This window comes from Duganella sp. GW821-FHT01E12, from assembly GCF_059422325.1.
Genome location: NZ_JBWKWR010000002.1, coordinates 782649 through 838903, shown reverse-complemented (window position 1 = coordinate 838903; position 56255 = coordinate 782649). Strand labels below are relative to the sequence as shown.

Annotated in this window: 55 protein-coding genes and 1 tRNA gene (2 of these 56 cut by a window edge); 38 read left to right on the top strand and 18 right to left on the bottom strand. The window is 62.5% G+C overall.

Going from position 1 to position 56255, the window contains the following annotated elements:
• Positions 1 to 210, bottom strand: the 5' portion of a protein-coding gene (gene mutL / locus AC07WS_RS08970) for a DNA mismatch repair endonuclease MutL (protein WP_494728938.1). It extends 1749 nt beyond the left edge of the window; 210 of the gene's 1959 nt are visible here — the first part of the coding sequence; its start codon is at positions 208 to 210; its stop codon lies off the left edge, out of view.
• An 87-nt stretch (positions 211 to 297) separates the two neighbouring features.
• Entirely contained in the window at positions 298 to 1221 is a 924-nt protein-coding gene (locus AC07WS_RS08965; RefSeq protein WP_494728704.1) for a peptidylprolyl isomerase, read from the bottom strand.
• 136 nt (positions 1222 to 1357) lie between these two features.
• Between AC07WS_RS08965 and AC07WS_RS08960 the strand changes: the two genes are divergently transcribed.
• Both AC07WS_RS08960 and AC07WS_RS08955 read left to right on the top strand, forming a co-directional pair.
• Positions 1358 to 2002 carry a VTT domain-containing protein gene (locus tag AC07WS_RS08960; RefSeq protein ID WP_494728703.1) on the top strand — a complete coding sequence of 215 codons (645 nt, stop codon included), beginning with the start codon at positions 1358 to 1360 and terminating at the stop codon, positions 2000 to 2002.
• A gap of 105 nt (positions 2003 to 2107) precedes the next feature.
• A complete protein-coding gene (locus tag AC07WS_RS08955) occupies positions 2108 to 3133 on the top strand; it encodes a carbonic anhydrase (protein ID WP_494728702.1) in 1026 nt (341 codons plus the stop codon).
• Here AC07WS_RS08955 and AC07WS_RS08950 read toward each other — a convergent pair.
• From AC07WS_RS08950 to tsaE, 3 genes are read right to left on the bottom strand one after another with little or no spacing between them, the layout of a single operon-like run.
• The gene (locus AC07WS_RS08950) at positions 3130 to 3972 is read right to left on the bottom strand and encodes a D-hexose-6-phosphate mutarotase (RefSeq protein ID WP_494728701.1); all 843 of its coding nucleotides are present in this window, start codon (positions 3970 to 3972) and stop codon (positions 3130 to 3132) included. The genes AC07WS_RS08955 and AC07WS_RS08950 overlap by 4 nt on opposite strands.
• An 18-nt stretch (positions 3973 to 3990) precedes the next feature.
• Complete coding sequence (locus AC07WS_RS08945; protein ID WP_494728700.1) at positions 3991 to 5406, bottom strand: N-acetylmuramoyl-L-alanine amidase; 1416 nt, start codon at positions 5404 to 5406, stop codon at positions 3991 to 3993.
• Positions 5370 to 5855, bottom strand: coding sequence for a tRNA (adenosine(37)-N6)-threonylcarbamoyltransferase complex ATPase subunit type 1 TsaE (tsaE, locus tag AC07WS_RS08940; RefSeq protein WP_494728699.1), 486 nt, complete (start codon positions 5853 to 5855; stop codon positions 5370 to 5372). Before tsaE ends, AC07WS_RS08945 begins: the two co-directional genes overlap by 37 nt.
• 57 nt (positions 5856 to 5912) lie before the next feature.
• Here tsaE and queG point away from each other — a divergent pair, with 57 nt between their 5' ends.
• On the top strand, positions 5913 to 7001 hold the full coding sequence (queG, locus tag AC07WS_RS08935; RefSeq protein WP_494728698.1) for a tRNA epoxyqueuosine(34) reductase QueG: 1089 nt from the start codon (positions 5913 to 5915) through the stop codon (positions 6999 to 7001).
• A 42-nt stretch (positions 7002 to 7043) separates the two neighbouring features.
• Positions 7044 to 8795 carry a DUF885 domain-containing protein gene (locus AC07WS_RS08930; RefSeq protein WP_494728697.1) on the top strand — a complete coding sequence of 584 codons (1752 nt, stop codon included), beginning with the start codon at positions 7044 to 7046 and terminating at the stop codon, positions 8793 to 8795.
• Positions 8796 to 8890: 95 nt separating this feature from the next.
• Here the strand turns inward: AC07WS_RS08930 and AC07WS_RS08925 are convergent, their stop codons facing one another.
• Positions 8891 to 9478, bottom strand: coding sequence for a response regulator transcription factor (locus AC07WS_RS08925; protein WP_494728696.1), 588 nt, complete (start codon positions 9476 to 9478; stop codon positions 8891 to 8893).
• Between the two features lie 3 nt (positions 9479 to 9481).
• Complete coding sequence (locus AC07WS_RS08920; protein WP_494728695.1) at positions 9482 to 11506, bottom strand: two-component system sensor histidine kinase NtrB; 2025 nt, start codon at positions 11504 to 11506, stop codon at positions 9482 to 9484.
• 129 nt (positions 11507 to 11635) lie between these two features.
• On the opposite strand from AC07WS_RS08920, the gene AC07WS_RS08915 reads away from it, so the two are divergent.
• Positions 11636 to 12622, top strand: coding sequence for a TRAP transporter substrate-binding protein (locus tag AC07WS_RS08915; protein WP_494728694.1), 987 nt, complete (start codon positions 11636 to 11638; stop codon positions 12620 to 12622).
• 50 nt (positions 12623 to 12672) lie between these two features.
• Here AC07WS_RS08915 and AC07WS_RS08910 read toward each other — a convergent pair whose 3' ends face one another.
• Complete coding sequence (locus AC07WS_RS08910; protein ID WP_494728693.1) at positions 12673 to 14064, bottom strand: TRAP transporter large permease; 1392 nt, start codon at positions 14062 to 14064, stop codon at positions 12673 to 12675.
• Positions 14061 to 14708, bottom strand: a complete 648-nt coding sequence (locus tag AC07WS_RS08905; protein ID WP_494728692.1) for a TRAP transporter small permease — start codon at positions 14706 to 14708, stop codon at positions 14061 to 14063. Before AC07WS_RS08905 ends, AC07WS_RS08910 begins: the two co-directional genes overlap by 4 nt.
• A 584-nt stretch (positions 14709 to 15292) precedes the next feature.
• Between AC07WS_RS08905 and AC07WS_RS08900 the strand changes: the two genes are divergently transcribed.
• From AC07WS_RS08900 to AC07WS_RS08890, 3 genes are all read left to right on the top strand, one after another.
• The gene (locus AC07WS_RS08900; protein WP_494728691.1) at positions 15293 to 15814 is read left to right on the top strand and encodes a methylated-DNA--[protein]-cysteine S-methyltransferase; all 522 of its coding nucleotides are present in this window, start codon (positions 15293 to 15295) and stop codon (positions 15812 to 15814) included.
• Complete coding sequence (gene xerD, locus AC07WS_RS08895) at positions 15790 to 16695, top strand: site-specific tyrosine recombinase XerD (protein ID WP_494728690.1); 906 nt, start codon at positions 15790 to 15792, stop codon at positions 16693 to 16695. The genes AC07WS_RS08900 and xerD overlap by 25 nt, the downstream gene beginning before the upstream one ends.
• A 71-nt stretch (positions 16696 to 16766) precedes the next feature.
• Positions 16767 to 16946, top strand: a complete 180-nt coding sequence (locus AC07WS_RS08890) for a hypothetical protein (RefSeq protein WP_494728689.1) — start codon at positions 16767 to 16769, stop codon at positions 16944 to 16946.
• Between the two features lie 56 nt (positions 16947 to 17002).
• Here the strand turns inward: AC07WS_RS08890 and AC07WS_RS08885 are convergent, their stop codons facing one another.
• Together AC07WS_RS08885 and AC07WS_RS08880 are read right to left on the bottom strand one after the other, a co-directional pair.
• Positions 17003 to 20149 (bottom strand): efflux RND transporter permease subunit, encoded by a 3147-nt coding sequence (locus tag AC07WS_RS08885; protein ID WP_494728688.1) that lies wholly within the window; start codon positions 20147 to 20149, stop codon positions 17003 to 17005.
• Positions 20150 to 20151: 2 nt separating this feature from the next.
• A complete protein-coding gene (locus AC07WS_RS08880) occupies positions 20152 to 21384 on the bottom strand; it encodes an efflux RND transporter periplasmic adaptor subunit (protein ID WP_494728687.1) in 1233 nt (410 codons plus the stop codon).
• Between the two features lie 211 nt (positions 21385 to 21595).
• Here AC07WS_RS08880 and AC07WS_RS08875 point away from each other — a divergent pair, with 211 nt between their 5' ends.
• A complete protein-coding gene (locus AC07WS_RS08875) occupies positions 21596 to 23335 on the top strand; it encodes a putative bifunctional diguanylate cyclase/phosphodiesterase (RefSeq protein WP_494728686.1) in 1740 nt (579 codons plus the stop codon).
• 27 nt (positions 23336 to 23362) lie between these two features.
• Here the strand turns inward: AC07WS_RS08875 and AC07WS_RS08870 are convergent, their stop codons facing one another.
• Entirely contained in the window at positions 23363 to 24361 is a 999-nt protein-coding gene (locus AC07WS_RS08870) for an endonuclease/exonuclease/phosphatase family protein (protein ID WP_494728685.1), read from the bottom strand.
• A 49-nt stretch (positions 24362 to 24410) separates the two neighbouring features.
• Between AC07WS_RS08870 and ybaK the strand changes: the two genes are divergently transcribed.
• From ybaK to AC07WS_RS08840, 6 genes are all read left to right on the top strand, one after another.
• Entirely contained in the window at positions 24411 to 24902 is a 492-nt protein-coding gene (gene ybaK, locus AC07WS_RS08865; protein WP_494728684.1) for a Cys-tRNA(Pro) deacylase, read from the top strand.
• 71 nt (positions 24903 to 24973) lie between these two features.
• Positions 24974 to 25603 carry a glycerol-3-phosphate 1-O-acyltransferase PlsY gene (gene plsY / locus AC07WS_RS08860; RefSeq protein WP_161097237.1) on the top strand — a complete coding sequence of 210 codons (630 nt, stop codon included), beginning with the start codon at positions 24974 to 24976 and terminating at the stop codon, positions 25601 to 25603.
• A 78-nt stretch (positions 25604 to 25681) separates the two neighbouring features.
• Positions 25682 to 26332 (top strand): DsbA family oxidoreductase, encoded by a 651-nt coding sequence (locus AC07WS_RS08855; protein WP_494728683.1) that lies wholly within the window; start codon positions 25682 to 25684, stop codon positions 26330 to 26332.
• A gap of 133 nt (positions 26333 to 26465) precedes the next feature.
• Positions 26466 to 27518: a GGDEF domain-containing protein gene (locus tag AC07WS_RS08850; RefSeq protein WP_494728682.1), complete on the top strand. Its 1053-nt coding sequence runs from the start codon at positions 26466 to 26468 to the stop codon at positions 27516 to 27518.
• A 23-nt stretch (positions 27519 to 27541) separates the two neighbouring features.
• On the top strand, positions 27542 to 27832 hold the full coding sequence (locus AC07WS_RS08845) for a DUF427 domain-containing protein (protein ID WP_117011963.1): 291 nt from the start codon (positions 27542 to 27544) through the stop codon (positions 27830 to 27832).
• A gap of 8 nt (positions 27833 to 27840) precedes the next feature.
• Entirely contained in the window at positions 27841 to 29091 is a 1251-nt protein-coding gene (locus AC07WS_RS08840; RefSeq protein ID WP_494728681.1) for a metal-dependent hydrolase, read from the top strand.
• On the opposite strand, the gene AC07WS_RS08835 is transcribed toward AC07WS_RS08840, so the two are convergent.
• Positions 29088 to 29948 (bottom strand): oxidoreductase, encoded by an 861-nt coding sequence (locus tag AC07WS_RS08835; protein WP_494728680.1) that lies wholly within the window; start codon positions 29946 to 29948, stop codon positions 29088 to 29090. The two genes, AC07WS_RS08840 and AC07WS_RS08835, sit on opposite strands and share 4 nt — an antisense overlap.
• Before the next feature lie 107 nt (positions 29949 to 30055).
• On the opposite strand from AC07WS_RS08835, the gene AC07WS_RS08830 reads away from it, so the two are divergent.
• Positions 30056 to 30982 (top strand): LysR family transcriptional regulator, encoded by a 927-nt coding sequence (locus AC07WS_RS08830; RefSeq protein ID WP_494728679.1) that lies wholly within the window; start codon positions 30056 to 30058, stop codon positions 30980 to 30982.
• A gap of 149 nt (positions 30983 to 31131) precedes the next feature.
• Positions 31132 to 31311 carry a hypothetical protein gene (locus AC07WS_RS08825; RefSeq protein ID WP_494728678.1) on the top strand — a complete coding sequence of 60 codons (180 nt, stop codon included), beginning with the start codon at positions 31132 to 31134 and terminating at the stop codon, positions 31309 to 31311.
• Here the strand turns inward: AC07WS_RS08825 and tsaD are convergent.
• The gene (gene tsaD, locus AC07WS_RS08820; protein ID WP_494728677.1) at positions 31308 to 32348 is read right to left on the bottom strand and encodes a tRNA (adenosine(37)-N6)-threonylcarbamoyltransferase complex transferase subunit TsaD; all 1041 of its coding nucleotides are present in this window, start codon (positions 32346 to 32348) and stop codon (positions 31308 to 31310) included. The genes AC07WS_RS08825 and tsaD overlap by 4 nt on opposite strands.
• 186 nt (positions 32349 to 32534) lie before the next feature.
• Here tsaD and AC07WS_RS08815 point away from each other — a divergent pair, with 186 nt between their 5' ends.
• Entirely contained in the window at positions 32535 to 32834 is a 300-nt protein-coding gene (locus AC07WS_RS08815) for a Rieske (2Fe-2S) protein (RefSeq protein WP_176360694.1), read from the top strand.
• A 1-nt stretch (position 32835) separates the two neighbouring features.
• Here AC07WS_RS08815 and AC07WS_RS08810 read toward each other — a convergent pair whose 3' ends face one another.
• A complete protein-coding gene (locus AC07WS_RS08810) occupies positions 32836 to 33894 on the bottom strand; it encodes a 3-deoxy-7-phosphoheptulonate synthase (protein WP_494728676.1) in 1059 nt (352 codons plus the stop codon).
• A 74-nt stretch (positions 33895 to 33968) separates the two neighbouring features.
• On the opposite strand from AC07WS_RS08810, the gene ybiB reads away from it, so the two are divergent.
• From ybiB to AC07WS_RS08775, 7 genes are all read left to right on the top strand, one after another.
• Positions 33969 to 34961, top strand: a complete 993-nt coding sequence (gene ybiB / locus AC07WS_RS08805; RefSeq protein ID WP_494728675.1) for a DNA-binding protein YbiB — start codon at positions 33969 to 33971, stop codon at positions 34959 to 34961.
• Positions 34962 to 35010: 49 nt separating this feature from the next.
• Positions 35011 to 36219, top strand: a complete 1209-nt coding sequence (locus AC07WS_RS08800) for a BaiN/RdsA family NAD(P)/FAD-dependent oxidoreductase (RefSeq protein ID WP_494728674.1) — start codon at positions 35011 to 35013, stop codon at positions 36217 to 36219.
• Positions 36220 to 36413: 194 nt separating this feature from the next.
• Positions 36414 to 36626, top strand: coding sequence for a 30S ribosomal protein S21 (rpsU, locus tag AC07WS_RS08795; protein WP_008451879.1), 213 nt, complete (start codon positions 36414 to 36416; stop codon positions 36624 to 36626).
• Positions 36627 to 36767: 141 nt separating this feature from the next.
• A complete protein-coding gene (locus AC07WS_RS08790; RefSeq protein ID WP_486061569.1) occupies positions 36768 to 37217 on the top strand; it encodes a GatB/YqeY domain-containing protein in 450 nt (149 codons plus the stop codon).
• 94 nt (positions 37218 to 37311) lie between these two features.
• Complete coding sequence (gene dnaG, locus AC07WS_RS08785) at positions 37312 to 39108, top strand: DNA primase (RefSeq protein WP_494728673.1); 1797 nt, start codon at positions 37312 to 37314, stop codon at positions 39106 to 39108.
• A gap of 489 nt (positions 39109 to 39597) precedes the next feature.
• Positions 39598 to 41841 (top strand): RNA polymerase sigma factor RpoD, encoded by a 2244-nt coding sequence (rpoD, locus tag AC07WS_RS08780; RefSeq protein WP_494728672.1) that lies wholly within the window; start codon positions 39598 to 39600, stop codon positions 41839 to 41841.
• A gap of 104 nt (positions 41842 to 41945) precedes the next feature.
• Positions 41946 to 42024, top strand: a tRNA-Ile gene (locus tag AC07WS_RS08775).
• 54 nt (positions 42025 to 42078) lie between these two features.
• On the opposite strand, the gene AC07WS_RS08770 is transcribed toward AC07WS_RS08775, so the two are convergent.
• Complete coding sequence (locus AC07WS_RS08770) at positions 42079 to 43104, bottom strand: phage integrase (RefSeq protein ID WP_494728671.1); 1026 nt, start codon at positions 43102 to 43104, stop codon at positions 42079 to 42081.
• Positions 43101 to 43703, bottom strand: coding sequence for a hypothetical protein (locus tag AC07WS_RS08765; RefSeq protein ID WP_494728670.1), 603 nt, complete (start codon positions 43701 to 43703; stop codon positions 43101 to 43103). Before AC07WS_RS08765 ends, AC07WS_RS08770 begins: the two co-directional genes overlap by 4 nt.
• 109 nt (positions 43704 to 43812) lie before the next feature.
• Between AC07WS_RS08765 and AC07WS_RS08760 the strand changes: the two genes are divergently transcribed.
• From AC07WS_RS08760 to AC07WS_RS08700, 13 genes are all read left to right on the top strand, one after another.
• Positions 43813 to 44085, top strand: a complete 273-nt coding sequence (locus tag AC07WS_RS08760) for a MerR family transcriptional regulator (RefSeq protein ID WP_494728669.1) — start codon at positions 43813 to 43815, stop codon at positions 44083 to 44085.
• The gene (locus AC07WS_RS08755) at positions 44082 to 44417 is read left to right on the top strand and encodes a hypothetical protein (RefSeq protein ID WP_494728668.1); all 336 of its coding nucleotides are present in this window, start codon (positions 44082 to 44084) and stop codon (positions 44415 to 44417) included. The genes AC07WS_RS08760 and AC07WS_RS08755 overlap by 4 nt, the downstream gene beginning before the upstream one ends.
• 7 nt (positions 44418 to 44424) lie before the next feature.
• Positions 44425 to 45828 carry a replication initiation factor domain-containing protein gene (locus AC07WS_RS08750; RefSeq protein WP_494728667.1) on the top strand — a complete coding sequence of 468 codons (1404 nt, stop codon included), beginning with the start codon at positions 44425 to 44427 and terminating at the stop codon, positions 45826 to 45828.
• 20 nt (positions 45829 to 45848) lie between these two features.
• Positions 45849 to 46184, top strand: coding sequence for a hypothetical protein (locus AC07WS_RS08745; protein ID WP_494728666.1), 336 nt, complete (start codon positions 45849 to 45851; stop codon positions 46182 to 46184).
• 7 nt (positions 46185 to 46191) lie between these two features.
• Positions 46192 to 46368 carry a hypothetical protein gene (locus tag AC07WS_RS08740; RefSeq protein ID WP_494728665.1) on the top strand — a complete coding sequence of 59 codons (177 nt, stop codon included), beginning with the start codon at positions 46192 to 46194 and terminating at the stop codon, positions 46366 to 46368.
• A gap of 12 nt (positions 46369 to 46380) precedes the next feature.
• Positions 46381 to 46650, top strand: a complete 270-nt coding sequence (locus AC07WS_RS08735) for a hypothetical protein (RefSeq protein WP_494728664.1) — start codon at positions 46381 to 46383, stop codon at positions 46648 to 46650.
• A 54-nt stretch (positions 46651 to 46704) separates the two neighbouring features.
• Positions 46705 to 46926: a hypothetical protein gene (locus AC07WS_RS08730; protein WP_494728663.1), complete on the top strand. Its 222-nt coding sequence runs from the start codon at positions 46705 to 46707 to the stop codon at positions 46924 to 46926.
• 103 nt (positions 46927 to 47029) lie between these two features.
• Positions 47030 to 48271, top strand: coding sequence for a hypothetical protein (locus tag AC07WS_RS08725; protein WP_494728662.1), 1242 nt, complete (start codon positions 47030 to 47032; stop codon positions 48269 to 48271).
• 3 nt (positions 48272 to 48274) lie between these two features.
• Entirely contained in the window at positions 48275 to 48562 is a 288-nt protein-coding gene (locus tag AC07WS_RS08720; protein ID WP_494728661.1) for a DUF2523 family protein, read from the top strand.
• Positions 48563 to 48565: 3 nt separating this feature from the next.
• Complete coding sequence (locus AC07WS_RS08715) at positions 48566 to 49675, top strand: zonular occludens toxin domain-containing protein (protein WP_494728660.1); 1110 nt, start codon at positions 48566 to 48568, stop codon at positions 49673 to 49675.
• Positions 49672 to 50937, top strand: coding sequence for a type II secretion system protein GspD (locus tag AC07WS_RS08710; RefSeq protein ID WP_494728659.1), 1266 nt, complete (start codon positions 49672 to 49674; stop codon positions 50935 to 50937). Before AC07WS_RS08715 ends, AC07WS_RS08710 begins: the two co-directional genes overlap by 4 nt.
• A gap of 1000 nt (positions 50938 to 51937) precedes the next feature.
• Positions 51938 to 54052, top strand: coding sequence for a heavy metal translocating P-type ATPase (locus tag AC07WS_RS08705; RefSeq protein WP_494728658.1), 2115 nt, complete (start codon positions 51938 to 51940; stop codon positions 54050 to 54052).
• Between the two features lie 118 nt (positions 54053 to 54170).
• On the top strand, positions 54171 to 56042 hold the full coding sequence (locus AC07WS_RS08700) for an acyltransferase family protein (protein ID WP_494728657.1): 1872 nt from the start codon (positions 54171 to 54173) through the stop codon (positions 56040 to 56042).
• 32 nt (positions 56043 to 56074) lie between these two features.
• Here the strand turns inward: AC07WS_RS08700 and AC07WS_RS08695 are convergent, their stop codons facing one another.
• Positions 56075 to 56255, bottom strand: the 3' portion of a protein-coding gene (locus tag AC07WS_RS08695) for a hypothetical protein (protein ID WP_494728656.1). Its footprint extends 449 nt past the window's final position; the window shows 181 of its 630 coding nt (coding positions 450-630); the start codon falls outside the window, past its right edge — the gene reads right to left on this strand; it ends in the stop codon at positions 56075 to 56077.

The window sequence follows — 56255 nt, the reverse complement described above, 5'->3', positions numbered from 1 at the left end:
GTTGTCGGTGATGGCGATGCGTTTGACGCCGCCTTCCTCCAGCCGCACGGTGATCTGCGTGGCGCCGGCGTCGAGCGCGTTCTCCAGCAGCTCCTTGACCACGGCGGATGGCCGTTCGACCACCTCGCCGGCGGCGATCTGCGAAATCAGCTGGTCGGGCAGGGCCTGGATGGGGCGGGGCGTGCGGGGGGAGGTGTCGGGCGCGTTCATCACGAGATTATAACTGGTCATGGCCGCCGAATACCCCGCAGGCCAGGGGTCAGACCCCGTACGGGGTCTGACCCCATGCTTGAGGGTTTAGTCCTTCGGATGCTCGCGCACCGGCATCGGCGCGTTGCACAGCTCAACGTAGTGCGGCGTGAACTTGTTCCATGGGCCGCCGCGGTTGCGCGCCGCGTCCACCACGTCCTTGTAGATGGGCGCCTCGCTGCGCATCACCTCCAGGTGGCTGCGTTCGGCCTCCGGCACGTCCGCCTCCAGCCGCACCGATTTGATCGGCAGGCGCGTGTCCTTGGCGCCGTAGAAGCCCATGGCCTCGCTGCCGCGCGGCAGGCCGGCCAGCAGCGGCATGCCCCACACCACCCGACCCACCACCGTGATATTGCGGTCCAGGTGGCGCGGCGCGTGGCCGGTGACGGCATACAGCTCGGCGCCGTTGCCGCTGTCGGTGCCGTTGTCGCGGCCCACGCCCACCGTGGCGTAGCAGTGCGCCAGCCAGGTGGTCCTGGCCTTGGGATCGCGTCCGACCGGGAAGCCGTTCGAATGGCCGATCTGCGGCGCGTAGCCGTCCAGGTCCGGCTGGCGCACGAAGTGTTTGTCGTTCGCCATCGGCACCGTGAACTCGCCCGCCACCTTGGCCTTGGCCGATCCCAGCGACTTGGGCGTGGTCTCGGCGTTCGGGTCGCCCCATTGCGCCACGTAGTTGTCCTGCGAGCGCAGCATGGCCAGGCCGTCGAAATACTGTTCCTTGACCATGGTCTTGATGTTGGCGATGTTCTGCGGCGCGAACTCCGGCGCCAGCTCGATCACCACGCGGCCGGTGGGCAGCTCCATGTACAGGGTGTTGTTCGGGTCCAGCGGCCGCCAGTCGGACGGCTTGGACTGCTTGACGAGGTCGGCGACGCTGGGCTTGACAGGCAGGTCGGCGGCGTGCGCCAGGGAGGCCAGGCTGATCGCCAGGACGGAGAGGGGAAGGGCGCGGAACGGGTGGGTCTGGGACATCCAATATCTCCTTGGTTGGTCGCGTCCGCTTGTTGCGGGCGGTCGGACGATTGTAAACTGCTTGGCCGAGTCTGGAAACTTCCGCCGAAGGGGCACGGGTGGTGTATGATTCCGGCGCAGACTTTATGGGAAGAATATGGATTTTATGCATTTTTTTGACATGATCCTTCATGTCGACAAGACACTGGAAGTTTTGATTCAGCAATACGGAACCCTGGTCTATGCCGTGCTGTTCGCGATCATCTTCTGCGAAACCGGGCTGGTGGTCCTGTTCTTCTTCCCAGGCGATACGCTGCTGTTCATTGCCGGCGCCCTGTGCGCGCTGGGCGAGATGAATCTGTTCCTGCTGATGCTGCTGCTGGTCACGGCGGCGGTCTCCGGCAACACGCTCAATTACTGGATAGGCGAGGCCATCGGGCAGCGCGTGTTCACCCACGACTACCGCTGGCTCAACAAGGAGGCGCTGCGCCGCACCCACGAGTTCTTTGAAAAACACGGCGGCAAGACCATCGTGCTGGCGCGCTTCGTGCCGGTGGTGCGCACCTTCGCGCCGTTCGTGGCCGGCGTGTCGGACATGACCCACGCCCGCTTCCAGATGTACAACATCACCGGCGCTGTGCTGTGGGTGGCGCTGCTGACCACGGCCGGCTACTTCTTCGGCAACATCGCCATCGTCCGCGAGCACCTGACCGAGATCGTGCTGTTCGGCGTCGGCATCGCCGTGGTGCCGATGGCGCTGGGCGGCATGTGGAAGCTGTCGCGCCGCATGCTGGGCCGCTGAGCCCGATGTTTCATAAATAAATTCCTTCCGAAAGGCCGGCGCCGCTCAAGTTTTGCCCAAATGCATCCGTATACCAGTATGTAATTCTTTTCCTTCTGGATACACATGCGTACTCTGCTCACCCTGATTGCCTGCTGCTGCGTCCTCGCGACCGCCAGCGCCGCAAACGATCCGCTGATTTCGCCCTCGACGAAATCGCCGGTGGGTGGGAGCACGGGCTCGATCGCGTCCATCCGTCCCAGCATTTCCAGTTCCGCCAGCGCCTCCGCTTCCGGCGCGTCGTCCGCGCCGCGCAAGCTCACCGAGCGCGAACGCGAGGCCGAGGCGGAAACCGACCTGTCGGCCAAGATCGCGGCCCGCCTGGCCATCATGCGGGCCAACCAGCAGGCCCGCGTGGCCGCCGCCGCCCGCGCCAAGAAGGTCGCCGCCGCCGCGCCGGTCGTGCCCAAGGTGTACAGCAACCACTGGTCGTACGAGGGTGAGGACGGCCCGGCCAACTGGGGCAAGATCAATCCCGAATGGGCCAAGTGCAGCACCGGCAACCGCCAGTCGCCGATCGACATCCGCGACGGCATGAAGGTGGAGCTGGAGCAGATCACCTTCGACTACCATCCCTCCTCGTTCAACGTGACCGACAACGGCCACACGGTGCAGGTCATGGTCGGCAGCGGCAATTTCATCACGGTGAACAACCGCATGTATGAGCTGATCCAGTTCCACTTCCACCGGCCGTCGGAGGAGCGCATCAACGGCAAGGGCTACGAGATGGTCGTGCACCTGGTGCACAAGGATGGCGAGGGCAAATTGGCCGTGCTGGCGCTGCTGCTGGAGCGCGGCAAGCCGCAGCCGGTGATCCAGACGGTGTGGAACAACCTGCCGCTGGAGAAGCTGGAAACCATGGCGCCATCGACCGTGCTCGATCCGCTGGACCTGATCCCGGCGCGCCGCGACTACTACACGTTTATGGGGTCGCTGACCACGCCGCCCTGCAGCGAGGGCGTGCTGTGGCTGGTGATGAAGGAGCCGGTGCAGGCTTCGCCGGCGCAGATGGCGCTGTTCAGCCGTCTCTACCCGCTCAACGCGCGGCCTATCCAGCCGGGCTCCGGCCGCATCGTCAAAGAATCGAATTAATCGGCCGCGATGCGGTGTATGCCGGTCCACGTGGCGCCGGCAGCCAGCGCACGCTGGTCGGCGCACGCCGGCTCGATGCAGACGAAGCGCAGGTATTCGTCGTCCGCCAGGTCCACCAGCGCCCTGGCGTCGTCCCGGCCCGGATTCCACACCACCCAGTTGTCGAAACCTTGCTGCTCCAGGCGCAGCGTGGCGTTGGCCGTGTTGAGTGTCAACGTAGGCGTGGACTGGTACAGGCGGTCGAGCTTCTCGGTGAAGTGCAGCGCCGGATGCTCCTGCGTCAGCGTCTCCTGGTGATGGTCGGTGCAGCGCACGTGCTGCAGGCCGCTGATGCTGGTCGCGGCCAGCTGGCCGACGTTATAGTAGGTGTGCAGCGCCACGCCGAACGGGAACGCCTGCGCGCCGCTGTTATGCACGGTGAATTGCGCGTCGAGCGCGTCGCCGTGCAAGGTGAAACGCAGCGTCAGCTCGAAGGCGTGCGGCCAGGCTTGCGCGTGTTCCGGCGCCAGGTCGTTCTGATCGAGGCCGAATTCGAGGAAGGACTGGCCGCCGTCGCCGCCGCTGCCGGTCAAACGCCAGGTGCTGACGCGGGCGAAGCCGTGGCGCAGGCCGGGGCCGCGCACATTAAACTGCGGGAAGATCACCGGCACGCCGCCGCGTATGGCCTTGCTGCCGTCGAGCGGGGTCTGCGCGCTGACGAACAGGCGCTCCTTGCCGTCGCCCGTCTTCCATGACAACAGGTGCGCGCCGAACAGCGACACCGTCGCCTGGCTGCCGTCGGCCGCCGTGATTTGTACCGCCGGCAGTGCGCCGTATTCCGTGTGGGTGATGACTGCCATGTCTCGTCCGTTTTAGTTTTAAGTCAGCCGGTTCTTTGCCAGCGGTGGGTTCTTCGCGAAATAACGCCGTATGCCCTTGACGATGGCATCGGCCAATTGGTTCTGGTAGCCGTCGTCGAGCAGCTTGGCTTCCTCCTCCGGATTGGAGATGAAAGCGGTTTCGATCAGGATCGACGGGATGTCCGGCGCCTTCAGCACCGCGAAGCCGGCCTGCTCGACCGAGCCTTTGTGCAGGCGGTTGATGCCGCCGATCTCGCCCAGCACCGACTTGCCCAGGCGGAGCGAGTCGTTGATCTGCGCGGTGGTCGACAGGTCCAGCAGCACGCTGGCCAGTTGCCGGTCCTGGGTCTTGACGTTGACGCCGCCGATGGTGTCGGCCAGGTTTTCCTTGTCCGCCAGCCAGCGCGCCGCCGAGGAGCTGGCGCCTTTTTCCGACAGCACGAACACCGACGAGCCGCGCGCGGTGGACTGCACGAAGGCGTCGGCGTGGATGGAGACGAACAGGTCGGCCTGCACCTTGCGGGCCTTGTCGACGCGGGTGCCGAGGGGGACGAAGTAGTCGGCGTCGCGCGTGAGCATCACGCGCATGTTGGGGAATTCCTCGATCTTGGTCTTCAGGCGCTTGGCGATGGCCAGCACGATGTCCTTCTCGCGGCTGCCGTTCTTGCCCGAGGCGCCGGGATCTTCGCCGCCGTGGCCGGGGTCCAGCACCACGGTCAGCATGCGTATCAGTTTGCCGTTCTTGTCGGTCTTTTCGCCGGCGTGGGCCTGCGCCTCGGCGGCTTTGACCTCGTTGCGCAGTTCCGCGCGCGGATCGGGCTTGGTGTCGGCCCTGGCCTCGGCCTTGGGCGCGTCTGGCTGCGCCGGCGGCGTGGCGGCGGCCACGTTGGAATCGGACGGCTTGGGCGGCGCCGTCTTGCCGTCGCTCGACCAGTCGCCTTTTTCGATCATCGCGGCGATCGGATCGACCGGTTTGACCGGATACAGGTCGAAGATCAGCCGGTGCTTGTAGTTGCCGGCCGGCGCCAGCGTGAACACCTGCGGCGTGACTTCTTCCTTCAGGTCGAACACCAGGCGTACCACGTTGGGCCGGTTCTGGCCCACGCGCACCTGCTTGATGTACGGGTCGTTGGACTGGATCTTGGCGACCAGGCTTTTGAGCGTCGGGTTCAGCTCCAGACCTTCGATGTCGACCACCATGCGTTCGGGGTCTTTGACGATGAAGTGGGTGGCCTTGAGCGCGGCGTCGTTTTCCAGCGTGACGCGGGTGTAGTCCTCCGCCGGCCAGACCCGCACCGCCAGGATCTGCGCGGCGTAGGCGCGCACCGGCGCCAGCACGGAAAGCAGCAGCGTGGCGCCGGCCTTGAGCACGGTGCGGCGCGTAACAGCCTTGCTGTTTACATGTTCGGTGCGAATTTGAGGCGTTGAAGGCATGAGTTACCCAGTGCGGTGGTCGCCTGCAATTCTACATCACGGCCGTCGCCGGCCACAGTCAGAAACAGGTTGATATCGGCGGCAGGCAGCACGCGATCGGCCTTTTCGGGCCATTCGACGATGCAGATGTTGTCGCCGTTGAAGTCTTCACGGAAGCCGGCGTCGAGGAATTCCTCCGGGCTGCCCATGCGGTACAGGTCGAAATGGATCACGCTGACGGCGCGGCCGCCGAGCTGGATCGCGTACGGTTCGGACAAGGTGTAGGTCGGGCTTTTGACCGTGCCCACATGGCCGGCCGCGTGCAGCAGGGAGCGGGTGAGGGCGGTCTTGCCGGCCCCCAGGTCGCCGTGCAGGTAGATCACCAGGCCGGGCGCCAGCGCGCGCGCCAGGGCCGTGCCCAGGGCGGCGGTGCCGGCTTCGTCATGGAGATGGGCTTGGAAGTGCTGCATCAATTAGAATGTCGTATTGGTTGGATCGCCAGCCATTGTAACCGCCACCTGCTACCGATGTCCCTGCCAGTAACCAATTTAGCCGAACTTGCCCTCAGCATCAAGCGCTGGGGTGTGGAGCTGGGCTTCGCCGAAATCCGCATCACCGACATCGACCTCAGTCACGCCGAGGCGGGCCTGCAGGCGTGGCTGGACGCCGGCATGCATGGCGAAATGGACTACATGGCCACCCACGGCATGATGCGCGCCCGTCCGGCCGAGCTGGTGCCGGGCACGGTGCGGGTGGTCAGCGCCCGCATGGACTATCTGCCGAGGGACACGGAAAACGACTGGCGCGAGCGCGAGGCGGCCCGCCTGGCCGATCCCGGCGCCGCCGTGATCTCGGTCTACGCGCGGGGCAGGGACTACCACAAGGTGCTGCGCGCGCGCCTGCAGCAGCTGGCCGACAAGGTGAAGGCGGAGATCGGCGAATTCGGCTACCGCGTGTTCACCGACTCGGCGCCGGTGATGGAGCTGCCGCTGGCCGAGAAGGCCGGCCTGGGATGGCGCGGCAAGCACACCTTGCTGCTGTCGCGCACCGCCGGGTCGATGTTCTTCATGGGCGAGTTCCTGGTCGATTTGCCGCTGCCGGTCGATGAGCCGACCGGCCGGCATTGCGGCCAGTGCACCGCCTGCATCGATGTTTGCCCGACCCAGGCCATCCTCGGGCCGGGCAAGCTGGATGCGCGGCGCTGCATATCCTACCTGACCATCGAACTGAAAAGCGCGATCCCGCTGGAGATGCGGCCGCTGATCGGCAACCGGATCTACGGCTGCGACGACTGCCAGACCGCCTGCCCGTGGAACAAGTTCGCGCAGCGCGCGGTGCTGCCGGACTTCGACGAGCGCCATGGCCTGGGTAGCGCGTCGATGATCGAATTGTTTGCGTGGACCGAGGAGGAATTCAACCGCAAGATGGAAGGCAGCCCGATACGGCGCATCGGCCATGAGCGCTGGCTGCGCAATATCGCGGTCGGCCTGGGGAACGCGGCGGCGGCCGGCGCCAAGGGCGATGCGGCCATCGTGGCCGCGCTGATGGCGCGCCGCGAGCACCCGTCGGCGCTGGTGCGCGAGCATGTCGAATGGGCGATCGCCCGCCACGCCTGAACTGCGCTACACTCGGGCGTTTCGATCATCAGGTCCACGTCCATGCATACTTCAACCAGATTCATATCGCTGCTTGCCGGCGCATCCTTCACGCTGGCCGCGCATGGCGTGAGCTTCGACGACTGGGCCGACAAGGTGGCCAACGCCAAGGTGCGCAACGATCCTGAGCAGGCCACGCTGAAGCAGTACTTCAGCGGCAAGGAGCAGGACCAGTTGGACCGCAAGCTGACGCCCAACACCATCGTCTACCGCGCCGGCGAAGTGGCCGCCGCCAAGACCGCGCTGGCGCAGCTGGCCAGGATCGACAAACGGGCGCTCACGCCGCAGCAGCGCGCCAGCGCCGCCAGCATCGCGTGGAATCTGCAGGGGGCGGTGGATGCGTGGCCGTATGTGGACTATAACTTCGTGTTCAACCAGTTCGGCGGGCTGCATGTGCAGCTGGTGAACTTCCTGACGCAGGCGCACCCGATCCGCAACCAGCGCGACGTGGAAAACTATCTGGTGCGCTTGAAGGCGGTGGCCGGCAAGATGGACACCGGCATCCTGCAGGCGCGCGGCCTGGGCGCGCGCGGCATCCTGATGCCGACGTTTTTGACGCAATCGTCGATCGGCCAGATGGACCGCTTCCTCGACGGCGCGCCGGAAGACAACGTCTTCGTCGCCACGCTGAAGCAGCGCATGAGCGGCTTGAAGGACGTGACGCCGGAACAGCAGGCGAAGTTCGCGGCGGCGGCCGAGGACATCGTCAAGCGCTCGATCATTCCGGTGTTCCAGCGCGCCCGCGCGATGCTGCAGGAGCAGCTGCCGCGCACCACCAACGACGCCGGCCTGTGGCGCCTGCCCAATGGCGACAAGGCCTATGCGCTGCTGCTCAAGCAGATGACCTCCACCGACTACACGCCGGAGCAGATCCACAATATCGGCCTGAGGGAAGTGGCACGCATCGAGAAGGAAATGGATGGCTTGCTGGCGTCGCTGGGCTACGCCGACGGCACCATCAAGCAGCGCATGGCGCAGCTGGAGAAGGACTCGCAGCCGAAGGAGGCCGATCCGCGTCCGGCGCTGCTGGCGCGCTACGACAGCGTGCTGCGCGACGCCGAGGCGCGGGCGAAGGAGCTGTTCGACGTCACGCCGAAGGCGCCGGTGGTGGTCAAGCGCGAGCCGCCGTTCACCGAGAAGACCGCTGCCGCGCACTACACCGGGCCGGCCAAGGACGGCACGCGGCCGGGCATCTTCTGGGCGCCGATGCCGGGGCCGGAGTTCCGCATCGTCGGCATGCGCACGCTGGTGTATCACGAAGGCGTACCGGGGCACCACTTCCAGGTAGCGCTGCAGCAGGAGAACGACAAGCTGCCGCGCTACCGGCGCGACCGCGTGTTCGCGGTCGGCTCGGCGTATGGCGAGGGCTGGGCGCTGTATGCGGAGCAGCTTGCGGCGGAAAACAACTGGTACGACGGCGACGTGGTCGGCCATCTGGGGCAGCTGGACGCGGAACTGTTCCGCGCGCGGCGACTGGTGGTGGACACGGGCCTGCACGCGATGAAGTGGACGCGCCAGCAGGGCATCGACTACGGCATCCCTGCGGCGGAAGTGGAGCGCTACGTCGCCATGCCTGGGCAGGCCTGCGCCTACAAGATCGGCATGATGCGCATCCTGGACCTGCGCGCCAAGGCGCAGAAAGCGCTGGGCGACAAGTTCTCGATCAAAGCCTTCCACAACGTGGTGCTGGAGACCGGCAACGTGCCGCTACCGGTGCTGGAGCAAGTCGTGGACGAGTGGATCGCCGCGCAATAAAACAGTGGGGTCAAGTCTGACATTCGGACACGAGCTCTGCTGTAGCAGCGCGCTACAGCAGAGCTCGTGTCCGAATGTCAGACTTGACCCCATTTTTATTTGAGCAGGCCGGCGAGCTCGACTGCGGTTTTGACCTGCATCTTGTCGAAGATGTGGGCGCGGTGGACTTCGACCGTGCGCATGCTGATGCCCAGCTGGTCGGCCACCACCTTGTTCATCTTCCCCGCCAGGATCAGGTCCAGCACTTCGCGCTCGCGCGCCGACAGCGTGGCCAGGCGCGCGTGCACCGCCGCCATCGCGCCGGCCTGGCGCGAGTTGGCCAGCGCTTCCTGCACCCGGTCCATCAGCTGGTTGTCGTTGAAGGGCTTTTCGCAGAAGTCGAAGGCGCCGCGCTTGAGCGTGTCCACTGCCATCGGCACGTCGCCATGCCCGGTCAGGAAGATCACCGGCATGCGCTGCGTCAGGCCGCGCGCGGACAGCTGGTCGAAGGCCGCCACGCCATTCATGTCCGGCATGCGCACGTCGAGCAGCACGCAGTCGCCTTCGGCGTCGAACTGCCCGCTCTCGGTGTGGGCCAGGAACTGCGCCGCGCTCTCGTACGCGCGCGAGGGGATGCCGCGCGACGTGGCCAGCCAGGTCAGCGAGTCGCGTACGACCGCTTCATCATCGACGATATGCAGCATGCTTCAAGTCTCCTGTTCCGCGGCCGCCAGCATCGCCGGCAGCACGAAGGTAAATATGGTGCCACCTTGCGGATTGGCGCTGTAGGTCAGCGCGCCGCCGTGGAATTCTATCGCAGTGCGGCAGATGTTGAGCCCCATGCCCATGCCTTCCGCCTTGGTCGAGAAGAACGGCGAGAACAAGCGCTGCGCCACGTCCTCCGGTATGCCGTGCCCCTGGTCGATCACCGCCACGCTGACCTGCGCGCTGGCCGCATCGTACGCCGCCACCACGTTGAGCATGCGCCGCTGCGGCGGGATGTGCGCCATCGCTTCGATGGCGTTGCGGGTCAGGTTGAGCAGCACCTGCTCGATCATCACGCGGTCGGCGCGCACCGGCGGCAGGTCGGCCGGGATGCTGGTGTTGAAGGAGACGTAGGCTTGCCGCGCCTGCAGCTCGATCAGCGCGCGGATGCCGTCGAGCAGCGAGGCGATGGCCACTTCCTGCCGCTGCGGCTCGCTCTTCTTGACGAATTCGTGCACGCTGCGGATGATCTGGCCGGCCCGCTGCGCCTGCGCGCTGGCCTGTTCCAGCGCCGGCCGCAGGACGTTGCAGTCGACCGCCGCGCCGCTGTCGGCGGCGCGCGCCAGCACATTGAGCGCGCCGGTGGTGTAGCTGGAGATGGCGGCCAGCGGCTGGTTCAGCTCATGCGCCAGCATCGACGAGATCTCGCCCATGGTCGCCAGGCGCGCGCTGGCCTGCAGCTTTTCGTGCTGCTGGCGGTTCAGTTCCTCGATGCGCTTGCGGTCGGAGATGTCGAGGATGGAGCCCATCCAGCCGGTCTGCTTGCCGTCATTGTCGACCAGCGGCGCTTCGAAGATCAGCACCGGCACGCGCTCGCCGTCGGGACGCTGGAAGAAGGTCTCGAATTGCGGCGTGACGTTGCCCGCCAAAACGGAGGCGAAGCGGGTCTGGTATTCGGTCATCGCTTCCGGCGCCCAGTAGGGCATGGGCGGCAGCATGCCGACCAGCTCCTCGGCCGGATAGCCGACGATCTGGCAGAACGCCGGATTGACGTAGGTGATGCGGCCTTCGAGGTCGCGCGCGCGCAGGCCGGTCACCAGCGAGTTCTCCATCGCGGTGCGGAACGACATCTGCTGGCGCAGCGCGCCTTCGGCCTCCAGCCGCCGCGAGATGTGGCCCCACAGGGCCAGCAGGCTCCATAACAATCCCAGCGACAGCACGATCACCGAGCCGACCAGCAGGTTGGGCAGCAGCTGCGGTTCGCTCTTGACGCTGTCGGTCACCAGCGTGATGGTGGCGCCGGGCAGGTCCAGCGCGCGCTTGTGGGTGTAGACGCCGTGCCCCGGCCCGGCGGCGGCGCGGCGCGCCAGCACCTTGTCGTCGCGGTCGATCAGCGAGACCTGGTTGTCCTGCGCGAACCACCACGGCACCATCTCGTCGAGCAGCGCGCTGGTTTGGTAGGTGGCCACCAGGTCGCCCAGGTATTCGTCGCCGCGGAACAGCGGCACGTGGTAGTCCATCAGCACGGCGGCGGGGGCGGCCGACCGGTTGGGCGTCTGCGCTTCCGGTTGGGTGTACATCGCATGGCGGGTCTTGCGCGACAGCTCCATGGTCGCCAGCGAGGCGGCCGACAGCTCCACCGGCGCGGCCTGCGGATCGCTGCTGGCGGCCAGCTTGCCGTCCGGCCGCAGCCAGATCACGCGCAGCAGCTCGTGGCCATTCTTCAGCAGGCGCGCCAGGCGTTCGTGGATCTGCCCCGGCGGCAGCTTGCCGGCGCTGATTTCGGCGCCCAGCCCGCGCAGGCTGTCTTCGTCGCGGCCCAGCTGGAAGCGGATGGTTTGTTCGACCCACAGTGTGTCGGCGATCAATTGCTCCTGGCGCTCGTTGCTCTCCATTTGGCGCGCTTGCCACGGTAGCCAGATCAGGATCGCCAAAAAAAACAGCACCAGCACGATGGGCAGCAGCCAGCGCAGCGAGGAGCTGTAATGCGCGCGGCGCGGCGGGGCGGTGGCTGGTGTGGTGGTCATGGACAATCAGGGTAAAGCCTTGGGAAGGCGGCGCCATTGTGGTTTTCCACAGTTGCTGCCCTTGCCACGATTAGTAAGAATCAGTCAAACTAGAACAATAGTATATTTTAAATCCCTTCTGGAGACTTCATGAAACTGAAATCCGTTTTACTGGCTATGAGCGTGGCGCTCAGCTTCAATGCCTACGCTCAGGCGCCGATCGTCATCAAATTCAGCCACGTGGTCGCCACCGATACGCCGAAAGGCCAGGCCGCGGAGCGTTTCAAGCAGCTGGCCGAGAAGGCCACCAATGGCCGCGTCAAGGTCGAAGTCTATCCAAACAGCCAGCTGTATAAGGACAAGGAAGAACTGGAAGCGCTGCAGCTGGGCGCCGTGCAGATGCTGGCGCCGTCGCTGGCCAAATTCGGCCCGCTGGGCGTGAAGGAGTTCGAGGCGTTCGACCTGCCGTACATTTTCCCGTCGAAGACCGCGCTGTATAACGTCACCGAAGGTGAAATCGGCAAGGGCCTGATGAAGAAGCTGGAACCGAAGGGCATCACCGGCCTGGCGTTCTGGGACAATGGCTTCAAGGTCATGTCGGCCAATAAGCCGCTGCATGCGCCGTCCGACTTCAAGGGCCTGAAAATGCGCATCCAGTCGTCCAAGGTGCTGGACGCGCAGATGCGCGCGCTGGGCGCGAACCCGCAGGTGCTGGCGTTTTCCGAGGTGTATCAGGCGCTGCAGACCGGCGTGGTCGACGGCACCGAGAATCCGCCGTCGAATATGTACACGCAGAAGATGCACGAGGTGCAGAAGTATGTGACGGTGTCCAACCACGGCTACCTGGGTTATGCGGTCATCGTCAACAAGAAGTTCTGGGATGGCCTGCCGGCGGACATCCGCACCGCGCTGGAGAAGGCGATGAAGGAAGCCACCACGTTCGAGAAGGCCATCGCCCAGCGCGACAACGACCTGGCGCTGGAGGCGATCAAGAAGGCCGGCAAGACCACCATCTACACGCTGAGCGTGAAGGAGCAGGCGGACTGGCGCAAGGCGCTGCTGCCGGTGCAGAAGGATATGGAGGGCCGTATCGGCAAGGACCTGATCTCGGCGATCAACAAGGAAGCGGCTAAATAATTTAGCTCGTTTTAAACCAAGAGGGAGGCCAGCGGCCTCCCTTTTTTTTACTACATCAACCCCATCGCCTTCGGCAGCCACAAGGACAAGCCCGGCCAGTAGGTCACGATCACCAGGAACACCAGCATCGTCAGCAGCCACGGCATCACCGCCACGGTCAGCTCGGAGATGCTCATCTTCGAGATGCCGCTGGCCACGTACAGGTTCAGGCCGACCGGCGGATGACACAGGCCCACTTCCATGTTCGCGTCGATCATGATGCCGAAGTGGACGGCGTCGATGCCCAGGCGGATCGCGGCCGGGTGCAGGATGGGCGCCATCACCAGGATGATCGACGACGGCTCCATCACGTTACCGGCCAATAGCAGCAGTATGTTGGTGAAGAACAGGAAGCCGGCCTGGCCCAGGTCCTTGGCCAGGATCCAGTCCGCCATCGCCTGCGGGATGTTCTCGTGCGCCATCAGGAAGGAGAACAGCACGGCGTTGGTGATGATGTACAGCAGCATCGCGCTCAGGCTGGCTGATTTCTTCAGCACTTCTGGCGTCTTCTTCAGCGGCATGTCCTTGTAGACGAACACCGAGATGATGAAGGAATACACCGCGCTCATCGCCGCCGCCTCGGTCGGCGTGAAGATGCCCTTGGTGATGCCGCCGATGATGATCACCACCAGCATCAGGCCCCACACGCTGTCCTTGAAGGCCTTGGCGCGCTCGCCCCAGGTGGCCTTGCGCATGCGCGGATAGCCGTTCTTCTTGGCCAGCACCCAGGTGGTGGTGCACAGCATCACGGTCAGCAGGATGCCGGGGAACAGGCCGGCCAGGAACAGCGCGCCGATCGAGGTGTTGGTGGAGATGGCGTAGATCACTTTCGGGATCGACGGCAGCATCAGGATGCCCAGCGAGCCGGCGGTGATGATGACGCCGGCGCCGAAGCGCTTCGGATAGCCCTGCTTGACCATGGCCGGCAGGATGATGGAGCCGATCGCCACCACCGTCGCCACCGACGAACCGCACACCAAGGCGAACATGGCGCAGGCGATGATGCCGGCCAGCGCCAGGCCTCCGTGCCAGTGGCCGATCAGGCTGGTGGCGAACTTGATCATGCGCTTGGCCACGCCGCCGTGGGTCAGGAAGTTGCCGGCCAGGATGAACAGCGGGATGGCCATGATCTCGAACTTCTCGATGCCGCTGAACAGCTTGAGCGCCACCGCCTCGACCGGCACGTGGGTCAGCAGGTACATGAACATCAGCACCGTCAGGCCGAGCGCGATCGAGACCGGGATGCCGGTCAACATCAGCGCCAGCAGCAGCGCGAACACGATGCCGACCTTGCCGCCGATGACGCACACCGACAGCAGGATGGCGGCGATGCCGATCAGCCAGGCCGCGGCGCGCTTCTTGGACATGACCTTGACCGAATCGAGTGCAGTCGCGCCGCTCATTTCGCACCTCCGTGGGCCGGGTGGGCGACGGCGAACATGTCGTCGTCTTCCGCGTCGTCCAGGCCCTCGACCTGGGTTTCGTCCTGGTGCGGCATCTCGCCGGTGCGCCAGTAGACCAGCGACACCTGGATGAAGCGGAAGCACATCAGGTAGGAGCCCATCGGCACCACCGAGTAGATGAACCAGGTCGGCCATTCCAGGTCGGGCGTGGTCGGGCCCTCGGTCAGCGCGCTGACGTCCAGGCCCAGCTTGTTGAACAGCGCGTAGTGCATGCCGTTCTCCCACACGAAGGTCAGGCCCAGCGTGCCGATGATGCCGGTAAACAACATGCCGCAGGCCAGCGCGACGTAGGTGGCGCGGCGGCGCCAGGCGTCCGGCAGGCGGCTCACCAGCACGTCCACGCCCACGTGCACGCCCATGCGCACGCCGTAGGCTGCGCCGAACTTGGCCATCCACACGAACATGATGATGGCCAGTTCCTGCGCCCACTCGAAGTGCAGCGACAGCAGGTAATCCTGGACGCCCGGGATGGGCAGGCCGGTGCCGTAGCGGTGTACCACGGACAGGAAGATGATCAGGGTGGCCCCTGCCATCAGGAAGGTGATGATCCACTCTTCCAGATGGTCCAGCAGTTTTGTGAACATGGTTTGTCTCTGGGATTTTATTGATGCCGGGAAATCCGACATTTTCGCCTAAATTATATTTTTGTTGGGCTCTAAGCAATGAGGGGTACTACTAGGTCTTTTGCCAACACCGTGCCTAATACCACAACTTTCCTGATGTGCGTCAAATTTGTTTCACGTTTAAAGCAAGGGGCGCGCGGGACCGAAAAAAAAGGAGAAAAAGCCAAATAGATACGCTATGATTGCGTCGCTCTCAGGGATAAGTGCATATCGATATGCACCCCGGTAGCAAGAGCCCAGAATTGTAGGTGGGGAGTGTGTAGAGAAACGGTACTGAATACCGGCAATAGATCGAGGAGACACACGTTTTACAGAATGTCGTTGTTATAGTCGCTGCAGGCCGCCACAAGCGCGCTACGGGGACAGGCAAACGACCGGGAACGTGAAGCAGGATTTGAAAACGCACCGCAAGGTGCGTTTTTTTTCGCCTGTCGCCTTCGGCGCGGATTTACAATGCAACCGTGTGGTTTTTTTAATGTAGTTTGAATGCAACAAAATGGTGCATTTCGACAACTTCAGCCGGCTTTTTTGGTGCATAGGGTGTGATGAAAATACAACAGCAGCATGAATTGTTTTCCGCCGTGCTGGACTTGCCGCTCGGAAAACTGGGCGTGCGCACGGCAAGTGGTCTGATAACCGAACTGTGTTACCTGCCGCCCCATTTTGATGCGAAGGCGCCGCAGGACGCGGCGGCGGAACTGGCGGCAACGCAGCTGGCCCGCTACTGCGAGGACGCCGATTTCGCCTTCGACCTGCCGCTCAGGCGCGCCGGCACCGAGTTCCAGCACAAGGTGTGGGACGCCATCCGCTCGATTCCGCGCGGCAGCGTGCGCACCTACGGCGAGCTGGCCAAACACATCGGCTCGGCGCCGCGCGCGGTGGGCCAGGCCTGCGGCGCCAATTGGTTCCCGGTGGTGATCCCCTGCCACCGCGTGACGTCCTCGTCCGGCCTGGGCGGCTTCGCCAACAGCGACGACCCCAACGGCTACCTGCTGGGCATCAAGCGCTGGCTGCTGGCGCACGAAGGATCGAGCGAATACGCATGGCAACAGACAACCCTGCTCTGATCGACGAGTTCTGCGACAGCCTGTGGCTGGAGGACGGCCTGTCGAAGAACACGCTCGAGGCCTACCGGCGCGACATGCGCCTGTTCGCCACCTGGCTGGAGAAGAAGCGGCCGCAGGTGACGGGGCTGGCGGCGGTGGCCGCGCACGATATCGAAGCCTATATCGCTGCCCGCCACCAGGACAGCGGCAAGGCCACCTCGTCGAACCGGCGGCTGTCGGTGCTGCGGCGGTTTTACCAGATGCTGCTGCGCCAGCGCCGCATCGCCGACGACCCCACGCTCAAGCTGGTGTCGGCCAAACAGCCGGCCCGCTTCGTCCACACCTTGAGCGAAATTCAAGTGGAGGCCCTGCTGGCCGCGCCCGCCGTCGCCACGCCGCTGGGCCTGCGCGAGCGCACCATGCTGGAGCTGATGTACGCCAGCGGGCTGCGCGTGTCGGAGCTGGTCACGCTCAAGCTGCTCGAGCTGAGCCTGAACGACGGCGTGCTGCGCATCACCGGCAAGGGCGCCAAGACGCGGCTGGTGCCGTTCGGTCAGCAGGCGCGGGTGTGGATCGAGCGCTATGTCAAGGAAGCGCGCGGCGTCATCCTCAACGGTCAGGTGGACGACGCGTTGTTCGTCACCGCGCGCGGCGGGCCGATGACGCGGCAGATGTTCTGGATCTTGATTAAAAAACATGCCGTGAAGGCCGGCATCACCGCGCCGCTGTCGCCGCACACGCTGCGCCACGCCTTCGCCACCCATCTGCTGAACCACGGCGCCGACCTGCGGGTGGTACAGTTACTGCTGGGCCACTCGGATATTTCGACGACGCAAATCTACACCCACGTCGCCCGCGAACGCCTGAAGCACTTGCATGCGCAACATCATCCGCGAGGCTGAAAAACTTGCGTTGGCCGTAACTGCGTCATAATGTGAGCAGGTAATCGAACCGTATAAAGAAGAGGTGGCAAATGGCAAAGACAAATTTCGCGTATGAAAAGCGGCAGCGTGAGCTGGAAAAAAAGAAAAAAGCGGATGAAAAAGCCCGGCGCAAGGCCGAGCTGAAGCAGAATCCCGGCCTGGCGCAGGAAGGCGAGCTGGACGAAGCTGAAGCCGACGAGGCCGCCGACGGCGAAGCCGCCGCCGAATAAGCGCGAAAAAAAACCGGGCATGCAGCCCGGTTTTGCGTTGTACTTGCACTTTCCGATCAAGCCACTTCGTTGCGGGCCTTGATGTCGTGCAGCGGTTCGATGGCCTCGTGCAGCGCCTCCTCTTCCTCGTGCGCCTTGCCCTTGAAGAAGCGGGCGCAGCGCTTGCCCAGGCTGTCCAGATAGGTGTAGGCCACCGGCACCACCACCAGCGTCAGCAGGGTGGAGGTGATCACGCCGCCGATCACCGCGCGCCCCATCGGCGCCTGCGTCTCGCCGCCGTCGCCCATGCCGATCGCCATCGGCAGCATGCCGAACACCATCGCCAGCGTGGTCATCACGATCGGCCGCAGCCGCACCTGGCCGGCCGACATGATCGCTTCGCGCTGCCCCATGCCGCCCTGCTGCGCGTGGTTGGTGAAGTCCACCAGCAGGATGGCGTTCTTGGTCACCAGGCCCATCAGCATGATGAAGCCGATCACCGAGAAGATGTTCAGGGTGCTGCCGGTGATGAGCAGCGCCACCAGCACGCCGATCAGCGACAGCGGCAGCGACATCATGATCGCCACCGGCTGCAGGAAGCTGCCGAACTGCGAGGCCAGCACCAGGTAGATGAAGATCACCGCGATGCCCAGCGCGATGATGGCCGAGGACATGCTCTCTTCCATGTCCTGGGCGTTGCCGCCGACGTCGAAGCGCACGCCGGCCGGCAGTTCGATTTCCTTCATGGCCTTCTTGACGTCGCTGTCGACGTCGCCGCCGGGACGGCCTTCGACCGAGGCGTACACCGCCACCCGGCGCTGCAGCGCCTGGCGCTTGAGTACCTGCGGGCTGAACGACGGCACGAAGTCCACCACCTGGCGCAGCGGCACCATCACCGGGCGGCCGTCCGGCCCCAGCTTGCTCGACGCCAGCGACAGGTCGGCCAGGTCGGCGATCTTCTGCCGGCCCGACTTGGGCAGCTGCACGTTGACGTCGTAGTTCTGGCCGTCGTCGGCCAGGAAGTGGCTGGTGGTGTCGCCCGCCACGAACGGGCGCAGCGCGCTGCCGATCTGCTGCACCGACAGGCCCAGGTCGCTGGCAAGCTCGTTGTTGATCTTGACCGTGGTCGACGGGTTGGCGCCTTCCTGGCTGTATTCCAGATCGGCCACGCCCTTGATCTTGCGCATCTTGTCCATCAGATGGTGGGCCACCGTGTCGAGCTTGCCCTCGTCGGTGCCGAGGATGGCGATGAAGATCGGCTTCCAGCCCACCGACATGGTGATGCCGGCGATCTTGCTCAGACGCGCGCGCACCACGCCCTCCAGCTCCTTCTGCGAGCGGCGCTTGTACTTCTTGCGGTCCTGCAGCTTCATGTCGATCTGGGCGTTGTTGCGGCCTTCCTGCGTGCCGACCACCGCGATCACGCTGGCGATCTCGGGGAAGGCCTTGAGCGCTTCCTCGACCTGGCGCACCTTGTTGTCGGTGTACTCCAGGCTGGAGCCGACCGGGGTCTTCAGGTGCAGATTGATCCAGCCGTTGTCCTGGTCGGGGAACATCTCGCCGCCTATCATCGGCACCAGCATCAGGCTGGCGACGAACAGCGCGGCGGCCGAGGCCAGCGTCAGCTTGCGCCAGCGCAGCGCCAGGCCCAGCACCTTGCCGTACACCACGTGCAGCTTCTCGACGCCGCCCTCCAGCCAGTGCATGAAGCGGCCCAGCCAAGGCAGGTACTTGAAGCGGTCCTTGACCGGGTCCGGCCACACCGACGACAGCATCGGGTCCAGCGTGAAGCTGACGAACAGCGACACCAGCACGGCCACCGCGACGGTGATGCCGAACTGCAGGAAGAAGCGGCCGATGATGCCCTGCATGAAGGCCACCGGGATGAACACGGCGACGATGGCGAAGGTGGTGGCCATCACGGCCAGGCCGATCTCGTTGGTGCCGTCCTCGGCCGCGCGGCGGTGGTTCTTGCCCATGCCGAGGTGGCGCACGATGTTCTCGCGCACCACGATGGCGTCGTCGATCAGCAGGCCGATGCACAAGGACAGCGCCATCAAGGTCAGGAAGTTCAGCGTGAAGCCGAAGAACTTCATCGCGATGAAGCTGGCCATCACCGAGATCGGCAAGGTCAGGCCGGTGATGATGGTCGAGCGCCACGAGTGCAGGAAGAAGAACACGATGATCATGGTCAGCACCGCGCCTTCGATGATGGTCTCCTTCACGTTGTCGAGCTGGCTCTGCACCTTGAGCGATTCGTCGTTCAGCACGGTCAGCGTGATGTCGGCCGGCAGCGTCTTCTGCAGTTCGGCCGCCACCTTCTGGATGCGCTTGCCCACCTCGACCACGTTGGCGTCCTGCACCTTGGTGATGTCGAGCGTGATGGCGCGCTGGCCGTTCAGGCGCGACACCGACAGCTCTTCCTGCGCGCCGTCGATCACCGTGGCGACCTGCTCCAGGAACACCGGGCCGTTGGCGCGGCGCGCCACGATGATCTTGTTGAAGTCGCGCGCGTCCTTCATCTTGCCCTCGACCCGCACCAGCTGCTCGTTGCCGGCGTAGCTGATCGAGCCGGCCGGCAGGTTGGTGTTGGTGGCCTGGATGGCGTTGATCACCTCGTCGACGCCGATGGCCTGCGCGTTCAGGTCGCTGGGCCGTAGGCTGATCAGGATCTGGCGCGAGGCCGTGCCGTTCAGGCGCACCTGGCCGACCCCGGCCACGCCCTGGAAGCGCTTGCCGATCAGCTGGTCCGCCATAGTCGACAGGTCGCGCAGCGAGTGGTCGGTGGCGGTCAGGCCGATCTGCGCGATCGGGCGGCTGTTCTCGCCTTCGAAGCGGACGATGAACGGGTCCTTGGCCTCTTTCGGGAAGCGCGGGCGCACCTGCGCCACCTTGTCGCGCAAGTCCTGCATGGCCTTGTCCATATTGGTGGACAGTTCGAAATCGATGTAGATGCCGGCGCGGCCTTCCCACGAGTTGGCGCGCAGCGTCTTGATGCCGCTGACGGTGTTGACCACGTCCTCGATCGGGCGGGTGATGTCGTTCTCCACCGCCTCCGGCGAGGCGCCCGGATAGTTCACCTCGATCATCGCGCCGGGAATGTCGACGTTGGGCATGGCCTCCAGGCCCAGCTCGCGGTAGGAGAACAGGCCCAGCACGACCAGCGCCACCATCACCATGGTGGCGAAGACCGGATTCTGGATACTGGTTTTAGTGATCCACATGATCAGCCTTTCTGCGCCAGCATGGCGGACTTGGCCGAATTGTTCGGCTGGGCCGGCGTGGCGACATTGGCCGGCAGCTTGACCTGGCTGCCCGGCTTGACGCTGTCGAGCTTGGAGACGATGACGTTGGCGCCCTGCGCCAGGCCGTCCACCACCTCGGCGTAGCCCTCGTCCTCGTTGCGCAGGCCCAGCCTGACCGGCTGCGCGACCACCTTGCCCTGTTCGATCTTGTACACCACCTGCTGGCCCTTCTCGGTGCGCAGCGCCGTCACCGGCACGATGGGCATGACGCCGGAGCGGTCGGTGACGATGCTGCCCTTGGCGAACATGCCGGCGCGCAGCGCGCTGTCGTCGTTCTTGACGGAGATGTAGACCAGCATCGCGCGCGAGCCGGCCTCGGTGGCCGGGTTGATGCGCGCCACCTTGCCGTTGAAGGCGCGGCCCTGGAAGCCGTCGACCTTGAACTGCACGTCCTGGCCCACCTTCACGCGCGGGATTTCGGAGGCCGGCACCTGCGCCTCCAAGGTCAGCTCGGACAGGTTGACGATGCTGTAGACCGGCATGTCCGGCGCCAGCTTCTCACCGGCCTGCACATGGCGCTTGCTGACCACGCCGCTGATGGGCGCCTTGATGACGCCGTCGTTGAGCGCGATGCGGGCGATCTCCACCATCGCGGCGGCCGACTTGACGTTGGCGCGCGCCAGGTCGACGCTGTTCTGCGTCGCGTCGTAGGCGGTCTGCGAAATGAATTTCTGTTTGAGCAGGGCCTGGCTGTTGGCTTCGTTCTTGCTCGCCAGCGACAGCTTGGCCTGCGCCTCGTCGAGCGCAGCCTGTTGCTGCTGCAGACGGGCGCGCAGGTCGGCCTGGTCGATGCGGGCCAGCACCTGGCCGGCGGACACCGCCATGCCTTCCTGCACCGTGGTGGCCTCCACCACGCCCGAGACCTTGGACTTGATGGTGGCCGAACTCAGGGGCGCCAGCGAGCCGGATAAGGGCAAGCTGACCGCCAATGATCTCGCTTCGACCGCCGCGATGTCGCCGCTGGACAGTTCGAAGACTTCCTGCTTCTTTTTATCGTCCTTGGCCGCTTGCGCCGGCGCAGCGTCCTTCTTGCTGTGCATATAGGTCCAGCCGCCGCCGGCCAGGCCGACGAGCAGCAGTGCCGCCACGATCTTGCTGGTGCGATGGACGCGCACCGTGGCTTGTGGGGAGACGGGCAAGGTTTCAAGTTTCATATCGTTCTTCTATCAAAAGGTCGCCACGGCGCATGTTGGCACTCTAGGAATTTTCAAGGCCGGCTGCCAGCGGATTGCGACGGGTGGTGTAAAAACACGGATGAACTGCAAAAACGCGGGATCGAGCGCGTTTGACCAAAGTCAATGGTCGATTCCCGCCAGCGGCAAGAATGAACAAGGCCTGAGAGGGCGATACGCCGGAGAGGGCCACGTGGCACCAGCAGACGACAGCAGCAACGCGGACTTTCTCGCGATGTACCGGCAAACCAGCGACGCGCTGCTGCTGTTGCAGGACGGCTACGTCGTCGCCTGCAATCCGGCCGCGCAGGCGCTGTTCGAATGCAGCCAGCCGGACCACTTGCTGGGGCTGAGCCTGGTCGATTTGTCACCATTGCAGCAGGCCGAGGGCGTGCTGTCGGCGCGGGCGCTGGCCGATCTGCTGGCCGAGGTCGCACGCGACGGCAACCGCCAGTTCGAATGGTGCTGCGTGGGTTGCGGCGGGCGCCAGTTCTGGACCGAGGTGTTGCTCACCGCCATAGGCCCGCAGCGGCTGTACGCGGTCGTGCGCGACATCTCCTCCCGCAAGCAGGATCAACTGGTGCTGTACCTGGCGTTGCTGGCCGACGTCGCCGACCGCCGCCGCTCGGAGGAGCAGACCCGCCACCTGGCCGAGCACGACTTCCTGACCGACCTGCCGAACCGCGTGCTGCTGCTCGACCGCCTGAGCCTGGCGTTGGCGGCCGCGCGCCGCAAGCGCAGCCGGCTGGCCATCCTGTTCCTCGACCTCGACCGTTTCAAGAACATCAACGACACGCTGGGCCACCACGTCGGCGACCAGCTGCTGCGCGAGGTGGCGGCGCGGCTGGTGCGCTGCGTGCGCAGCGTCGACACCGTCAGCCGGCAGGGCGGCGACGAATTCGTCATCATGCTGGCCGAGATCGGCGGCATCGACCAGGTGGCGCACGTGGCCGAGACCGTGATCGGCGCCATCGGCCAGGAGTTCGTGCTGGAGCCGCACCGGCTGCACGTGAGCACCTCGATCGGCATCAGCATCTACCCGGACGACGGCGCCGACATCGACATCCTGATCCGCAACGCCGACCTGGCCATGTACCACGCCAAGGAAAACGGCCGCAACGGCTTCCAGTTCTTCAGCCCCGAGATGAACGCGCAGATCGTCGAGCGGGTGGCGTTCGAGAACGACCTGCGGCGCGCGCTGCGCGAGCAGCAGTTCGTGCTGGAGTACGAGGCCCAGGTCGACATCGCCAGCGCCCGCCCGCTGGCGGCGGAGGCCCTGCTGCGCTGGCGCCATCCTGTGCTGGGCCTGCTGCGGCCGGAGCGTTTCATCGCAGTGGCCGAGGACTGCGGCCTGATGGTGCCGATCGGCCAGTGGGTGCTGGAGCAGGCTTGCCGCGAGGCGCGGCGCTGGCAGCAGGCCGGCCATCCGCTGACGGTGGCGGTCAACCTGTCGCAGACGCAGTTCCTGCAACGCAACCTGGCCGACAGCGTGGCCGCGGCGCTGGCCGCCTCCGGCCTGGCGCCGGAGCTGCTGGAGCTGGAGCTGACCGAGGCGGTGATCATGAAGCATGTGGCGGCGGCGCCGGCCACGCTGCGGGCGTTGCGGGCGCTGGGCGTGCGGCTGGCGATCGACGATTTCGGCACCGGCTACACCCGGGTGGGCCACCTGCGCGAGTACCCGTTCGACAAGCTCAAGATCGACCGCACCTTCATCAGCGACATCGGCGGCGACGGCGCGGCGCCGCCGACGGTGGTGGTGGCCATGATCGCGATGGCGCGCAGCATGGGCTTGACGGTGCTGGCGGAAGGGGTGGAGACCGAGGCGCAGCTGCGCTTCCTGACGCAGCACGGCTGCCACCAGTACCAGGGCCGCTACGTGGCGCAGAACGGCCTGCTGGACGGCCTGGACGGCATGCTCGACGGTTCCGCCTGAGTCATTCCCGCCTGCGCGGGAATGACGCTACAGCGCCTCGGCCGGGTCGCGCGCGCCGTACAGGCGCAGCCGTACCAGCACCTGGCCGTGGTCGGACGCTTCCGGCTTGTCCTGCAGCAGATGGTCGTTCAGATAGGTCACGTCCAGCACCTCGCCGACCGCGTAGCGCGAGGCCGGATTGAATTCCTCCGACACCAGCACATGGTCGATGGTCATGTAGTGGCCCTCGTGGATGTTGGTGTAGCCGAGCTGGCGCAGCGAGCCGCGTTCGAGCTGGATCTGGTTGCAGTCGAACATGCGCCCGCTCAGCTCCTCGCCCGGCAGGCCGGCCGCACCCGCGCCCATGACGATGGCGGTGGTGACGGCATCGGCCGTGTCGTTGAAGTCGCCCAGCACCACGCGCGGCCGGCGCGCGCTGCTTTCGAGCTGGCTGATCAAGGCGCGCAGCGCCACCGCCTCGGTGCCGCGCCGGATCAGCGAGCGCAGGTTGGCCTGCGCGTACTGCATCGGGTCGGCGCAGTTGTCGCCGCTGCTGTAGTCGGGGCGCTTGGATTTGAGGTGGACCACGATCACATCGACGATGCGCCGGTCCGGCAGCAGCACCTGGGCGTGCAGCGGCGCGCGGGCGAAGCGGTCGGCGTCGCGGCTGCCGGCCGGCAGCGCCACGCCGTCGGGGAAGGCGCGGTACTCGGCGGCCGGCGCCGCCAGCGGCAGGCGCGACACCAGCGCCACCTGCGGCACCAGGCGCGCGGCGCCGGTCAGCGGATCGGGCGCGGAGTCGAAGCCGGCCAGCGTGGCGTCGCGGTAGCGGGCGCTGTGGGCCAGCACGTCGCGCAGCGCCGCCAGCGAGAAGATTTCCTGCAGGCCGATCACGTCGGCGTCGAGCTGGTCCAGCTGCTGCGCCGTCCACAGGACTTTCGCTTGGTACTGGTCCTGCGTCAGCGGCTCCAGATTGTCGTACAATTTCGCCCCAGGCTGGGAAAGATTGCAAACATTGAAAGTGGCAAAGCGAATTTCCTGCTGCATAATGAGCAACTCCCGATCGAACATTTACTTCACAAGCAGCGTATCACGCATGGCTAAAAAAGAGCACATCTCCGAAACCCCCGCGACCCAAATGCTGCGCAAGCACAAGGTGGCCTTCAGCGAGCACCCCTACACCTACGAGGAGCACGGCGGCACCACGGTGTCGGCGCGCGAACTGGGCGTGGACGAACACCACGTGGTCAAGACCCTGGTCATGCAGGACGAGGCCGCTAAACCCTTGATTGTGCTGATGCACGGCGATTGCAAGGTCTCGACCAAGAATCTGGCGCGCGGCATCGGCTGCAAGTCCGTCGAGCCGTGCAAGCCGGAGGTGGCCACCCGCCACAGCGGCTACCAGATCGGCGGCACCTCGCCGTTCGGCACCCGCAAGGTGTTGCCGGTGTATGTCGAGGATAGCATTCTTGCGCTGGAAACGATTTATATCAATGGCGGCCGCAGGGGCTATCTGGTCGGCATCGCGCCGCGGGTGCTGGTCGATTTGTTGCAGGCCAGGCCGGTGCACTGCGCGCTGGCCGATTAGTTGGCTGATTGGCCGCCGGCAGTGTATATTCAGCGGCCCCCAACGGGCGTATGACAACTTTTGAGGAAATAATGAATACAGTTTGGATGACCGTCGCCGCCTATCTGATCGGCTCGATCTCGTTTGCCGTCGTCATGAGCAAGTTGTTCGGCATCGCCGATCCGCGCACCTACGGCTCGAAAAACCCCGGCGCCACCAACGTGTTGCGCAGTGGTAACAAGGGTGCGGCCATCATGACCCTGGTCGGCGACGGCGCCAAGGGCTGGCTGGCGGTGTGGCTGGCGATGCGCTACCAGGACCAGTTGCAGATCGGCGACGCCACCATCGCGCTGGTGGCGATCGCGGTGTTCCTGGGCCATCTGTGGCCGGTGTTCTTCCGTTTCGTCGGCGGCAAGGGCGTGGCGACCGCGCTGGGCGTGCTGCTGGGCCTGAATCCCTGGCTGGGCCTGGCCACCCTGGTGACCTGGCTGGCGGTGGCGTTCGCGTTCCGCTACTCGTCGCTGGCCGCGCTGGTGGCGGCGCTGTTCGCGCCGTTCTACTACGGCCTGCTGTTCGGCGTCGAGCCGCAGCTGTTCGCCGTGTTCGTGATGAGCGCGCTGTTGGCTTTCCGTCACAGCAAGAATATTTCCAATTTGCTTGCCGGCAAGGAAAGCCGCATCGGCAGCAAGAGCAAGGACGCCGTCAAGGCCAAGAAAAAGTAAGGTCATCCCCCGTCCCGGCGCTTGATTTCGCGCCGGGCGTCGCCATATGCTGAAAATTCTGTTTAGCAAAGGCACATCATGAGCACTCCCCTGAAGATCGATTTCGTCTCCGACGTTTCCTGCCCGTGGTGCGCCATCGGCCTCAAGGCGCTGGACCAGGCGCTGGCCAACATCGGCGACGAGGCGGAGGTGAGCCTGCACTTCCAGCCGTTCGAACTCAATCCCAAGATGGGGCCCGAGGGCCAGGACATCGTCGAGCACCTGAGCGAGAAATACGGCTCGACCGCCTCCCAGCAGGAGCAGGCGCGCGAGATGATACGCGCGCGCGGCGCCGAAGTCGGCTTCGATTTCGCGATGGGCAAGCGCAGCCGCATCTACAACACCTTCGACGCCCACCGCCTGCTGCACTGGGCGGAGCTGGAGGGCCGGCAGAAGGAGCTGAAGGAGGCGCTGTTCGGCGCCTACTTCACCCAGGGCGACGACCCCAGCTCGCACGAGGTGCTGCTGCGCGTGGCCGGCGAGGTGGGGCTGGACACCGGCGCCGCCGCCGAGGTGCTGCAAACGAACCGGTTCGCCGACGAGGTGCGCGAGCGCGAGCAGTTCTTCCAGCGCCACGGCATCAACTCGGTGCCGGCCGTGATCATCAACGAGCGCCACCTGATCTCGGGCGGCCAGCCGGCCGCCGTGTTTGAAAAGGCCCTGCGCGAGATCATGGCGCGGGCGGCTTAAAAAAATCGGCGCGGCGGGGGCGAGTGCTCCCGCCGTCCTTGTTTTGCGATAAACTGATCGGGTAGCACCATAGCTCGGTCCCGCGTCACGCCGGGTGCCCAAAAAAAAGATCGACGTCGCTACAGGGAGGCCTATGCTGGCCGCAGAAAAAGTACACACGCTGTCCATCGCCCGTCCGCAGGCCGACCAGTTCCGGCTGGCTGCACTGCACCGTTACCACATCCTCGACACCCCCGCCTGCGAAGACTTCAGCTTCCTCACCGAGCTGGCCGCCAAGGTGTGCGAGGTGCCATATGCCTTCATCTCGCTGGTGGACGCCGAGCGCGTCTGGATCAAGTCCTGCGCCGGCATGCAGCTGGGCGAGCTGCCGCGCGGCGAGAGCTATTGCTCGCTGGCGGTGCTGGGCGAGGCCGCCACCGAGATCCCCGACCTGACGCAGGACTTCCGCACCGCCCACATGACGCTGACGGTCAACGCGCCGTTCATGCGCAGGTACAGCAGCGTGGCGCTGACCTCGTCGGACGGCTTCGCGATCGGCACGCTGTGCGTGATGGACACCAAGCCGGGCGCCCTGAGCGTCGAACAGCACGCCACGCTGGTCAAGCTGGCGCGCCAGGTGATGGCGCTGATCGAGCTGCGCGCCAACCAGAAGACGCTGGAGTCCACCGTGCGCGAGCTGGAGCAGCTGGCCACCACCGACGAGCTGACCGGCCTGCACAACCGCCGTTCGCTGCTGCACCGCCTGAAGTTCGAGACCGCGCGCGCCAAGCGTTTCCGCTCGCCGCTGTCGGCGGTGATGATAGACCTCGACCACTTCAAGCGCATCAACGACGAATACGGCCACGCGGTCGGCGACCAGGTGCTGGCCAGCGTCGGCCGCCTGCTGCGCGAGAGCGTGCGCGTGATCGACGTGCCGGGCCGCTACGGCGGCGAGGAGCTGTGCGTGATCCTGCCGAACACGCCGGTTGAAGGCGCCTGCAAATTCGCCGAAAGCCTGCGCGCCAAGATCGAGGCGCAACTGCACTACGCCGGCCCGCGCCTGCTGCCGGTGACGGCCAGCCTGGGCGTCGGTTCGTTCGACCACATGGAAATCGCCGACGCGGAAAGCCTGCTGCGCCAGGCCGACGCCTCGCTGTACCGCGCCAAGCACGCCGGCCGCAACCGCGTCGAGTGCGGCCCCACCTGACACCGAAACCGAAAGGAATCCACATGCCCACCGCCACCTGGAACGGCGTCGTCATCGCGCAGGCGAAGGACGACGAGGTTGAAATCGTCGAGAACAACGTCTACTTCCCGCCGTCCAGCGTCAAGCGGGAATACCTGCAGGCCAGCGCGCACACCACGCGCTGCCCGTGGAAGGGCCTGGCCAGCTACTACAGCCTGAACGTCGACGGCAAGGTCAACGAGAACGCCGCCTGGTACTACCCGGAGCCGTCCGAGAAGGCCGCGCAGATCAAGGACCACGTGGCGTTCTGGCGCGGCGTGGACGTGCAGCGCTAAAGAGGTACATGGACAATATCACCCACAGCATTATCGGTTTCGGCGTTGGAGAACTGGTGCACCGCAGCCTGCCTGGCGAGGCGGATGCGCCGTCGCAGCGGGTGCGGCATCGGCTGCTGCTGGTGTCCTGCGCATTGGCCAGCAATTTCCCCGATCTCGATCTGGTCCTGAACAAGCTGCTGCCCGATCCGCTGGGTTATCTGCTCAATCATCGCGGCCATACGCACACGGCCTTGCTGTTGCTGCCGCAGGCCTTGCTGCTGGCGGCGCTGCTGTGGTGGTGCTGGCCGTCGGCGCGGGCGCTGTTGAAGGCCAGCCGGCCGGCGCAGCTCGGCCTGGCCCTGAGCGTGGGACTGGGCTTCGCGCTGCACCTGCTGATGGACTTCACCAACTCCTACGGCATCCATCCGTGGTATCCGTTCACCGGGCGCTGGTTCTACGGCGACATGGTGTTCATCGTCGAGCCCCTGTTCTGGGTGGCGATCGGCGTACCGATGGCGCTGATCATGCGCTGGCGTTCGCTGCGCATGCTCGGCCTGGCTTGCCTGTTTGCCGCGCTGGTGGTGTTTGCCGCCAAGGGCTATCTGGCGTGGACCTCGTTTGTGGCGCTGCTGTCGATCGCGGCCGCCTGCGGCGCGGCGCAGTGGCGCGCCGGCCCGCATGGGCGCGCCGGTCTGGCGCTGGCGCTGGCCGTCAGCGCCGGCTTCATCGCGCTGCAGGGCGTGGCCTCGCACTACGGGCGCGAGCAGATCAGCGTCGCGCTGCTGAAGGCCGATCCGGGCGTGCGCGTGATGGACGTGGCGATGACCGCGTTTCCGTCGCAGCCCTTGTGCTGGTCGTACGCCAGCGTGGAGGCCAATGAGAAGCAGGGCTACTACCGTCTGCGGCGCGGTGTGGCCAGCCTGGCGCCGGCGTGGCTGGCGCCGATGGCTTGTCCGGCCGGCCTGGTCGGATCGCCCGAGGCGGTGCTGGCCTTGTCGCCGGGCGTGCAGCAATTCGGCACGGTGCTGGCCAGCCTGCCGGCGCTGCGCATGCTCAGGGACGAGAACTGCCAGGTGGACGCCTGGCTGCGCTTCGCCCGCATGCCGGCGTTGAAGCTGGCCACCGGCGACCTGGCCGACTACCGCTTCGCCACCACGCCGCGCGGGAACTTCACCACGCTGCATGCCACGCGGGCCGTGAAGTGTCCCGAGGGCGTGCCGGCCTGGGGCTATCCGCGCGAGGACTTGCTGTCGCTGCACCCGCCGGGCAAGCTTTAAGCGGCCTTTTGCCGCGTATCGAAATCGGTCGATACCGCCAGCTCCAGCCACTGCGCCATCTCGGCTTCGACCGACAGGTTCTTGGCGCGCACGCGCTCCACCGTGTCCGAGCCCAGTTGCAGGCGCACCGGCGGCTGCGCGCTGTCGGCCAGTTGCAGCAGGGCGCCGGCCAGCTTGGCCGGATCGCCCGGCTGCTGGTGATTGACGCCGGCCGCGAACTCGCGCATCGCGCCGACAGTGGCGGCATAGTCGCCGATGCGCTCATGGGTGGTGGCCAGCGACGAGGCGTCGAGGAAGTCGGTGCGGAAGAAGCCCGGCTCCACCACCGTCACATGGATGCCCAGCGGCGCCAATTCCATCGCCAGCGCCTCGCTCAAGCCTTCGACCGCGAACTTGGTCGAGCTGTACAAGCCCCAGCCGGCGAACGCTGTATAGCCGCCCACCGACGAGATGTTGATCACGTGGCCGCCGCCTTGCTTGCGCATCGCCGGCAGCGCGGCGCGGGTGACGTTGAGCAGGCCGAAGACGTTGGTGTCGTACAGCGCGCGCACCTCCTCGGCGCTGGCTTCCTCCACCGCGCCCAGCAGGCCGTAGCCGGCGTTGTTGACCAGCACGTCGATGCGGCCGAAGCGCGCCAGCGCCTGCTGGACCGCGGTGACCGCTTGCGCCTCCAGCTTGACGTCCAGCCGCAGCGCCAGCAGGTTCGGATGGTCGCCCAGCGCGGCGGTCACGGTGTGCGGATCGCGGGCGGTGGCGACCACGAAGTCGCCGCGCGCCAGCGCTTGTTGCGCCGTCAGCACGCCGAAGCCGCGCGAGGCGCCGGTGATGAACCATACTTTTTGTGCAGTGCCAGTCATGATCGTTTCCTTTGGATGGGTGAGTTGGTAGCGTGCAGTGTAGGCAGGGGCAAGCTGTTACACTAGCCATAGGAAAGCTGTTTGATTATCACCTTTTGGTTGTAAATATGGATAAAGCCCGAGTCCTCAGTTTGTTCATCGCCGTCGTGCGCGCCAAGAGCTTCAGCCAGGCGGCGGTGGATGCCGGCCTGACGCCGCAAGCGGTCAGCAAGGCGGTGCGGCAGTTGGAGGTGCACCTGGGCGTGCGCCTGTTCCACCGCACCACGCGCAGCCTGAGCCTGACGGAGGAGGGCGCCCGCCTGTTCGAGCTGGCCAATCCCGGCCTGCGTCTGCTGGACGAGGCGCTGGACCAGGTTCAGAACAGCCGCCTCGAAGTCGACGGCCTGATCCGCATGGTGGCGCCGATGTCGATCGGCACCACCGTCATCATTCCGCTGCTGCCGGAGTTCCAGCGGCGCTTTCCGGGCGCGCATTTCGACGTGCAGCTGGACGACCATTTCACCGATCTGGTGGAGAACAAGATCGACGTCGGCTTCCGCGCCGGCAGCCCGCCCGAGCGCAACCTGGTGTCCCGCAAGCTGGGCGAGATTCTGCTGGTGCCCTGCGCCACGCCCGGCTACCTGGCCGCGCACGGCACGCCGCAGACGGTGGACGATTTGCAGCAGCACCGCTGCACCGGTTTCCGCCGTCCCAGCACCGGCCGTTTGATGCCTTGGGAGTTGCAGGTGGACGGCACGACCGTCTATCAGGAAATGCCGGCGGTGGCCAGCTTTAATACGGTGGAGGGGGAGTTGACGGCGGTGCGCAGCGGCCTGGGCATCGGCCAGCTGCCGGTTTTCATGATCGAGGCCGAACTGGCCAGCGGCGCGCTGGTGCCGCTGCTGCCGCACACGGCCAGCGCCAACAGCGGGGTGTTCATGTACTACCAGCAGCGCACCTTGATGCCCTTGCGGGTGCGGCATTTCATCGATTTCATCGCCGAGTGGGTGCCGCAGCTGCTGGCCGCGCAGGGGCGCGTCCTCAAGCCCGCCTAGCGGGCCAATTGCCCAGCCGTATCGTGTCGTATGTTTGCCACAAAAAGGCCTAGAATCAAGTCGTATAGGCTACTTTTGACTTAGATGGTTGGCACGACAATTGCATTGCCCTCCAGAAAGGAACATGATCGACACACATGGAGGCTGTTATGAATACCGCAACTGAACATAAATCAAACAACACAGTGGCCCACGAATCGTCGTCGGACGAGCATCGCCTGCGTAGCGAGCGCATCGCCGCGCGCGGCGTGCATCTGGGCCAGGGCAAGCTCAAATACCTGCTGGCGCTGGCCGGCTTGGCGGTGCTGGCCTCGGTCGCGTTTGCTTAAACGACCTTGATGTCGTCCAGCGGCCAGCGTGGCCGCACGTTGAACGAGTAGTCCTTTTTCGCCGCGTCCGGGTTGATCATCAAACGCATGGCCCCGGCGAAGGCGATCATCGCGCCGTTGTCCGTGCAGAATTCCAGTTCGGGGTAGTAGACCTTGAACTTCTTTTTGGCCGCCGCCGCGTTCAGCGACGCCCGCAACTGCGAGTTGGCGCCCACGCCGCCCGCGATCACCAGCCGCTTCAGGCCGGTGTGCTTGAGCGCGGACACGCACTTGGCGGTCAGCACGTCGACGATCGCGTCGACGAAGCCGCGCGCGATGTCGGCCTTGTCCTGCTCGCAGATATTCGCGATGACCTTTTCCTCGTGGTTCTTCACCACCGTCAGCACCGCCGTCTTCAGGCCGGAGAAGCTGAAATTGAAATCCTTGGTATGCAGCATGGGGCGCGGCAGCTTGTAGGCCGTCGGATCGCCGAACTCGGCCAGGCGCGAAATCGCCGGGCCGCCCGGATAGCCCAGACCCAGCAGCTTGGCCGACTTGTCGAACGCTTCGCCGGCCGCGTCGTCCAGCGTTTCGCCCAGCAGCGTGTACTGGCCGACGCCGTCCACCCGCATCAGCTGCGTGTGGCCGCCCGAGACCAGCAGCGCGATGAAGGGGAACTCCGGCGGCTGCGCCGCCAGCAGCGGCGACAGCAGATGGCCTTCCAGGTGGTGCACGCCCAGCACCGGCTTGTCCAGCGCCAGGCCCAGGCTGCACGCCACCGACGAGCCCACCAGCAGCGCGCCGGCCAGGCCGGGGCCCTGCGTGTAGGCGATGGCGTCGATGTCGGCCAGCGTCTTGCCGGCGCCTTCCAGCGTTTGCGTCAGCAGCGGGATGGCGCGGCGGATGTGGTCGCGCGAGGCCAGCTCCGGCACCACGCCGCCGTACTCTTCATGCATCGCCACCTGCGAATACAGGGCGTGGGACAGCAGGCCGTGTTGCGTGTCGTACAGCGCAAGGCCGGTTTCGTCACAGGAGGATTCGACGCCGAGAACGATCATGGAGGGAGCACAAATGAAAAGAGGAATCCGCCATTGTAATGGAAAGTGCGTGCAAGCATGCACCACGGCGGGTCCGGGCCGCACTGGCGGAGTGCGGAATTTTGCCGATCGGTCAGGAATTGGCGCGGTTTTCGTGGCACCGCTTTTGCTTAGACAACCAGGGTGAGTTGACTAGGGAGGCGCGCGATGTCTGGACGATGGAAGCTGATTTGCAAACTCAAGGATGTGCCCGTCAGCGGCGCGCGCCTGGTGCCGCGCGGACTGGCCTGGCAGGAGTTGCCGGGCGTGGCGCTGTTCCGTATCGGCGAGGAGGAGGTGCGGGCGGTGCTGGAGTCCGACGAGCCGGAGCCGCGCCGCTACTCGGTCAAGGTGGAGGACTGCAGGGTGTATCTGGACCTGGATGAACTGAGCGCCCCGGCCAGCCAGGCCGAGGCGGCGCTGGCGGGGGCGTTTGGCGTGGCCACCAGGGTGATGGCCTTCGGCTAGCTTATGGACGGTGCTTGAGCTGCTTGTGCGCGTCGCGCAGCATCTGTTCGGTGGTTTCCCAGTCGATGCAGCCGTCGGTGACCGAACAGCCGTACTTCAGCTGGCTCAAATCTGCCGGGATCTTCTGGTTGCCGCCGACGATGTTGGACTCGATCATCACGCCCACCAGCGACTGGTTGCCCTGCACGATCTGGTGGATGACATCGGCCATCACCAGCGGTTGCAGCTCAGGCTTCTTGTAGCTGTTGGCGTGCGAGCAGTCCACCACCAGGTTGGCCGGCAGCTTGGCCTTGGCCAGCGCCTGCTCGGCGATGGCGATCGACACCGAATCGTAGTTCGGACGGCCGTCGCCGCCGCGCAGCACCACGTGGCCGTAGGCGTTGCCACGCGTGCGCACGATCGCCACATTGCCCTGCGCGTTGATGCCCAGGAAGGAGTGCGGATGCGCCGACGACAGGATGGCGTTGATGGCGATGCTGATGTCGCCGTCGGTGCCGTTCTTGAAGCCGACCGGCGTCGACAGGCCTGACGACATCTCGCGGTGGGTCTGCGATTCGGTGGTGCGGGCGCCGATGGCGGTCCAGGCGATCAGGTCGCCCAGGTATTGCGGCGAGATCGGGTCGAGCGCCTCGGTGGCGGTCGGCAGGCCCAGCTCGCACACGTCCAGCAGGAACTGGCGCGCCTTCTCCATGCCGACGTTGACGCGGAAGGAATCGTCCATGTCCGGGTCGTTGATATAGCCCTTCCAGCCGGTGGTGGTGCGCGGCTTCTCGAAATACACGCGCATCACCAGCAGCATGGTGTCGGCCACTTCGGCTTGCAGGGCCTTCAGGCGGCGGGCGTAGTCCAGGCCGGCGACAGGGTCGTGGATCGAGCAGGGTCCCACGACCACGAACAGGCGCTTGTCCTTGCGGTCGATGATGTTGCGCAGGGCCTCGCGGCCCTTCATCACGGTGTCCGAGGCGCTGTCGGTCAGCGGCAGCTTGCTGTGCAAGGCTTCCGGCGACGGCATCGGCGCGAACGAGGTGACGTTGATGTTTTCGATATCTGGGGAGATCATGATTCTCTACGTATATTTATTGCGGGGGAGGGATAGTGTAGCCGAAATGCGGCGGACTGGTTTAAGCTGACGCCATGACCACACCAACCACCATCGAACCATTCCCGGCCGCACGTTTCATCAAAGAAATAGGCCGGGGCAAAAACGGCGCCCGCAGCATGACCCGCGACGACGCCCACGACCTGTACGCCGCCATGCTGGACGGCCGCGTTTCCGAGCTGGAGCTGGGCGGCATCTTGCTGGCCATGCGCATCAAGGGCGAATCGGTGGAAGAGATCGCCGGCTTCCTCGACGCGGCCGAAGCCGCCTTCGAGCCGCTCAGCGCGCCGCCGGGCCAGTTCGCGCCGGTCTGCATCCCGAGCTACAACGGCGCCCGCAAGATGGCCAACCTGACGCCGCTGCTGGCCATGCTGCTGGCGCGCGAGGGCGTGCCGGTGCTGGTGCACGGCGTGGCGCACGACGCCGGCCGGGTCGCCACCGCCGAGGTGTTCGAGGCGCTGGGCGTGCCGGCCGCGCGCCACCGCGCCGAGGCGGAAGAGGCCATGTCGCAGGGCCATCCGGCCTTCATCACCATCGACGTGCTGGCGCCCAAGCTGGCGCATCTGCTGTCGCTGCGGCGCCGGCTGGGCGTGCGCAACTCCACCCACACGCTGGTCAAGATCATGCAGCCGTTCGCCGGGCCGGCGCTGCGGTTGGTGTCGTACACGCACCCCGAGTACCTGGAGATGCTGGGCGAATACTTCACCACGGCGGCCCTGCCCGAGCGCGGCGACGCCTTCCTGATGCGCGGCACCGAGGGCGAGACCGTGGCCAACGCCAACAAGGCGCAGCAGATCGACTGGTTCCACGGCGGCCTGCGCACGACGCTGGTGCCCAAGCAGACGCTGGTGGGCGAACTGCCGCTACTGCCCGAGGACAAGAGCGCGGCCGCCACGGCGGCCTGGATCCGCTCGGTGCTGGACGGCGAGGTGCCGGTGCCGCCGTCGATCGCCGAGCAGGTGGCGCAGTGCCTGCTGGTGTCGCGCACCTTGCAGTCGCGCCAGCGGGTGAGCGAGCCGATCGAGTAAGCAGGCGGAGCCTTCAAGTACAATACGCCTTTGGACGATTGGATTTGATATGGCAAAGTTTGATGTAGCGGTAATCGGCGCCGGCGCGGCCGGCATGATGTGCGCGGCCACGGCGGCCCAGCGCGGCAAGCGCGTGGTGCTGATCGACCACGCCACCAAGCTGGCCGAGAAAATCCGCATCTCCGGCGGCGGCCGCTGCAACTTCACCAACATCAATGCCGGCCCGGCCAACTTCCTGTCCGACAATCCGCACTTCTGCAAGAGCGCGCTGTCGCGCTACACCGCCGCCGATTTCGTCGCGCTGGTGAAGAAGCACCGCATCGGCTACCACGAGAAGCACCGCGGCCAGCTGTTCTGCGACGACTCCGCCGAACAGATCATCGACATGCTCAAGGACGAATGCTCGGCCGGCGACGTGCACTGGCGCATGCCGTGCAAGGTCGCCAGCGTGGCGCAGGCGGACGGCGGCGGCTTCGTGCTGCAGACCGACACCGGCGAGATCGAGGCCGACAGCGTGGTCATCGCCACCGGCGGCCTGTCGATCGCCAAGATCGGCGCCACCGACTTCGGCTACCGCATCGCCGAGCAGTTCGGCCTGCGCATGGTCGAGCCGCGCCCGGCGCTGGTGCCGCTGACCTTCGATCCGCAGCAGTGGGCGCCGTTCGTGGAAATGGCCGGCATCGCGCTGGAGGTGGACGTGGAAACCGGCTCCCTCAAGGGCCGCAACCCGACCGGCGGCCGCTTCCGCGAAGACCTGCTGTTCACCCACCGCGGGCTGTCCGGCCCGGCGATCCTGCAGATTTCCTCGTACTGGACGCCGGGCACGCCCATCGTCATCAACCTGATTCCCGAGCTGGACCTGGCGGCCACCTTGATCGAAGGCAAAGGCACGATCAAGAAGCAGCTGGGCAATGTGCTGTCGCAATGGTTGCCGGCGCGCCTGGCCGAGGGCTTGCTGCTGGCGCACGGCCTGGCGCCGGACGCCCGCCTGGCCGACCTGCCCGACGCCCAGCTGCGCAAGCTGGGCGCGGCCATCAACCAGTGGACCATCACCCCCAACGGTTCCGAAGGCTACAAGAAGGCCGAAGTCACCCGAGGCGGCGTCGACACGCGCGAGTTGTCGCAGCAGAGCATGATGGCCAACAAGGTGCCGGGCCTGTACTTCATCGGCGAGGCGGTCGACGTCACCGGGTGGCTGGGCGGCTACAACTTCCAGTGGGCATGGGCTTCGGGTGTGGCGGCCGGGCAAGCGGTCTGATATACTGGCGGTCTCTGGAAGTTAGTGGCGTCCCGCAATCGTTGAAGTTGTAGAAAGATTGCACCATACGCCGCGTTGTTTTTGCAGTCAAAGCCTTACGGTTGGCCGTTCAGATGGCCAGGCGTCTTCCATTTTTCTGCAAAAGCTGCTATAGTCTCTTTCTCCCTATAACCTCAAACGGTTTGAATTTTTACATGACCACTATTCGCCTTAAAGAAAACGAGCCGTTCGAAGTCGCAATGCGTCGCTTCAAACGCACCATCGAAAAAACCGGTCTGCTGACCGAACTGCGCGCACGCGAGTTCTACGAAAAGCCAACGGCTGAGCGTAAGCGCAAGCTGGCAGCTGCAGTGAAGCGTCACTACAAGCGCATCCGCAGCCAGCAACTGCCGAAAAAACTCTTCTAAGACTGCGCTTGCAGATTCAACCCGGTAGTATGGCGCTGACGCCTCGGGTTGTATCTTGTTGCATCTAGAGATGCCCGCCCCGGTTCGCCGCGGCGGGTTTTCGCATTTTTACTCCAACAATTTTTTGAGAGAAACTACGCCATGGGCTTGAGAGAACAAATCACCGAAGACATGAAAACCGCCATGCGCGCCAAGGAAGCGGGCCGTCTGGCGACCATCCGCCTGATCCTGGCGGAAATCAAGCGCAAGGAAGTGGACGAGCGCATCGAAGTCAACGACGACCAGACCGTGGCCATCGTGGAAAAAATGATCAAGCAGCGCAAGGATTCGATCACCCAGTTCGAAGCCGGCGGCCGCGCCGACTTGGCCGACATCGAGAAGGCCGAACTGGTGGTGCTGACCGCCTACATGCCGGCCGGCCTGTCCGACGAGGAAGTGGCGGCCGAAGTGGCCGCCGCCGTGGCCGCCTCGGGCGCGGCAGGCCCGCAGGACATGGGCAAGGTCATGGCCATCGTCAAGCCCAAGCTGGCTGGCCGTGCCGACATGACCGTGGTGTCGGCGCTGGTCAAGAAGGCGCTGGCCCCGGCCTAAGGCCCCCGCAGTTCCCGCCGCCGTCGCTTGATCCGCGTCAAAACCGGATCGGCGCGGCGGTATAGTCTGATCCATAACAAGACCGCATAGCCCTGTGATCCCACAATCCTTTATTTCCGATTTGCTGAACCGGGTCGACATCGTCGACGTGGTCGGACGTTACGTGCAGCTGAAAAAAGGCGGCGCGAATTTCATGGGCCTGTGCCCGTTCCACAATGAAAAATCGCCCAGTTTCACGGTCAGCCCGACCAAGCAGTTTTATCATTGCTTCGGCTGCGGCGCCCACGGCACCTCGATCGGCTTCCTGATCGAGTATTCCGGCATGGGCTTTGTCGACGCCGTCAAAGAGCTGGCGCAAAACGTCGGCATGGTGGTGCCCGACCAGGACGACAAGATACCGCCGGCCCAGCGCGCGCAAATGGCCGCGCAGAGCCTGGCATTGACCGAGGCGATGACGCGCGCCAGCGATTTCTACCGCGCCCAATTGCGCGGCGCCACCGACGCCATCGCCTACCTGAAGAACCGCGGCCTGACCGGCGAGATCGCCGCCCGCTTCGGCCTGGGCTACGCGCCGGCCGGCTGGGACAACCTGCGCTCCATCTTCCCCGACTACGAGGCGGTGGCGCTGGCCGAGGCCGGCCTGGTGATCGACAAGGTGGACGAGGACGGCGGCAACCGAAAACGCTACGACCGCTTCCGCGAACGCGTGATGTTTCCGATTAAAAACACCAAGGGCCAGGTCATCGCCTTTGGCGGCCGGGTGCTGGACCACGGTGAGCCGAAGTACTTGAATTCTCCCGAAACGCCTTTATTTTCAAAGGGATTCGAGCTATATGGCTTGTTCGAGGCGCGCCAGGCGATCCGCGATGCGGGTTATGTGCTGGTGACGGAGGGGTATATGGACGTGGTGGCATTGGCGCAGATGGGTTTCCCGCAAGCCGTGGCAACGCTGGGCACCGCCTGCACCACCAACCACGTGCAGAAATTGTTGCGTCAAACCGACACGGTGATCTTCAGTTTCGACGGCGACAAGGCCGGCCGCCGCGCCGCGCGGCGCGCGCTGGAAGCCTGTCTGCCGCACGTGACGGACAACAAGACCATCAAGTTCCTGTTCCTGCCTACCGAGCACGATCCGGACAGCTATGTGCGCGCTTACGGCAAGGAAGCGTTCGAGCAGGAAATCCACGAGGCCATGCCGCTGTCGCAGTTCCTGGTCAAGGAGGCGGTCGGCGAGCATGATTTGCAGAGCCCGGAAGGCCGCGCCCGCGCCCAGTTCGACGCCAAGCCGATGTTGCAGTCGATGACGCCGACCGCGCTGCGCCTGCAGATCGTGCGCGGCCTGGCGCAGCTGACGCAGACCACGCCGTCCGAGATCGAGGCGCTGTTCGAGCTGGCCAAGCCGGTGGCCGTGGCGCGCCAGGCGCCGCCGCGCACCGGACGGCCAGTGCCGGTCGGGCTGGAGTTGCAGATCGTGCGGCTGCTGGTGGCCCATCCGCCGCTGGCGCTGGACATCGACGCCGCCGCGCTGGCCGCGTTCAACTACTTCGGCGCCGAGCCGGCCGAGCGGCTGGCGCAGCTGGTGGCGTCGGCCCAGGCGCTGGGCCCGAACGGCAGCTTCGCCGCCTTCGCCCAGCACCTGAAGTCGCAGGGCGACGAGTACGACGGCATCATCGGCGAGATCGTCAAGGAGCCGGAATCCGATTACGACGCGGTGCGGCTGTTCCTGCGCGGCGCGATCCGCCAGGTGAAGAACGACGCGTTGAAGCAGGAGTTGAGTCAGCTGTTCGCGGCCGGCCTGTCGTCCGACGAGATCGGCGTGCGCTACCGGGAGTTGACGGCGCAGCAGGATCAGTTGCTGCGCGAGGCGGAAGCGGAGTTGGCAAACAGATAATGTTGCAGGACGTTTTGTATAGTAATGTTTCTGTCATGGTTGCAGCGGGCCGAAGTGGGGTTCTGCCCTCTGGAAAATGAAAAGTGACGTGCTATAATAAAACGCTAAGTGTTGTATGTTTTGGCATCGTTTTTCAGTTCAGAGTGTGTTTGTTTTCAGTCAGTTAGGCTCTTGATCGACATGGAATGACGGGTGTCGGCGGCCAGGGCCAGCTTGGGTTGAGTCAGCGCTACGGCGGCGCTGTAGTGCGGACGTTCCGTCCGCTTTCCAACCCAGTCATGGTTTCTCGCCCCCACGCGCGTGTCCGATGCAGTAGAATTTCCGCCAAGAGAGGGTGGAATTCTGTTGAGGTCGATCGGCCCGACCAGGTGTAAGTAAGTCGTAGTATTGTCGGACTTGTGCAGTCGGCATGTTCGAAGACGTAGGCCCGTGAGGGCCGCAAGAAACTTTATCCTAAATAAGCAAGTCGTTGTGTAATCGAAAGCGCCTGTGCCAATCAAGAAACCTGAATCCAAAGCGGCTGCAAAGCCGAGCAAAGTGACCGCAAAATCCGCTAAAACGGCGGACAAATCGGAAACGCGTGTCGCCAGCAACCCGCCGGCGGTGAGCCAGACCACCGACGCGGCCACGCTTGCTGCCATCGATACTTCGGGCTATGTGCTGCCGTCGGTCAAAGTGCCGGGCCGGCGCGGCCGCAAGCCGAAGGAATTCCAGCCTGAAAACGACGAAGTCGCCGCGCTGAACGCGGTCGAACGCGCCGAACTGAAGGCGGTCGACAAGGCCAAGGCCAAGGACCGCAAGGCCAAGGAAAAGGCGTTGCTGAAGGACGCTTTCTCGTCGGACACGGAAGCCACCGAGGAAGAACTCGAACGCCGCCGCCAGAAACTCAAGACCCTGATCAAGTTCGGCAAGGAGCGCGGCTTCCTCACCTACGCCGAGATCAACGACCACCTGCCGGAAAATATCGTCGATCCCGAAGCGATCGAAGGCATCATCGGCACCTTCAACGACATGGGCATCGCCGTCTACGAGCACGCGCCGGACGCCGAGACGCTGCTGCTGTCCGACAACGTCGCCACCGTGACTAGCGACGACGAAGCCGAGGCGGCCGCTGAGGCGGCGCTGTCGACGGTAGACTCCGATTTCGGCCGCACCACCGACCCCGTGCGCATGTACATGCGCGAGATGGGCTCGGTCGAGCTGCTGACCCGCGAGGGCGAGATCGAGATCGCCAAGCGCATCGAAGACGGCCTGAAGGACATGATCCAGGCCATCTCCGCCTGCCCGGTGACGATCGCCGAGATCATCGCCGCCTCCGACCGTATCCGCGCCGATGAAATCAAGATCGACGAAATCGTCGACGGCCTGGTGGACGAGAGCGAAGAAGTCGCCGCGCCGGCAGCGCCGCCGGCGCCGGCCGAAGAGGACGAGGAAGAAGAGGAAGAGGAAGAAGAGGAAGAAGAGGAAGAGGAAGAAGCGAGCGCCTCGGGCGCAGCCGGTTTCTCGGCCGAACAGCTGGAGGCGTTGAAAAACGCCGCGCTGGAAAAATTCGACGTCATCTCCCTGCAATTCGACAAGATGCGCCGTGCCTTCGAGAAGGAAGGCTACAACTCCAAGGCCTACGTCAAGGCGCAGGAAGCGATCTCGTTCGAGCTGCTGGGCATCCGCTTCACCGCCAAGGTGGTCGAGAAGCTGTGCGACACCCTGCGCGGCCAGGTCGATGAAGTGCGTCACATCGAGAAGCAGATCCTCGACGTGGCCGTGAACAAGTGCGGCATGCCGCGCGCCCACTTCATCAAAGTCTTCCCGGGCAACGAAACCAATCTGGAATGGGTGGACGGCGAAGTGGCAGCGGGGCACGCGTACAGCGCCATCCTGGGCCGCAACATCCCGACCATCAAGGAACTGCAGCAGCGCCTGATCGACCTGCAGGCGCGCGTGGTGCTGCCGCTGCCGGACCTGCGCAACATCAACCGCCAGATGGCGGCCGGTGAAATGAAGGCGCGCAAGGCCAAGCGCGAAATGACCGAGGCCAACTTGCGCCTGGTGATCTCGATCGCCAAGAAGTACACCAACCGCGGCCTGCAATTCCTCGACCTGATCCAGGAAGGCAACATCGGTTTGATGAAAGCCGTGGACAAGTTCGAATACCGCCGCGGCTACAAGTTCTCGACCTACGCCACGTGGTGGATCCGCCAGGCCATCACCCGTTCGATCGCCGATCAGGCGCGCACCATCCGCATACCGGTGCACATGATCGAAACCATCAACAAGATGAACCGGATTTCCCGCCAGATTCTGCAGGAAACCGGCGCCGAGCCGGACCCGGCAACGCTGGCCATCAAGATGGAGATGCCCGAGGACAAGATCCGCAAGATCATGAAGATCGCCAAGGAACCGATTTCGATGGAGACGCCGATCGGCGACGACGACGATTCCCACCTGGGCGACTTCATCGAGGACAACAACACGCTGGCGCCGTCGGACGCCGCGCTGCACGCCTCGATGCGCGGCGTGGTCAAGGACGTGCTGGATTCGCTGACCCCGCGCGAAGCCAAGGTGCTGCGCATGCGTTTCGGTATCGAAATGTCGACCGACCATACCTTGGAAGAAGTGGGCAAGCAATTTGACGTGACGCGTGAGCGTATTCGTCAGATCGAAGCCAAGGCGCTGCGCAAGCTGCGCCACCCATCGCGTTCGGACAAGCTGAAAAGCTTCTTGGAAGGCAACTAAGACTTGACTAGTGGCCGCGCTAGCCCTTATCCTCGCGAGTTCGTTTTGAAAACGACCGCGCGTAGGAGGGGCCGGCAAGGCTCCCAGCGCAAAGCAAGACTTCTGGGCCTCTAGCTCATGCTTGGTTAGAGCAGCGGACTCATAATCCGTTGGTGCCGTGTTCGACTCACGGGAGGCCCACCAATAAAAACAAGGACTTAGGTGCAAACCTAAGTCCTTTTTCTTTTTCCGTGTCCACTATTTGTCCATTTTGCGCCACTGAGTCAGCGGATTTAACTGTCTTGCTTCGATCAAATGGTCGGGGGAGAGGTGGGCGTATCGCATGGTCATCGCTAATGAGCTGTGGCCCAGTATGCGCTGTAAAGCCAGTATGTTGCCGCCATTGATCATGAAGTGGCTGGCGAAGGTATGGCGCAGCACGTGGGCTGCCTGCCCGTCTGGCAGGGCTATCCCGGTGCGTTCAAGTCCGGCTATGAAGGCCGAGTAGGCGTATGTGAAAAATCGTTCGTCCCCGATGTCCTTTGACCTGGTGGCGAAATGTTCGTGCAGGTCGGCTTCCAGCTGTTCGTCAATTGGAACTGCCCGCACCTTCTTTGATTTGGTCATTGCGAACTGGATCAGGCCTTGGCGGACCTGTGGACGTCGAAGTTTCTCCGCTTCGCTCCAGCGGGCACCCGTAGCTAGGCATATCTGTGAGATCAGGTGCACGTGCTCATTTCGGGCCTGCTTGAGTTGGGAAAGAAGGATGTCGACCTGATCCAAGCTCAGGTAGGAAAGTTCTCTTTCCGCCACCCTGAGGCTCCGCACTTTTTCCAGTGGGTTGTCCCCCTTCCATACGTCGTGCCTGGCAAGCTCGTTGAACATGGCTTGCAGGTAATTTCGTTCTCTGTTCATGTTGTTGGCTGAAATCCCGTCAGCCATCCGATTTGCTCGATACTCGGCAAACATCTCACCGTTGAACTTGCTTGCGAGTGGGTTCCCCATTGCGGCGCACATGTTCTTGAGCCGTTGGTAGGTGTCCTGACCGCTGTTGAGGTGCGCGCCGTGTTGGGTGTACCAAAGCTCGATCAGCTCAGCCAGGCGCCGGCCGTCGCGTCGCTGTGGTTGCCACTCAGGGGTTTGAGCGACATTAGCCTTTAACCATGCCTCGTATGCCAGTGCCTCGGCCTTTGTGGGAAAGGATTTGCGATATCGCTTTCCGATCGCACCATCTGGGCGAACATCGGCCTTCCAGCTTCCATCAATTTGTTTTGTTACCGTCATTTTTTCTTGGTGAATGGTTTTAGTTTGCGCAGCAGTGCATCCACTTCTTCGGTCCGCCCTGTCCGTTTGGCTTGAACTTGACGCATGAATTCAAGGATGGGTTGCAGCCTCTTTAGGATTTCGTGCTCGACGAAATCGGCATCACCTATTTCTGCAAAGCGGCTTCCATGTTCAGAAAGCCATCTAGCCGTATCCAAGCAGCTACCGACATCTGCTGATAGGGCACTAAACCTGAGTTGAAGGTCGTCGGCCTCCCCAAGTTGATCGCCATCTGCAGGGCCTTCCTGCAGGCTGGCAAATGTGAGCTTTCGTTCGTTCTTCCGCTGAAGTTCCCTTCCTGCCTTTTCTGGTAGGAGGCCTTTGGATATCGCAAGCTCGATGAGTTTGTCGAGCCGCTCAGGTGGCAGTGAGCGGTCGCCGCGCTTATAGCTATTCCAGATCAGGCCGTTTTTCACTTCTCGGCCAAGCCCTAAGATTTTTTCAATGTCCTTGGGTAGTAGCTTCTGATTCGCGGTGTTCTGCTCTACGGCCTGGATGAACCTGAGAGTGCATCCTTGTTTGATGCCTTTCAGCTCTGGAGAGTCTTTATGTCGTGCCATATAACAAAAATTCCTATGTGTTTTTGCTTTATTTATTGGTTGTGACAGGGTTCAGTATAACAAGAATAATGGCGGCCATTGAAACATTAATTTTTGGAACGAGGCCGTAATGCGTATTGAATCTGTTGTGACTTCTCAGATCGGGTCTGCTCTCGGTAGCCGACGTCATCCGGTGAGCAATGATGTCGCGGCTGCGTTCGGCGCTGCTCCAACTGTTCCGGTGATGGATCGTCGCCAGTTCGCTGACTTAGTTGGCCTCACCCTGGATACCGTCGAAGGCATGATCGAGCGCGGTTACCTGCCGGTCGTGCGAATCGGTAAGCGCTCCCTGGTGAACATCGCTTTGCTGAACCAGCGTTGCCTGGATAAGGAGTTTTCGTGAGTTTCAATTCGCGGTCGATGGCGTTGGTGGATCGGCTTCGCAGGATGCTAGAGATTCTCTCTCGCTCCGAAACTGTTTCGGACAACGCGATAAAAGGCACGGTATTTTTTTTGGAGTTTGAAAGGCAGCGTATGTCTTACCAGTCACCGTTAACCAATGGCGAGTTGCGTGTCGTGTTCCTTAGTTGCGTTCAGGAGTTCCATCAGTTTCTTGATGTTCCAGAGGGGTTCTCAGCGTTGATGCGTGCACGTCGTATGCAGATCTCGGAGATCGCGGGGCTTACCGCTGCGAGCTACCTCAACGACATGGGCGGGTTGCTCGGCAGCTGGTGATTGCGAAATGAAGAAAAATTTCAAAACCCTTGTCGATCGTGCGGACGAATACGCGCTTGCTGCTGGTCGCTCATCGTCGGCCCGCATTGCTGTTCCATCGATCAGCGTAAAGCCCGCCGCATCTGGCGCCAAACGTACCGCCAGCGCGTCCGCACTGCCGGAACGGATTGGCGCCAGAGCTGATCGGGTAGGGTTAGTGCCGCGTTTGGCGGATGATTCCGCGCCGTCCGGCTCCCCCATTAATAACATGGGGGAAAACCATAGCCGCAAGCCCGAGGCCCGCTGGAGCCCGCTCAGCGAAGATCACTATGGGCACGTTCAGCTCGTCATGACGGACAGCGGTGAGGTCAAGACCGTAATGGTCCGCCGTCCTGCCGAAAAGGAGATCTGCATTATTGACTGGATCAATTTCACCGTATCGGAAGATACCTGGTGCAAGACCGCCCGCGAGGGGCTGGTGTCAGACGACCAGTTTGTGGTCGAGGCCAGCCGCCAGTTAGAGAAGATTTTCGGCTTTGGTGTCACCACTAAACGGGACCGGGGAATGAATTTCTATCGAGAGTCTTGGGTGTTGGGTGACAACATGGGATTCGTTTGCTTCGGCGGGCAACGCGCCACCATGCTTATCACGATTACGGGCCATGGATGCCTGCACGCCTTGCCAGGTTGGGAAAAGCGGCTGCATGAATTCCTCACTAAGGTTGCGATTCGTCCGTCGATTTCGCGCATAGACCTCGCGCACGATGACTTTGAAGGAAACTACTTGTCGGTCGATTGGGCTGATGCTCAATACGATGAGGGCGCATTTACTTTCGCAAAGGGTGGTCGGCCTCCAGAGGCTCAACAGCTGGGGAGCTGGAAGCGTCCCAGCGGAAAAGGTCGAACCTTCACTGTCGGTCTGCGCTCGTCTTCCAAATTTGTGCGCTTCTATGAGAAGGGCAAAAAGGAAGGCGATAAAGAGAGTAACTGGTGTCGCTGCGAGATCGAGTTCAAAAACGCGAACACGCTCATAAGTCCCGAAGTGCTGCTGAACCCTAGCCAGTTCTTCTTAGGGGCATATCCGTGTATGCAGCACTTCAATCATTTCGATTCGATTGATGTCGGTACGCGCTTTGAAGTAAAGCGTCGCACAGCTGTCATTAATCATGATGCGGCTGAGAAGTGGCTGACTGTCCAGTGCGGCAAATACTTCCGCGTATGGCGCGAGCTGTATGGCGACAAGGAGGCATTGGATCGCCTGTGCTGCGCTGATGACGACTACTGGCCTAAGCGCCTGAAGGTGCTCACCGATTCTGAGAAGTCTGGTCCCATCCCGATTCACAAACAGGAACCGGCGCACGTACCCGGCTTCCTCCACTTTATTAAAACCGTCCCATCGTTCGGCCTCAATGGGGAAAACGGATTCGCGTAGGCCATTTTTAAGGAACAAACATGAAATTTAGTTCGACCATCAAGGTAATGGGTATGAAGTTCAGCAAGGGCACGATGGATAACGGCCAAGCTTTCGACAGCACCAAGGTGTTTGTTGAAACTGAACTGGACGCCAGTAAGGACACGGCAATGGGTTCGGCCTGCGCCGAGTATGGCCTGGGTAAAGCTGAGGAATACCAGAAATACAAACATCTGGCGAACTCCTTCCCGTTCATGGCTGTTGCTGAAATGGAGATCGTCACCAACGGCAAGACGCAGAAGACCGTGATTCATTCGTTGAAGCCGGTAGAAGCCATGAAGCCGTCCGCTCCGGGTGGCAAGAATGCAGGCGCATAAGCGAGAAGTGAAATTCATCGTGCAGGACAAGGAATCCGCGCTGTTCCTGATGCCGCACGATGGTGACGTCGGTTTCACTCCTTGGGCGCATGAGGCGGGCCGGTTTGACCACTATGCGGAAGCTGTGGATACGGCAGTCCTCATTTGCCACGAAGGCTATTTTGTGACCGAAGTTTTGCAGTAGGAAAGGAAAAGAATGTCTCAGCTGGGTACGGTTCAGAACGTCGTTGTTTGCGTTGACGGTAGCTCTGGTGTGCAAGGGGTTTGTCCGTCGGGCCAAGTTCAAGCCATTGCGCAGGCTTACTTGATCGCACCTGCGGAATCTGCTCGCTTCGATCTGATGTCTGAGCCGTTCGATGCTGTGCAAGCCGGGGCGTTCTTTGGTTTCGCTTTCGCCTCCACAATTTTTCTCTGGCTGTTCTCATTGGGTTTGGGCCACGTGCTCAAGATGGTGAGGTCAGCATGATCGCAGTACCGCACCGGGACGGCTTCCCGTTTTTTTCAATGAAAGGTATCACCCATGAACAAGCTGCAAAAGCTGCTGGCCGCATCCGGCGTTGCAATGACCGTTTTCGCTTCGTCGGCTCACGCCGCTGCACCTGCCACGGTGTCGGATCTGGCCACCGCCGTTTCCTTCTCCGACGTGGCGCTGGCAATCCTGGCTGTGTCGGGCACGCTGGTTACGCTGTTCGTCACCTGGAAGGGCGCTAAGTTCGTTCTGCGCGCCGTCAAGGCGGGCTAATCGTGACGGGGCTTCGGCCCCGTTTTTATTTTCGGTCGTGTGTTTTTGGAGTTTGTATGCCGGTCGAGTTTTGGTACTTCCTTTTCTTCGCGTGGGGGATCGTATGCGCAAAAGTGGTTATCGCGGGCTTGTCGGCCTAGCCTTTGTACTGTTTGCTGTTTTCTTTAACTGTTGGGCCAACGCTCAGACTCTTCCTGCTTATAACGGCAGGATGAATACCGCAATTGGCGGGCTCGTTTCAGCTAAAGTCGGGAAATGGGGATTCGCGGCGAATGACCCGCGTTTTACTGCAACGGCCTCCGGTATCGGGACTGGCCTGACGACGCTCGGTGTTGGCATTGCAACAGGCGCTGTCGCCACTGTCGGTTGGCCTGCGTTGTTGGCCGCTGCAGGAATAAGTGCGGTGGTTGGTGGCGGCGTATCGTTGGCGATAGATAGCTTGTACAAGTGGCTTTTCAATACGGATGGCACGGTCACTACGCAGGGCGGTGGAACAATCACTGTACCGAACCCGAACGGCCAATGGTATCCGGCCAATCCCGCCGGCTGCACGATGGTGAACAATGTGATGGATTTATGTGTTCGCGTTGGGCAGCAATCGCATTATTTTTCAGCATGCTTCCCGCCTGGTGGTAGCAATCCCACGTTGCCTTGTTCTAGCAATCAAACGATGACGTTCACTCAGGCGATGGCGCAGTCGAACTACGTCATGCCTACCTCGACCTCCGGTGCAGACGTGACGAAGGCGACACCGGGCACTGCCGCTGCGGCAATCCCTACCTCGGAGCTTTCGAAGCCGATGTCTAATGAAATGCTTGCTGCGGCTGCAAACGCTGCGTGGAAGGCTGCAGCTGCTAACTCGGGAGGAATCCCCTGGTCGGCCTCGGACCCGATTACGCCCGCGGACGTTGCGCAATGGCGGGCAGCGAATCCCTCGTCGGTGCCGACCGTCAGCGATATGACAGCGCCTATCACGAACGGGAGTGCCGTTAGTGTTGGCGCTGATGCTTCGGGTAGCTCTCCGTCCACTGGCCCAGCCGCTACGCCTGGCAGTGGCACTCAGGTCGATCTTGGACCGAACCCGAACACACCTGCTCCGGGCCTTGAAGCGACTCCCACTGCACAGCAAATCTTATCTCCAGTGCTGGGGCTTATGCCTGACTTGAGGAGCTTCCAAGTTCCTGCGCATACCGGTGCTTGTCCGACGCCGTCCTTCGTCGCATTCAACCGTACATATACGTTCGATAGCCATTGTGGCTTGATCGAGAATTCGCGGTCGATCATTGAGGCCGCGATGATGCTGGTGTGGGGTATTGCTGCCGTGTTTATCGTGTTGAGGGCCTGATCTATGTTTGGCATTTTCCTTTCTGCGCTCAATGTTCTCCTGGGCTTTGTGTTCCGCTCCTTAATCGTCAAATTCATCGCGTTTTTTGCCTTGTTTTTTGTCACTACGGAGTTCATCCAGCTTGTTGTTCCGCTGCTGCCGGGAGCCACCTCGTTGAGCAATGCGTTTGCGGTACAGGCGCCAGGTGTGTGGTACTTCCTCGACCTGTTCAAGGTTGGCTTCGGCGTGTCTGCGTGTCTGTCCGCATTCGTGACGCGCTTTATCATCCGGCGTATTCCGGTGATCGGATAGCACATGCCTATCAATGCTTTTGGTGGGGAGCCAGGCTCCGGCAAGACTTATGGGGTGATGGAGCATGTGATCTTGCCTGCGGTCGCAAAGGGACGCTTCGTCCTGACAAATATCGAGGGATTGAATCTCGATGCGATCTACGAGTACGTGGCAAAGCACTACAGCAACGGCAAGATCATCTGCATTGGGCATATCCGACAGTGCGATCGGGAAGCGCCAAACGATGAGGACTTCTTCCCTGGTGCTGCGCATCTGGACAAGCCTTGTACTGTTCCGGCTCCGAATGATGAAAAGGTTGTCGGCGGTGATCTGGTCGTGATTGACGAAGCAACGCGCTATTGGGCCAGCGACGAAAAGGTAAAGAAAGGACACGCTTACTTCTTCCGCGAGCATCGCCATTTTGCAAATGAGCTAGGCCACACATGCGATCTGGTTGTGATCGACCCTGACTTATCCATGTTGGCCCGTGCGCTCAAGGGCAAGGTCGAGCTGGCAAGCGTTACGCACAAGCCGAAGGAAATCGGTTTGAATCGTTACGTGGTGAATCTCTATCGAGGCGTGAAGCTACGATCGAAGCCAACTTCCACGCAGGGGCCGTACAAGTTCAAACCGGAAATTTATTCGCTGTACAAGAGCTATGCTCATGCCGCTGCGAAGGAGCAGGCGATCGACAAACGGCAGAACGTGTTGCGTAGTCCTAAGTTCATTGCTGGAGCCATTGGCATGGCATTACTTCTGTTGCTCTGCTTATGGGGGCTATATGCCTACTATCGGCACCAGGTCGAGAAGTTCTCGCCAAAGCAGGGCGACAAAGCAGCAACGCCGCCAGGTGCGGCCGCTGCTTCTCCTGCGGCCGCTGGCGGCGCAGCTCCTTCCGGTGGTGCTCTGGTGGCGCCGAAAGTGTCTGCTATGCGAGTTGCTGGAGAGGTCACTCTGCACGGGGAGCGGTGGGTTGTCGTGGTGGATGATAGGGGTGCTACTCGGTTTGAGAATCCTGCCGCGTTCACGGGCCGCGGCATTCTTACGGTGGGCACGGTGGAAGGAGAGCGTGTAGCAACTTGGACTGGTACGGCGGCGAAGCAGCCGCAGTCGATTGTGGGGGCGGGTAAATGAGTCGTGTATTTTATTGTTTGGTTGGCTGCTTTTTGGTGATGTTGAAAGGCTCAGCGGTCGCTGCGCCGGCGCCGGATGTTGTTAGTAAAATGGACCTTTCGGGTGTCGCAATTAGTTCTGTGGTGTCCGTGTACTACAAGGAGGTCAGCCAACGCCCCTACGTCATCTGTAGTGACGTTTTGAACGACACAAGGTTAGTTTCTGTGCGCGGTGAGGGTAAGACGCTCACGGGGCCGCTATTCGCTTCCCTGCTGGCCGAATACGGCTATGAGATCGTGGACCGTGGAGGTGTATCCGTCGTCTGTACGAAGAAGGATGGCAAGGAGGCGCATGGGGAAGACGACGATGTGTTCCTCTATCGAGTCAAGCATCGGGATTCGGCCTATCTGGTAGACCTCGTTTCGCCGCTGGTGAAAGGTACATTTGCAAACAGGCGTGCCCCTTCGTCCGGTGCCTTAGCTGTTGGCGGCGACAAGACGGTAGCTCAGGCTGCTCCGGCCCAGCCTGGCCAAGTCGGTGGCAGCGGCTCATATAAATCAAACGGCGATGACTACATCGTATTTTCAGGCTCTGCTGGTGAAACAGCAAAGCTGCAAAAGTTACTTGACCAAGTGGATACGGCAGCCGGTGAGGTAGTGGTCAAGGCGTATATGTATGAGGTGGGCAGTAGCGGTAGTGATGCCTCCGCCCTGGGCGTCGTAATGTCCGCACTCGGTGGAAAAGTCCAGGGGGGAATCGCGGCTACTACGCTTGGTGATTTTCTTCGCTTCAAGACTGCATCCATCGATGTGATAGCGTCCGCGCTGAAGACCGATGGGCGTTTCAAGGTTGTTACCGCACCCTATCAGCGAGTTCGGTCGGGGAAGTCCGCTCGTTTTGTCTCTGGTAGTCAGGTGTCGATCTTGGGGGCGATAGTGACCAACCAGAACGGTACTACCCAGCAGTCTTTTGATCGCGTGGAGTCCGGTACGATCCTTGAAATATCGCCAGTAGTGCATGGAGCAGGGATTGACGTTGACCTCTTTCAGCAGGTGTCGTCATTCGTCACTACTGATTCAAGCTTACAGCCGACATTGAACAAGCGGGAACTGAGGACTTCGTTGACGGTTGAGGATGGCGAGGTGGTTGTGATTGCAGGCCTGGACGATTCAAAAGAGGATGACTCGCGCTCAGGTGTTTCCTTCCTTCCGTTCTCCTTGCTGAAGAATAAGTCCAGCAGCAAAAGTCAGCTTGTGCTGGTGATGGAGTTGAAGCGCATCTAATTGCTGGTCGCTGGTTTGGATGCTGCGTTTTGAAAAAAGGGCGATTTGAGGCCCGCTAGGGCTGGAGCGAAGCGGAACCCTTTTTGCATCACGGTGGCATGTAGGAGCGTCTTGGCCGGTCGACCCGGCCAGCGACGATGCCATCCGGCCAGTGTCGGTGATTACATGCGACGGAACGTGCGAACTGTACCGGCTTTTGATTCTGCTTCCGCATACCCGCCCCGGATAGCGCCCCCGAATCCGGCTACGATAACGCCGATGACACTGTAGAAGCCAGCTCCCCACCCCATTTTCACATTCCAGCCGAATTGGGTTTGAAGGAACTGAGGAAGTCCGTAGATGAGCAGGGCGGCGGCTCCTGCCCACAGAATCCCGTGCAATTTTGCAGATTCCTGCCTCTCGTTTGCAGTTGGACCATATACGACAGTTCCTTGGCAACCGCGGCAGACACTTACTCCATGCTCGAACTCGAATGCACATAGACCGCACTTGTGTGTTTTGTTTTGCATACAATGCTCCATATAATTATTGCCACATGGCAATGCTATAGTAGCTGTTGTTGCTGGCGGCTGGAAGTGGTAATTTTGACAGTGCCTCTCTGAAGGTGGGCAGGCCCTCTAGGGAAAAGCTGAGGTGTCCATATTTTGTCCAGAATATTGGGGAATTATGACGGCTAGTGACTACAGGTGAGGTGCTAAGTCATTGAATTGACGGGGATTGACGGTTAACGACGGTGCTTTGGCCGCACTCATAATCCGTTGGTGCCGTGTTCGACTCACGGGAGGCCCACCAAATTCAATATGGAAATCAAGCACTTAGGTAGTAAGCTATCTAAGTGCTTTTTTCATGGGCTACAGATTTTCCATTCTGGCTCCCGTCACCCTCTTGCTCGCTACCCATGACTATGAAGAACGAACCGTGCTGTTCTGGAGATAATGCTTGCACCAGCAAAACCCCTGCGGCGGCTCCGTCTGTGGGGGCACGTCATGCAGGGCCGGGCGTGAGTTCGACTGTCTACCATATCGAAAATATGGATTGTTCCGTCGAGGAGCGGCTCATTCGCAACAAGCTTGAGGGGATGTCCGGTGTCATCAGCCTTGAGTTCAATTTAATCGCGCGCAAGCTGACCGTCCATCAGGACGTCGAAAATACTGCTGCGCTTGAACAGGCGCTGCATTCCATCGGGATGCTGACTACCTTGGTACCGAAGGGGGAGCAGCGTGGCCGCGCCGACCTCACAGCGCCGGCATTGAGTCTGGGCCAGAAGGCTCTCCTCGCGGTGTCGGGAACTTGCGCGGCGCTGGCGGAGGTGGCGGCTTGGACCACAGGCACCGATAAGTCTCCGTGGATAGCTGGCTTGGCGGCAGTATCAATCATCGCGGCAGGCCTGCCTACGCTCAAAAAAGGTTGGATTGCGTTAAGGACGCTGACTTTAAACATCAACTTTCTGATGTGTTTGGCAGTTGGCGGCGCGCTGGCCTTGGGCCAGTGGCCGGAAGCAGCGATGGTGACGTTTCTGTTTGCGGTTGCTGAACTTATCGAACGCTTGGCGCTGGATCGCGCCCGTCATTCGGTCAACGAACTGCTGCGACTCGCACCCGACGTCGCGTCGGTCTGGACGGCTGGCGAGTGGCGCGAGGTCGACGTTAAAGCGGTCAACGTGGGAGACCTGCTTCGCGTCAGGCCTGGCGAGCGCATCGCCCTGGATGGAAAGGTCACGGCGGGAGCCACGTCGGTGAATCAGGCGCCGATCACTGGCGAAAGCATGCCGGTGGCTAAGGTTGTCGGCGACACGGTGTACGCCGGTACGATCAATGAGAACGGCGCCCTGGAAGTTCAGGTTTCCGCCAGCAGTGGCGACAGCACGCTCGCGAAGATTATTCGGGTCATTGACGAGACGCAAGGGAACCAGGCGCCAACTCAGCGCTTTGTTGACCGGTTCGCCAAATACTACACGCCGGCGGTGGTTGGCCTGGCTATCGTCGTGGCTGCCCTCCCGCCCTTGGCATTCGGCGAGCCATTCAGTGTTTGGCTCTATAAAGCGCTGGTCATGCTGGTCATCGCCTGTCCGTGCGCGTTGGTCCTCTCGACGCCGGTCACCGTCGTCAGCGGACTTACTGCCGCAGCCAGAGCGGGGATCTTAATTAAAGGCGGCCAGTTTTTGGAGATGGGCAGTAAGCTGAAGGTCATCGCTGTGGATAAGACCGGTACTTTGACGGCAGGGTGCCCTCAAGTGACGTCGGTGAGCGCCCAAGGGCGGTACGCGAAGGAGGAGGTGCTTCTGCTGGCCGCGAGTCTGGACGCCAATTCGGCTCATCCCTTGGCCCTAGCCATTTTGAGGGCCGGGCCAGCCGCGACAGAACTGAAGTCCGTGGGGCACTTTGAAGCGTTACCGGGTTTGGGCGTCAAGGGGGAAATTGATGGATGCGCCTGCCTCCTGGGCAATGCGCGGTTGATGGGGGAGTCGGGCATCGCACTTCCAGCTGAGGCTATGCCGGATCATGGCGAAACGCAAGCGGCCTGCACCCAGGTCTTTCTGGCCATGCAAACCGAAGTTGTTGGCATCATCTCCATCGCTGACGTGCTTCGTCCCGGCGCGCAGGCGGCCATGAACGCGTTGAATGACACCGGCCTGGTGACTGTGATGCTTACCGGCGACAATGCCGCCATCGCGACGAGCATCGCCGCTCAAGTGGGTATCCAACATGCATACGCTGAACTGCTCCCCGAGCAAAAACTGGACGTGGTCCGGAGTCTTCAAAAGGAGTACGGGGCGGTTGGTATGGTGGGCGACGGCATCAATGATGCGCCGGCGCTTGCCCAGGCAGAGGTTGGATTCGCGATGGGGGCGGCCGGCAGCGATACGGCTATCGAGACTGCGGACGTGGCGCTGATGGATGACGATTTGCTTAAGGTTGCAGGGTTTATCCGCTTGAGCCATCGAACCCGCGCGATTTTGATGCAAAACATCGCAACTGCCCTGGGCATCAAGCTTGTCTTCTTCGGGCTGGCGGTCGCTGGCTTAGCAACCTTGTGGATGGCAGTATTTGCTGATGTCGGAGCTAGTTTGTTGGTCGTGGCCAATGGACTCCGGTTATTACGGCAAAAGAAGTAAATGTGGCCGCTAATCGCAGGCTTTCGCGCCCTTCCTCGCCTCGCAAGATGAAAAAATATTAACTATTAATTTTTGTCAATGATATAGTGGTATCTTTTTTCATGCTGGGGCGCAAGCTATGGAGTACAGACGGGAAATCGACGGACTGAGGGCTTTGGCCGTTGTCCCGGTGATACTGTTTCACGCAGGTTTACAGGCATTTAGTGGTGGTTTTGTTGGCGTTGATGTGTTTTTCGTCATCAGCGGCTACCTGATAACGTCCATCATACTTGCCGAAAAGACAGCCGGAAAATTCACCTTAAGCAATTTCTATGAGCGTAGAGCGCGGCGCATCCTGCCCGCGCTGTTCGTTGTCATGCTCGCTTGCCTGCCATTTGCCTGGCTATGGTTCCCGCCGCAAGACATGAAAAACTTTGTGCAAAGCATAGTGGCTGTCTGCACATTTTCTTCCAATATCTTGTTTTGGCGCACTAGCGGTTATTTTGATGCGGCCGCGGAGCTCAAGCCCTTGCTGCATACGTGGAGCTTGGCAGTTGAAGAGCAATACTATGTGTTTTTCCCGATCTTTCTGATGTTGACCTGGCGTTTGGGAAAACGCTGGATATTGGCCATCCTTGCCGTGGCTGCGATTGCCAGCCTGGCATATGCGCAAATGAAAGTGATCACTGACTCGACGTTCGCGTTTTTTATGCTGCCAACGCGAGGCTGGGAGCTGTTGATCGGCGCGTTCGTCGCGTTTTATTTCGCCCGAACAAATCGTCAGCCGGTCCATGCATCGGTGAACCAGGCCGCCAGCGCAGCCGGATTACTGCTGGTCTGCTACGCCATCTTTGTTTTCGATAAGGACGTTCCATTCCCAAGTGTGTACGCCCTCGTGCCGACCCTAGGCGCGGCGCTCATCATCCTGTTTGCCACGCCCCAGACTGTGGTTGGCCGCTTGCTGGGTAGCAAGGTATTCGTCGGAATCGGACTCATTAGCTACAGCGCGTACTTATGGCATCAGCCCTTGTTGGCCTTTGCCCGCAACAGGGTTGAGAATCCGACCATGGAACAGCTGCTGACTTTGTGCGTGGCTTCACTCGTCCTGGCCTACCTCAGCTGGCGCTTTGTCGAGACGCCTTTCAGGAACAAGCAACAGTTCAACCGGAGAACGATATTTCGGTACAGCGCAGCCGGCAGCCTGCTATTCCTGACGTTCGGTCTGGCAGGGCACGTTACCAGGGGATATGACATCCGTTTGCCTGAAGATCAACGCAAGCTCTTGGCCTTCAACTCCTACGCCTACAAGGGCATCTATAGGGAAGGCAGCTGTTTTTTGGAGGCGGATCAGTCATTCAAGGTGTATGCAGGCGAATGCGCTACGCCAGCAATTAAGGACGCCACCTTGATCTGGGGCGATTCGCATGCCGCCGCGCTGTCTTTTGGTTTGCGTAACAATTTTCCTAATGTCATGCAGTACACCGCGAGCGGATGTCCGCCGCTGCTGGGTGTAGATTTTACTTGGCGTCCTCAGTGCAAGGATATCAATGATTTTGTCGCCAGCCAGGTCAAAAAGCTGAAGCCAAGCCTGATATTTTTGCATGCAAACTGGGTGCTGTACAAAGAGCAGACGCCGGTGTCGACTCTGCAGGCAACGATCGATTTTATCCGTAAGGAATCTCCTGCCTCGAAGATCATTATTGTCGGCGGCGTTCCGCAATACCGGCCGAGTTTGCCGACGTATATGTTCTCGAACAATAAAAAGCTGGAACCTGAGCTCTTTCTCAGCAGCTATTTGCGTCCTGACTTGCTGTTGCTTGATGATTCGTTTAGCGCGCTGGCAAAAATCAATGACATCGGCTTTTATTCTGCGGTGAAAGCGTTGTGCAGGGACGAGGTGTGCCAGGCGACGGCGGCATACGAAGGAAAGTTGATGCCCACGGCATGGGACTATGGCCACTTGACCGCGGCCGGTTCGATGCTGCTGGCAGGGAAAATGAAGGCCATCTGACGCTGTCCCGAAACGCCGCCATTTCACATGGTTCAGGTTTTTTCGGCAGCTTCCGTTGCCCGCACGTCGAGCATCGCAATGACCAGATCGCTTTCGACCAGCAGTTCCTTTGCCGGGAAGCCGTCTTCCAGCGCCACCACGGCGCCGCCGGCTATCTTTTCGTTGCCGGCTGGGGAATTCGGCATGAAGGCGAACTGCGGGAATTTGCTTTTG

Coding starts and splice junctions, on each gene's coding strand:
- AC07WS_RS08765 (WP_494728670.1), bottom strand. CDS start 43,703: ATGGCACGACATAAAGACTCTCCAGAGCTGAAAGGCATCAAACAAGGA.
- plsY (WP_161097237.1), top strand. CDS start 24,974: ATGAATACAGTTTGGATGACCGTCGCCGCCTATCTGATCGGCTCGATC.
- AC07WS_RS08830 (WP_494728679.1), top strand. CDS start 30,056: ATGGATAAAGCCCGAGTCCTCAGTTTGTTCATCGCCGTCGTGCGCGCC.
- AC07WS_RS08810 (WP_494728676.1), bottom strand. CDS start 33,894: ATGATCTCCCCAGATATCGAAAACATCAACGTCACCTCGTTCGCGCCG.
- AC07WS_RS08790 (WP_486061569.1), top strand. CDS start 36,768: ATGGGCTTGAGAGAACAAATCACCGAAGACATGAAAACCGCCATGCGC.
- AC07WS_RS08725 (WP_494728662.1), top strand. CDS start 47,030: ATGCGCAAAAGTGGTTATCGCGGGCTTGTCGGCCTAGCCTTTGTACTG.
- AC07WS_RS08850 (WP_494728682.1), top strand. CDS start 26,466: ATGCTGGCCGCAGAAAAAGTACACACGCTGTCCATCGCCCGTCCGCAG.
- queG (WP_494728698.1), top strand. CDS start 5,913: ATGTCCCTGCCAGTAACCAATTTAGCCGAACTTGCCCTCAGCATCAAG.
- ybaK (WP_494728684.1), top strand. CDS start 24,411: ATGGCTAAAAAAGAGCACATCTCCGAAACCCCCGCGACCCAAATGCTG.
- AC07WS_RS08735 (WP_494728664.1), top strand. CDS start 46,381: ATGTCTCAGCTGGGTACGGTTCAGAACGTCGTTGTTTGCGTTGACGGT.
- AC07WS_RS08815 (WP_176360694.1), top strand. CDS start 32,535: ATGTCTGGACGATGGAAGCTGATTTGCAAACTCAAGGATGTGCCCGTC.
- AC07WS_RS08910 (WP_494728693.1), bottom strand. CDS start 14,064: ATGAGCGGCGCGACTGCACTCGATTCGGTCAAGGTCATGTCCAAGAAG.
- AC07WS_RS08750 (WP_494728667.1), top strand. CDS start 44,425: ATGAAGAAAAATTTCAAAACCCTTGTCGATCGTGCGGACGAATACGCG.
- AC07WS_RS08715 (WP_494728660.1), top strand. CDS start 48,566: ATGCCTATCAATGCTTTTGGTGGGGAGCCAGGCTCCGGCAAGACTTAT.
- AC07WS_RS08915 (WP_494728694.1), top strand. CDS start 11,636: ATGAAACTGAAATCCGTTTTACTGGCTATGAGCGTGGCGCTCAGCTTC.
- AC07WS_RS08890 (WP_494728689.1), top strand. CDS start 16,767: ATGGCAAAGACAAATTTCGCGTATGAAAAGCGGCAGCGTGAGCTGGAA.
- ybiB (WP_494728675.1), top strand. CDS start 33,969: ATGACCACACCAACCACCATCGAACCATTCCCGGCCGCACGTTTCATC.
- AC07WS_RS08720 (WP_494728661.1), top strand. CDS start 48,275: ATGTTTGGCATTTTCCTTTCTGCGCTCAATGTTCTCCTGGGCTTTGTG.
- rpsU (WP_008451879.1), top strand. CDS start 36,414: ATGACCACTATTCGCCTTAAAGAAAACGAGCCGTTCGAAGTCGCAATG.
- AC07WS_RS08700 (WP_494728657.1), top strand. CDS start 54,171: ATGGAGTACAGACGGGAAATCGACGGACTGAGGGCTTTGGCCGTTGTC.
- AC07WS_RS08730 (WP_494728663.1), top strand. CDS start 46,705: ATGAACAAGCTGCAAAAGCTGCTGGCCGCATCCGGCGTTGCAATGACC.
- AC07WS_RS08885 (WP_494728688.1), bottom strand. CDS start 20,149: ATGTGGATCACTAAAACCAGTATCCAGAATCCGGTCTTCGCCACCATG.
- AC07WS_RS08745 (WP_494728666.1), top strand. CDS start 45,849: ATGAAATTTAGTTCGACCATCAAGGTAATGGGTATGAAGTTCAGCAAG.
- AC07WS_RS08760 (WP_494728669.1), top strand. CDS start 43,813: ATGCGTATTGAATCTGTTGTGACTTCTCAGATCGGGTCTGCTCTCGGT.
- AC07WS_RS08835 (WP_494728680.1), bottom strand. CDS start 29,948: ATGACTGGCACTGCACAAAAAGTATGGTTCATCACCGGCGCCTCGCGC.
- AC07WS_RS08840 (WP_494728681.1), top strand. CDS start 27,841: ATGGACAATATCACCCACAGCATTATCGGTTTCGGCGTTGGAGAACTG.
- AC07WS_RS08900 (WP_494728691.1), top strand. CDS start 15,293: ATGAAAATACAACAGCAGCATGAATTGTTTTCCGCCGTGCTGGACTTG.
- AC07WS_RS08800 (WP_494728674.1), top strand. CDS start 35,011: ATGGCAAAGTTTGATGTAGCGGTAATCGGCGCCGGCGCGGCCGGCATG.
- AC07WS_RS08845 (WP_117011963.1), top strand. CDS start 27,542: ATGCCCACCGCCACCTGGAACGGCGTCGTCATCGCGCAGGCGAAGGAC.
- AC07WS_RS08770 (WP_494728671.1), bottom strand. CDS start 43,104: ATGACGGTAACAAAACAAATTGATGGAAGCTGGAAGGCCGATGTTCGC.
- AC07WS_RS08945 (WP_494728700.1), bottom strand. CDS start 5,406: ATGCCTTCAACGCCTCAAATTCGCACCGAACATGTAAACAGCAAGGCT.
- AC07WS_RS08925 (WP_494728696.1), bottom strand. CDS start 9,478: ATGCTGCATATCGTCGATGATGAAGCGGTCGTACGCGACTCGCTGACC.
- AC07WS_RS08920 (WP_494728695.1), bottom strand. CDS start 11,506: ATGACCACCACACCAGCCACCGCCCCGCCGCGCCGCGCGCATTACAGC.
- AC07WS_RS08870 (WP_494728685.1), bottom strand. CDS start 24,361: ATGCAGCAGGAAATTCGCTTTGCCACTTTCAATGTTTGCAATCTTTCC.
- xerD (WP_494728690.1), top strand. CDS start 15,790: ATGGCAACAGACAACCCTGCTCTGATCGACGAGTTCTGCGACAGCCTG.
- tsaE (WP_494728699.1), bottom strand. CDS start 5,855: ATGCAGCACTTCCAAGCCCATCTCCATGACGAAGCCGGCACCGCCGCC.
- AC07WS_RS08930 (WP_494728697.1), top strand. CDS start 7,044: ATGCATACTTCAACCAGATTCATATCGCTGCTTGCCGGCGCATCCTTC.
- AC07WS_RS08710 (WP_494728659.1), top strand. CDS start 49,672: ATGAGTCGTGTATTTTATTGTTTGGTTGGCTGCTTTTTGGTGATGTTG.
- AC07WS_RS08955 (WP_494728702.1), top strand. CDS start 2,108: ATGCGTACTCTGCTCACCCTGATTGCCTGCTGCTGCGTCCTCGCGACC.
- AC07WS_RS08950 (WP_494728701.1), bottom strand. CDS start 3,972: ATGGCAGTCATCACCCACACGGAATACGGCGCACTGCCGGCGGTACAA.
- AC07WS_RS08965 (WP_494728704.1), bottom strand. CDS start 1,221: ATGTCCCAGACCCACCCGTTCCGCGCCCTTCCCCTCTCCGTCCTGGCG.
- AC07WS_RS08855 (WP_494728683.1), top strand. CDS start 25,682: ATGAGCACTCCCCTGAAGATCGATTTCGTCTCCGACGTTTCCTGCCCG.
- AC07WS_RS08905 (WP_494728692.1), bottom strand. CDS start 14,708: ATGTTCACAAAACTGCTGGACCATCTGGAAGAGTGGATCATCACCTTC.
- tsaD (WP_494728677.1), bottom strand. CDS start 32,348: ATGATCGTTCTCGGCGTCGAATCCTCCTGTGACGAAACCGGCCTTGCG.
- AC07WS_RS08960 (WP_494728703.1), top strand. CDS start 1,358: ATGGATTTTATGCATTTTTTTGACATGATCCTTCATGTCGACAAGACA.
- AC07WS_RS08825 (WP_494728678.1), top strand. CDS start 31,132: ATGAATACCGCAACTGAACATAAATCAAACAACACAGTGGCCCACGAA.
- AC07WS_RS08880 (WP_494728687.1), bottom strand. CDS start 21,384: ATGAAACTTGAAACCTTGCCCGTCTCCCCACAAGCCACGGTGCGCGTC.